Source organism: Curtobacterium sp. 18060, assembly GCF_902706105.1.
Classification (GTDB): Bacteria; Actinomycetota; Actinomycetes; order Actinomycetales; family Microbacteriaceae; genus Curtobacterium.
This window is the reverse complement of sequence record NZ_CACSJV010000027.1, coordinates 1-42,404: the sequence shown is the minus strand read 5'-3', so window position 1 is coordinate 42,404 and position 42,404 is coordinate 1. Positions and strand designations below refer to the sequence as shown.

39 protein-coding genes and 1 pseudogene are annotated in these 42,404 nt (G+C 70.4%); 16 read left to right on the top strand and 24 right to left on the bottom strand.

Annotation, left to right across the window (positions count from 1 at the left end; translation table 11 throughout):
• The 4 genes and pseudogenes from GVL05_RS12980 to GVL05_RS12965 form a co-directional block, all read right to left on the bottom strand.
• Positions 1-449: pseudogene (locus tag GVL05_RS12980) on the bottom strand (glycosyltransferase); the annotation flags it as partial.
• A 94-nt stretch (positions 450-543) separates the two neighbouring features.
• A complete protein-coding gene (locus GVL05_RS12975) occupies positions 544-2,010 on the bottom strand; it encodes a sugar transferase (RefSeq protein ID WP_235035972.1) in 1,467 nt (488 codons plus the stop codon).
• 7 nt (positions 2,011-2,017) lie between these two features.
• Entirely contained in the window at positions 2,018-2,965 is a 948-nt protein-coding gene (locus GVL05_RS12970; protein WP_159573362.1) for a hypothetical protein, read from the bottom strand.
• A gap of 13 nt (positions 2,966-2,978) precedes the next feature.
• Positions 2,979-4,427: a polysaccharide biosynthesis tyrosine autokinase gene (locus tag GVL05_RS12965; RefSeq protein ID WP_131880665.1), complete on the bottom strand. Its 1,449-nt coding sequence runs from the start codon at positions 4,425-4,427 to the stop codon at positions 2,979-2,981.
• Positions 4,428-4,586: 159 nt separating this feature from the next.
• Between GVL05_RS12965 and GVL05_RS12960 the strand changes: the two genes are divergently transcribed.
• A complete protein-coding gene (locus GVL05_RS12960; RefSeq protein WP_159573361.1) occupies positions 4,587-5,309 on the top strand; it encodes a CPBP family intramembrane glutamic endopeptidase in 723 nt (240 codons plus the stop codon).
• Positions 5,310-5,355: 46 nt separating this feature from the next.
• Positions 5,356-6,654: a PP2C family protein-serine/threonine phosphatase gene (locus GVL05_RS12955; protein ID WP_159573360.1), complete on the top strand. Its 1,299-nt coding sequence runs from the start codon at positions 5,356-5,358 to the stop codon at positions 6,652-6,654.
• Between the two features lie 25 nt (positions 6,655-6,679).
• Here the strand turns inward: GVL05_RS12955 and GVL05_RS12950 are convergent, their stop codons facing one another.
• The 3 genes from GVL05_RS12950 to glgX all read right to left on the bottom strand — a co-directional run bounded on the left by GVL05_RS12950 (position 6,680) and on the right by glgX (position 9,727).
• Positions 6,680-7,198 (bottom strand): hypothetical protein, encoded by a 519-nt coding sequence (locus tag GVL05_RS12950; RefSeq protein WP_159573359.1) that lies wholly within the window; start codon positions 7,196-7,198, stop codon positions 6,680-6,682.
• The gene (locus GVL05_RS12945) at positions 7,195-7,644 is read right to left on the bottom strand and encodes a hypothetical protein (RefSeq protein ID WP_159573358.1); all 450 of its coding nucleotides are present in this window, start codon (positions 7,642-7,644) and stop codon (positions 7,195-7,197) included. The genes GVL05_RS12950 and GVL05_RS12945 overlap by 4 nt, the downstream gene beginning before the upstream one ends.
• A 64-nt stretch (positions 7,645-7,708) precedes the next feature.
• On the bottom strand, positions 7,709-9,727 hold the full coding sequence (glgX, locus tag GVL05_RS12940) for a glycogen debranching protein GlgX (protein ID WP_159573357.1): 2,019 nt from the start codon (positions 9,725-9,727) through the stop codon (positions 7,709-7,711).
• Between the two features lie 651 nt (positions 9,728-10,378).
• Between glgX and GVL05_RS12935 the strand changes: the two genes are divergently transcribed.
• From GVL05_RS12935 to GVL05_RS12920, 4 genes are all read left to right on the top strand, one after another.
• Positions 10,379-11,548, top strand: coding sequence for a hypothetical protein (locus GVL05_RS12935; RefSeq protein ID WP_131880655.1), 1,170 nt, complete (start codon positions 10,379-10,381; stop codon positions 11,546-11,548).
• A complete protein-coding gene (locus GVL05_RS12930) occupies positions 11,545-13,269 on the top strand; it encodes a glycosyltransferase (protein ID WP_131880653.1) in 1,725 nt (574 codons plus the stop codon). Before GVL05_RS12935 ends, GVL05_RS12930 begins: the two co-directional genes overlap by 4 nt.
• A 106-nt stretch (positions 13,270-13,375) precedes the next feature.
• Positions 13,376-14,428: a BLUF domain-containing protein gene (locus GVL05_RS12925; protein ID WP_131880651.1), complete on the top strand. Its 1,053-nt coding sequence runs from the start codon at positions 13,376-13,378 to the stop codon at positions 14,426-14,428.
• Between the two features lie 79 nt (positions 14,429-14,507).
• On the top strand, positions 14,508-15,119 hold the full coding sequence (locus GVL05_RS12920; protein WP_131880649.1) for a hypothetical protein: 612 nt from the start codon (positions 14,508-14,510) through the stop codon (positions 15,117-15,119).
• A 27-nt stretch (positions 15,120-15,146) separates the two neighbouring features.
• On the opposite strand, the gene GVL05_RS12915 is transcribed toward GVL05_RS12920, so the two are convergent.
• Entirely contained in the window at positions 15,147-16,133 is a 987-nt protein-coding gene (locus GVL05_RS12915) for a signal peptidase I (RefSeq protein WP_159573356.1), read from the bottom strand.
• 31 nt (positions 16,134-16,164) lie between these two features.
• Positions 16,165-16,767: a hypothetical protein gene (locus GVL05_RS12910; RefSeq protein ID WP_111086138.1), complete on the bottom strand. Its 603-nt coding sequence runs from the start codon at positions 16,765-16,767 to the stop codon at positions 16,165-16,167.
• Between the two features lie 117 nt (positions 16,768-16,884).
• Here GVL05_RS12910 and GVL05_RS12905 point away from each other — a divergent pair, with 117 nt between their 5' ends.
• Positions 16,885-17,352 carry a MarR family winged helix-turn-helix transcriptional regulator gene (locus GVL05_RS12905; protein WP_228504484.1) on the top strand — a complete coding sequence of 156 codons (468 nt, stop codon included), beginning with the start codon at positions 16,885-16,887 and terminating at the stop codon, positions 17,350-17,352.
• A 35-nt stretch (positions 17,353-17,387) separates the two neighbouring features.
• Here the strand turns inward: GVL05_RS12905 and GVL05_RS12900 are convergent, their stop codons facing one another.
• The 3 genes from GVL05_RS12900 to GVL05_RS12890 form a co-directional block, all read right to left on the bottom strand.
• The gene (locus GVL05_RS12900) at positions 17,388-17,828 is read right to left on the bottom strand and encodes a YsnF/AvaK domain-containing protein (protein WP_133937439.1); all 441 of its coding nucleotides are present in this window, start codon (positions 17,826-17,828) and stop codon (positions 17,388-17,390) included.
• Positions 17,829-17,930: 102 nt separating this feature from the next.
• A complete protein-coding gene (locus tag GVL05_RS12895; RefSeq protein WP_131881131.1) occupies positions 17,931-18,698 on the bottom strand; it encodes a hypothetical protein in 768 nt (255 codons plus the stop codon).
• Between the two features lie 105 nt (positions 18,699-18,803).
• Positions 18,804-19,613 carry a DUF2382 domain-containing protein gene (locus GVL05_RS12890; RefSeq protein WP_131881133.1) on the bottom strand — a complete coding sequence of 270 codons (810 nt, stop codon included), beginning with the start codon at positions 19,611-19,613 and terminating at the stop codon, positions 18,804-18,806.
• Positions 19,614-19,843: 230 nt separating this feature from the next.
• Here GVL05_RS12890 and GVL05_RS12885 point away from each other — a divergent pair, with 230 nt between their 5' ends.
• The gene (locus GVL05_RS12885) at positions 19,844-20,560 is read left to right on the top strand and encodes a TetR/AcrR family transcriptional regulator C-terminal domain-containing protein (protein ID WP_159573355.1); all 717 of its coding nucleotides are present in this window, start codon (positions 19,844-19,846) and stop codon (positions 20,558-20,560) included.
• A gap of 29 nt (positions 20,561-20,589) precedes the next feature.
• On the opposite strand, the gene GVL05_RS12880 is transcribed toward GVL05_RS12885, so the two are convergent.
• Positions 20,590-21,315 (bottom strand): hypothetical protein, encoded by a 726-nt coding sequence (locus GVL05_RS12880; protein WP_131881135.1) that lies wholly within the window; start codon positions 21,313-21,315, stop codon positions 20,590-20,592.
• Between the two features lie 224 nt (positions 21,316-21,539).
• On the opposite strand from GVL05_RS12880, the gene GVL05_RS12875 reads away from it, so the two are divergent.
• A complete protein-coding gene (locus GVL05_RS12875; RefSeq protein ID WP_131881137.1) occupies positions 21,540-22,637 on the top strand; it encodes a BLUF domain-containing protein in 1,098 nt (365 codons plus the stop codon).
• Here the strand turns inward: GVL05_RS12875 and GVL05_RS12870 are convergent.
• Both GVL05_RS12870 and GVL05_RS12865 read right to left on the bottom strand, forming a co-directional pair.
• Positions 22,592-23,053 (bottom strand): GNAT family N-acetyltransferase, encoded by a 462-nt coding sequence (locus GVL05_RS12870; RefSeq protein WP_131881139.1) that lies wholly within the window; start codon positions 23,051-23,053, stop codon positions 22,592-22,594. The genes GVL05_RS12875 and GVL05_RS12870 overlap by 46 nt on opposite strands.
• 207 nt (positions 23,054-23,260) lie before the next feature.
• On the bottom strand, positions 23,261-23,896 hold the full coding sequence (locus tag GVL05_RS12865) for a TetR/AcrR family transcriptional regulator (RefSeq protein ID WP_131881141.1): 636 nt from the start codon (positions 23,894-23,896) through the stop codon (positions 23,261-23,263).
• A gap of 151 nt (positions 23,897-24,047) precedes the next feature.
• Here GVL05_RS12865 and GVL05_RS12860 point away from each other — a divergent pair, with 151 nt between their 5' ends.
• On the top strand, positions 24,048-24,494 hold the full coding sequence (locus GVL05_RS12860) for a hypothetical protein (RefSeq protein ID WP_235035969.1): 447 nt from the start codon (positions 24,048-24,050) through the stop codon (positions 24,492-24,494).
• Positions 24,495-24,518: 24 nt separating this feature from the next.
• On the opposite strand, the gene GVL05_RS12855 is transcribed toward GVL05_RS12860, so the two are convergent.
• From GVL05_RS12855 to GVL05_RS12835, 5 genes are all read right to left on the bottom strand, one after another.
• On the bottom strand, positions 24,519-25,187 hold the full coding sequence (locus GVL05_RS12855; RefSeq protein WP_159573352.1) for a response regulator transcription factor: 669 nt from the start codon (positions 25,185-25,187) through the stop codon (positions 24,519-24,521).
• Positions 25,184-26,491: a sensor histidine kinase gene (locus GVL05_RS12850; protein WP_159573351.1), complete on the bottom strand. Its 1,308-nt coding sequence runs from the start codon at positions 26,489-26,491 to the stop codon at positions 25,184-25,186. Before GVL05_RS12850 ends, GVL05_RS12855 begins: the two co-directional genes overlap by 4 nt.
• Complete coding sequence (locus GVL05_RS12845; RefSeq protein WP_159573350.1) at positions 26,478-27,452, bottom strand: type II CAAX endopeptidase family protein; 975 nt, start codon at positions 27,450-27,452, stop codon at positions 26,478-26,480. The genes GVL05_RS12850 and GVL05_RS12845 overlap by 14 nt, the downstream gene beginning before the upstream one ends.
• 225 nt (positions 27,453-27,677) lie before the next feature.
• A complete protein-coding gene (locus tag GVL05_RS12840) occupies positions 27,678-28,238 on the bottom strand; it encodes a low molecular weight phosphatase family protein (RefSeq protein ID WP_131847040.1) in 561 nt (186 codons plus the stop codon).
• 2 nt (positions 28,239-28,240) lie between these two features.
• Entirely contained in the window at positions 28,241-29,536 is a 1,296-nt protein-coding gene (locus GVL05_RS12835; protein WP_111086193.1) for an adenylosuccinate synthase, read from the bottom strand.
• 382 nt (positions 29,537-29,918) lie between these two features.
• Between GVL05_RS12835 and GVL05_RS12830 the strand changes: the two genes are divergently transcribed.
• From GVL05_RS12830 to GVL05_RS12820, 3 genes are all read left to right on the top strand, one after another.
• Entirely contained in the window at positions 29,919-31,292 is a 1,374-nt protein-coding gene (locus GVL05_RS12830; RefSeq protein WP_159573349.1) for a hypothetical protein, read from the top strand.
• A 76-nt stretch (positions 31,293-31,368) separates the two neighbouring features.
• Positions 31,369-32,250 carry a L,D-transpeptidase gene (locus GVL05_RS12825; protein WP_131881158.1) on the top strand — a complete coding sequence of 294 codons (882 nt, stop codon included), beginning with the start codon at positions 31,369-31,371 and terminating at the stop codon, positions 32,248-32,250.
• A gap of 106 nt (positions 32,251-32,356) precedes the next feature.
• Positions 32,357-32,530 carry an antitoxin gene (locus GVL05_RS12820; protein WP_123293590.1) on the top strand — a complete coding sequence of 58 codons (174 nt, stop codon included), beginning with the start codon at positions 32,357-32,359 and terminating at the stop codon, positions 32,528-32,530.
• Between the two features lie 87 nt (positions 32,531-32,617).
• Here the strand turns inward: GVL05_RS12820 and GVL05_RS12815 are convergent, their stop codons facing one another.
• Both GVL05_RS12815 and GVL05_RS12810 read right to left on the bottom strand, forming a co-directional pair.
• Positions 32,618-32,782, bottom strand: a complete 165-nt coding sequence (locus GVL05_RS12815; protein ID WP_159573348.1) for a hypothetical protein — start codon at positions 32,780-32,782, stop codon at positions 32,618-32,620.
• Positions 32,783-32,955: 173 nt separating this feature from the next.
• Positions 32,956-36,630, bottom strand: coding sequence for a S8 family serine peptidase (locus GVL05_RS12810; RefSeq protein WP_159573347.1), 3,675 nt, complete (start codon positions 36,628-36,630; stop codon positions 32,956-32,958).
• 161 nt (positions 36,631-36,791) lie between these two features.
• Between GVL05_RS12810 and GVL05_RS12805 the strand changes: the two genes are divergently transcribed.
• The 3 genes from GVL05_RS12805 to GVL05_RS12795 are packed head-to-tail and all read left to right on the top strand — an operon-like array spanning position 36,792 to position 40,428.
• Complete coding sequence (locus GVL05_RS12805) at positions 36,792-37,457, top strand: TetR/AcrR family transcriptional regulator (protein WP_111086194.1); 666 nt, start codon at positions 36,792-36,794, stop codon at positions 37,455-37,457.
• Complete coding sequence (locus GVL05_RS12800; RefSeq protein WP_159573346.1) at positions 37,454-38,197, top strand: hypothetical protein; 744 nt, start codon at positions 37,454-37,456, stop codon at positions 38,195-38,197. Before GVL05_RS12805 ends, GVL05_RS12800 begins: the two co-directional genes overlap by 4 nt.
• Positions 38,194-40,428 carry a YhgE/Pip family protein gene (locus GVL05_RS12795; protein WP_159573345.1) on the top strand — a complete coding sequence of 745 codons (2,235 nt, stop codon included), beginning with the start codon at positions 38,194-38,196 and terminating at the stop codon, positions 40,426-40,428. Before GVL05_RS12800 ends, GVL05_RS12795 begins: the two co-directional genes overlap by 4 nt.
• A gap of 86 nt (positions 40,429-40,514) precedes the next feature.
• On the opposite strand, the gene GVL05_RS12790 is transcribed toward GVL05_RS12795, so the two are convergent.
• A complete protein-coding gene (locus GVL05_RS12790; protein WP_200849225.1) occupies positions 40,515-41,318 on the bottom strand; it encodes an NAD(P)-dependent oxidoreductase in 804 nt (267 codons plus the stop codon).
• 10 nt (positions 41,319-41,328) lie between these two features.
• Entirely contained in the window at positions 41,329-42,225 is an 897-nt protein-coding gene (locus GVL05_RS12785) for a DUF559 domain-containing protein (protein WP_159573344.1), read from the bottom strand.
• Positions 42,226-42,404 lie beyond the last annotated feature (179 nt).

The window sequence follows — 42,404 nt, the reverse complement described above, 5'->3', positions numbered from 1 at the left end:
CCCTCCCACCCGGTGCACGTCCCGGGCTGTGCGCACCGCCCAGTCATCGCCCACTGGTCGTGCATGGTCCACACGATGGGCTTCCCTTCCTCAGCGATCATCGAGAGAAGGTCGGTCGGCGGCATCATGTAGCTGTGGATGGCATGGAGGTGGACGACGTCGCTCTGTCGCACCGCCCGTCGCAGGGACGCTCTCCTCGACCGTGATGGGCGGACCACCTCGGTCCCGACGATATGGTGCGCAGCGAGATTGAGCGCGGCTCGCGGAGCCGATGTGAGTCGGAGAGCGCCGTACTCCGCTTCCAGCGGCGACGGGCTTCCGCCCTTCGCATAGCCGTACGCGATCTTCGCGCCGATCCCACGCGATGGCAGGCCGTCGTGCAGGGTCCGCGCGACCCCGGCCGCGCCGCCCTCACTGAGGCGAACGTTGATTTGGAGTACCTCGGTCATCTCAGCAGCCCCTCCTCGGCCGAAGTGACCCCATTCACTTCACGCCGTCCATTGACGGACGCGTTCTGGAAGGGCGGCGCCTCGAGCGCGGCCATCAATATGCTCCTTGCGATCGCCAGACGGCCTTGGCAGTCCGCCAGAGCACCACGAGATCGCCCGTGATGGACCAGTTCTCCACGTAGTACAGGTCCAACCGCACCGAGTCCTCCCACGACAGGTCGGACCGACCGCTGACCTGCCACAGACCCGTCATGCCCGGCTTCACCAGGAACCGACGGTGGACGTGGGTGTCGTAGCGCGCGACCTCGCGGGCGAGCGGAGGACGTGGGCCGACGAGCGACATGCTGCCTGCGAGGACGTTGAACAGCTGCGGCACCTCGTCGAGGCTGTACCGCCGCATGAATCCGCCGACCCGGGTGACGCGGGGATCGTTCCGCATCTTGAACAGGACGTCGTTCCCCTCCGCCCGGTCGAGGGCGCTGAGTTCCTGCAAGCGCTCCTCGGCATCGACGACCATCGATCGGAACTTGATCATCCGGAAGGTGCCGCCGTTCAGGCCGACGCGCTCCTGGCGGAAGAAGACCGGCCCCGGTGTCGTGGTCGTCACCAGCAGGGTCAGCACGAGCAGCAGCGGTGACAGGACGATGACGAGCAGCGTCGCGCCGACGAGGTCGAAGGCCCGCTTCGTGTAGAGCTTGCGTCCCGAGTACGTCGGCGTCTCGACGTGGATGAGCGGCAGTCCTTGCACCGGTCGGGTGTGGATGCGCGGACCGCCGATGTCGGTCAAGCTCGGCGCGACGACCAGGTGCTGCCTGCCGGGTTCGAGCGACCAGCTGAGTTCGCGGACCCGCTCCGGCGGCAGGTCGTCCGAGCTCGTGATCACGACGGTGTCGGCACCGGTCTCGCGCAGCGCGGAGCCGACGTCGTCGAAACCGCCGTGGCTCCGGATCGTCGAGCCCGCCAGCAGCCCGCGGTGGTTGGAGGACACGACGGCACCCACCACGCGGTACCCGGCTTCGGGGGAACGAGCCAGTTCACGGCCGATGTGCAGCACGCTGGCCGGTGAGCCGACCAGGAGCACCGTCGCCGAGTAGGCGCCCTGCTGGCGCTGGGCGACCAACCACTGCCGCCACATCCAGCGCGACAACAGCAGCACCAGTATCCCGATGGGGAAGGCGATGAGCACGTACCCGCGGGCAAGATCGACGTGCAGCAGGAACGCCGCGATCGCCAGCAGCCCGAACACCCGGACGCTGGAGTCCGCGACCAGCCGGTACTCCGTGCTCCCGACGCCGATGACCCGCGCACCGCGGGTGTCGTACAGGGCGAGGGCGCTCATCCACACCACGATCACGACGATGGAGATGGCCGAGTAGCTCAGCCGCAGGTCCGCGGTGTTGGTGGCGAGGTTCGACTCGATCCCCAGCCAGGCGATCTGCACGCCGAACACCACCCAGATCAGCGCGAGCAGATCCGTGATGAGCACCCGGCGCGAGTACGAACGACTCCACTCGTCACCGGCCCCGACCACGCTCGGTGCGCGGAGCGCGTCCGCCGTCATGGTCGCATCACCACGACGCACCACCGTCACTCGAGACCCTGACCGTCTCGCCGTCCCACAGCCACACGTCCTGCCCCGCACGGTCGATCGTGACGGTGCCGTCGGAGTCGGCCCCCTCGGCGCAGCCCACCGGCGAGACCGCAGTGCTGGGGGTCACGTCCGCTGCGGGCATGGTCACGAGCTGCACGCCGGAGCACGACGCCACGTCCACGCGGGCCAGGGTGTACTCGCCGCCGTCGACCGCGATCGAGCGCACGCCGCCCATCGGCACGTCCACCCAGGCGTCCGTACCGGCCCGCCACTCGAGCTGGCCGTCGCAGACGACGACCGAGGTCCGCTCCCCCTGGAACGCCTCGATCGGGTCTGCACACGGGGCCTGGATCGTCTCGCTCGCGAGCACCACACCGTCGGTGCTGATCCCGGCGCCGGCGGCGCCGGGCGTCCCCTCGTTCCACGTCACGCCGGCATCGGTGGCGGTCCGCACGGTCGTGGTGCAGTCTTCGCCGACGCCCGCCATGATCGAGAGCTCTGTACTGGAGGCCCGGATCGCCATGAGCGATCCGACATCCGTCCCGAGTCCCACCGGAACCCACGTCGACCCGCCGTCCACGGTGTGTTCCAGCACCGGCCGCGGGCCGCCGCACGACCCGCCGGACGCGCGCCATGCCTCCCGGTCGTCCACAGCTGCCAACAGGCGCCGCCCCTGCTGAGCTGCCGATGCGGGGTCTGCGTCAGCAGACGCGCTCGCGCGCGGCGTCTCGGTCGTGTCGGGTGTGCTCGTGAACGTGGGGATCGGGCCTGCTGGCCCGTTCTGCTCCGGCGCGGTGCGCCCCAGGGCGAGGGAGACGAGCACGATGTCGATCACGACCAGTACCACCACGACGGCCGCCACCACGATGAGCGTGGTTCGGGGCAGTGCGCGGCCGAGGCTTCGGGTCCCCCGGCGCGTCGTCATGTCGCGGCTCCGCTCAGCGTCCGGCTCGCCGGAGCACGCCGAGCTTCTTGCCGGGTTGCTTCGGCGGGGTCACCGATGCGGTGGCGCCGTCGTCCTGGCCGTAGCCGTACCCGTACCCGTACCCGTACCGGCCGTACCCGTACGCACCGGGACCCTTGACGGGCATCTTGGTGATGACGAAGCCGGAGATCGGGGCGCCGACGTTCTCGAGCGATGCGATGGCTGCCGCCAGTTGCCCCTTGTGGGTGTGGCCCGAGGCGACCGCGATGATCGCGCCCGATGCCTTCTTCGCCAGGATCGCCGCGTCGGTCACCGGGAGCAGCGGCGGCGCGTCGAACAGCACGTAGTCGAACTGCTGCTCGAGGCGCTCGATCAGGTCCTGCATCGCGCGCGAGCCGAGGAGTTCCGACGGGTTCGGCGGGATCGGTCCGGCGGGCAGGACGACGAGCTTGCCGCGCCCCCACGGGTGTGCGACGTCCTCGAGGTCGGCACGACCGATGAGCACGTCGGTGAGGCCGGCGTTGCCCTCGACGTCCATGTACTCGGCGACGCGGGGGCGGCGCAGATCGGCGTCGATCAGGATGACCCGGAAGCCGGCGCTGTCCAGGGCGATCGCGAGGTTCGCCACGGTCGTGCTCTTGCCTTCGGACTGCATCGACGACGTCATGACGAAGGTCCGAGCGCCCGTGCCGATGTCGAGGAACTGGAGGTTCGTGCGGAGCGTCCGGAAGGACTCGGCACGGGGGCTGCGGGGGTCGACCTGCACGATGAGCGGACGCTCGGCGGCCTTGGCGTCGTAGGCGATCCCGCCGATGACCGGCTTGTCGCTGATCTTCTCGACGTCGAGCTCCGTGCGGACACGGTTGTCCAGGGTCTCGCGCAGCACGGCGATCCCGATGCCGAGTGCCAGCCCGACGAGCAGACCGAGTGCGACGTTGACGGGCACGTTCGGACTGACCGGGGTGCTCGGGACGTCCGCCTGCTTGACGCGGGTCAGCTTGACCGTGCTCTTGCCGCTCGCGTCGGTGGCCTCGATGTCCTGCACGACGTTGGTCAGGCTCTGCGAGGTCGCGTTCGCGATGTTCGCGGCCTGCACCGGGTCGGTGCCCTCCACCGAGATGGAGATGAGGGTGGTGCTGGTCGGTGCCGTCGCCGACACCATGGTCGCGAGCTGGTCGGCATTCATGTCGAGCTTGAGCGACGAGATGACCGGCAACAGGACGATGGGCGTCGACACCAGGTTCGAGTACGTCAGCACGCGCTGCTGGGTGAACGTGTTGCCCTGCGCCAGGTCGCTCGCGCTGCCGGACGTCTCCGTGGAGACGAAGACCTGCGCGGATGCTGCGTAGACCGGCTTCTTCACCAGGGAGAAGCCGGCCGCGGCCGCGACCCCGACCAGTGCCAGCACCAGGATGAAGACCCATCCCTTGCGCAAGACCGCTATGTAGTCGCGTAGCTCCACGCGGCACCCTTCCCCGGAAGTCGCCGCGCCCTGCAGAGTCCCTGTCGCAGGTCGACCGGGATCGTCCCAGCGTTCGGCAGGGAAATACTGCCACACCGATGAGACGCGCTCGGGGTCGTGCGACGTCGAGTCTCGTTCTGCGTCCCGTACGGTGGCGACATGCAGCCCGAACCGGACGCGCCGACCGCCGCCCGCCCCTCCTCGGCGGCGCGGGACCTGCAGGTCATCGTGATCGCGCTCCTGGTCGCCGTGCTGCTGTCCCGCATCGTCGGTGGCGTCGCCCGGACTGGGGGTCTACCTGCGCCGATCACGCAAGTGCTCGCTGCGGACCTGGCCGTGTGGGTGCCGCTCGTGCTCGGTGTCGGGTGGGTACTCCGGAAGTCCAGCCCGGCCGTCCTCGTGCGGCGGCTCGGACTCGGGTGGGCCGACGTCGTCGCGGCGATCGGCATCGTCGTCGTGTGCCGCGGGCTCGACGCCGTGCTGTCCGTCGCGTTCTTCGGCGCGACCGGGCTGACGCCGCAGCCGACCCTCGGTACCCCGGACGTCCTGCTGCTCGTGGTCTCGGCGATCGGGGTGTGCCTGGTCAGTCCGGTGCTCGAGGAGATCGTGTTCCGGGGTGTCATGCAGCGTCGACTGTCGGCCGAGCTGACGCCACGCACGCGGTTCCTCGCGGTGCTGGTGACCGCGTTCGCGTTCGCGCTGATGCACCTGGCGATCAGCACGACCACGTCGCCGGTCGCGGGGTTCGAGGTCTTCGTGACGACGTTCGTGCTCGGCCTGCTGACGGGGGCGCTCGTCGCCATGACCGGGCGCATCGGCGGGGCGATCGTGGCGCACGTCCTGTTCAACACCGTGGCGGTCGTGCTCACCTGGCCCCGCTGACACCGACCGCACGATGACCCGCCCCGACCGGTAACGTCATTCTCGAATGTCTCGCCCAACCAGCATCCTCGAGAGCCCCCTCGCCCGGCAGGCTCCACTGAGTGCGCTGTTGGCGCTCGGAGCCGTCCTGAGCATCACGGTGCCGTCGCTCCAGGTGACGGACGACGGCCTGTTCGTCGCGAGCCTCGCGGTCACCGGTGTCGCGACGGTCGTGGCCGCCGTGGCACTGGCGTTGCCGCACTCCGTCGGGCTCGTGCCGGCGTTGCTGGTGCTCGACTTCGTGGCGATCGCGCTGTTCCGGACCAGCACGGGCGCAAGTGCTTCCGTCTTCACCTCGCTCGCGGTCCTGCCGGTCGTCTGGTGCGGGTCCCTCCGTGGGCGCCTGACCGTCGTGTACGCGGCGCTGGGCGTGACGCTCGTGATCATGGCGCCCTACTTCCTGACGCCGACGAACGTGCCCGGCGCGAGTGAGCTGGTCCGTCTCGGCGTGACCGTGATCGTGTTCGGGACGGTCGCGGCGGTCGTGCAGGAACTCTCGCGGCGAGCGCGGCGCAACGTGCGCGCTGCCCGGCTGGGCGAGGAACGCGTGCGCGCGGAGATCGACCGGGCCGCCGCCGTCCAGCGGTCGCTGCTCCCGACGTCGACCGACCACCTGGGCGCGGACGTCGCGGTGGCGGGCGCCTGCCTGCCGGCGAAGTCGGTCGGTGGTGACTTCTTCGACTGGTACGAGACGAACACCGGGATCGCCGTCAGCCTCGGTGACGTGATGGGCAAGGGCGTGGGGGCGGGGCTGATCGCAGCGGCCGTGCGGGCAACGGTCCGCAGTGCCCGCACCGTCGACGACCCGTCCGAGGCCCTCCTCCGCGCAGCCGACGGGCTGGCCGCCGAGGCCAGCGCGACCGACGTGACGTTCACCACGCTGTTCCACGCGCGCATCTCGACTGACGGCACCTTCCGGTGGGCGGACGCGGGCCACGGGTTGAGCCTGGTGCTCAGGTCAGACGGTGGCGTGGATCGGCTCCGGTCGAGCGACCTCCCGCTCGGGATGGGGCTCCGCGACGAGTGGGCGACGACCGACGGGTTCCTCGACACCGGCGACCTGCTCATCTCGTTCAGTGACGGTGTGCTCGACCTGTTCGGCGGGCGCGAGGACACCGTCGACGCCGTGGCCGATCTCGCACGGGCCTGCGGCTCTGAACCCACAGCGCTGGTGGCGGCGCTGTCCGCGCGGGCGGACGAGGTCGCGCACGACGACGACGTGACCGTGATCGCGATCCGACGAGCACCGGTGGCGACCGTGGCCTCCGCGCTGCCCGCGCAACCGGCGCGCCGAGAGCGCACGTGACCTGGCGATCAGCACGACCACATCGTCAGTCGCGGGCTTCGAGCCGATGTTGGTGCTCGGCCTGCTGACGGCGACGCTCGTCACCATGACCGTGCGCATCGGCGGCGCGATCCTGGCGCACGTCCTGTGCAACACCGTGGCCTTCCTGCTCACCCGGCCCCACTGACACCGGTTCGGACACTCGTCGACGTCGACTGCGCAGCGGGACCAGGAACGCGCTGAGCACCAGGACGCCACCGATCACTACGCCGGTCACGCGGTCACCGTTTGCGTCGTCGTCGGGCCAGAGTCCGCCGAACAGCAGTCCCATCCCGACGGTCTCGACGGCGTAGAACACCGCAAGGTTCCGTGCCCAGTGCGGACGCCGTTCCTTCCGCGGGGCATCTCGCCCGGTCTCGAACCACATGGCGGTGCCGAACGCACCCCACGCCACGAAGACGAGGCTCTCGACCGGGAACCAGCGCTCGAGGATCGTGAGCGTACAGATCCCCATTGCGAAGCCGAGCAGCAACCACCCGAGCGATGCGAGGCGACGCCGACTCACTGACGGTCCTCCGGCGCCGCTGCCTGTTCGCGCCGGAAGCGCTCGATCTCGGCATCGACCTGCCGCCGCGAGAACCGCTTCGCCACGAGCGCGGCCCAGATCGAGCCGACCGCGGTGATCGCGACGCCGAGGACGGTCCCCTCGACGCGGAGTTCACCGTCGTCGCGGTTCGGGATGAGCGCACCGATCAGCAGGCTCAGACCGGTCGCCACCAGTACGAACGCGAAGATCGTCGCGGGACGGTTCCCCGCGCGTGGAGCGGCCTGCGGGTGCGCAGACGTCGAGATCGCCAGCACCAACCACACCCCAGGCACCCCAGCGCTCACCGGGAACCACTGCCCCAGCACGAGCAGCAGCCCGAGCGACAGGACGAACCCGCCGGCGCACCAGAGCCACCACCGGTTCCGCTCCCGCCGCTGCTGTCCGGCCACGTCATCAGTCCCCATGGGTCGAACGTACAGGTCACCGGCGATCGGCCCGGACGAGCCGATCGCCGATGACCTGTCGGTGTCAGGACAGGGCGGAGAAGGACGCGTCGCGGATGAGCACAGTTGCGGCTCCGGCAGCGACCTGCTGCTGCGGGTCGCTGGACAACCCGAGCTGCCAGTCGCCGCCACCCGGCTTCGCGGGCAGCGTGAACTCGACGGTCGTGTCCGAGGCGTTGAGCAGGACCGCGACGGTGTCGTCGCCCTGTTCGAGGACGAGCATCACCGCCCGGTTGCCGCCGTCGGCCCAGTCCGCGTCCTCGAAGCCGGCGTTGTCGGCGCGGAGCACCGAGACGGTCGAGTCGGAGTCACCGGGTGCCGTGCGGTACCACTCCGGACGCAGGGAACGGTGCTGCGCCCGGAACGCGATGGCCGCGGTCGTGAACGCGAGCAGGTCCCGGTCGGCCGCTTCCCAGTCGAACCACGAGATCTCGTCGTCCTGGCAGTAGGCGTTGTTGTTGCCGCCCTGGGACCGAGCGATCTCGTCGCCGCCGAGGATCATCGGCACACCGGCCGACAGCAGCAGGGTGCCGAGGAAGTTCCGGCGCTGTCGATCGCGGTACGCGTTGACGCCGGCGTCGTCCGTAGGCCCCTCGACGCCGCCGTTGAACGAGGCGTTGTCGCTCTCGCCGTCGTTGTTGTCCTCGCCGTTCGCCTCGTTGTGCTTCTCGGCGTACGAGGTCAGGTCCGCCAGGGTGAAGCCGTCGTGTGCCGTGACGAAGTCGACCGAGCACAGCGGCGAGCGGCGGGACCCCTCGTACACGTCCGGGCTGCCGAGGACACGCTGGACGGCGTCACCGAGCGCCCCCTCGTCGCCGCGCCAGAAGGCACGGAGGTCGTCGCGGTACTTGCCGTTCCACTCGGACCAGTCGGCCGGGAACCCGCCGACCTGGTACCCCGCGGTGTCCCACGGCTCGGCGATCATCTTGACCCGACGGAGCACCGGGTCCTGGTGGACGATGTCGAGGAACGCTGAATGCTTCTCGGCCTCGCCGTCCTGTCGCGTCAGCGTCGTCGCCAGGTCGAAGCGGAAGCCGTCGACGTGCATCTCCTCGACCCAGTAGCGCAGCGAGTCCATGATGAGCCCGAGCGCCGCCGGATGGCCGACGTTGAGCGAGTTGCCGGTGCCGGTGGTGTCGAAGTAGTTGGCCTCGTCACCCTCGACGAGGCGGTAGTACGACTCGTTGTCGATGCCCTTGAACGACAACGTCGGGCCCATGTGGTTGCCCTCGGCGGTGTGGTTGTGGACGACGTCCATGATGACCTCGAGCCCCGCGGCGTGCAGGGCCTTGACCATCTCCTTGAACTCGGCGACCTGCTCGCCGGCGGTGCCGCTGGACGAGTACTCGTCGTGCGGTGCGAAGAACCCGATGGAGTTGTAACCCCAGTAGTTGCGGAGCCCCTTGTCGGCAAGGGTCGAGTCCTGGACGAACTGGTGCGTGGGGAGCAGCTCGACGGCCGTGACGCCGAGATCGACCAGGTGCTGGATCGCCGCCGGGTGCGCCATGCCGGCGTAGGTGCCGCGGATCGCCTCGGGGACGTCCGGGTGCTGCTTCGTGAAGCCCTTGACGTGGACCTCGTAGAAGACGGTGTCGGCCAGACTGGTCGAGGGACGGACGTCGTCGCCCCAGTCGAACGAGCGGTCGGCGACGACCGACTTCGGCATCGCGGCGGCGGAGTCGGTGTCGTCGCGGGTCTCGGGGTCGTTCATGTCGTGGCCGAACAGAGCCTGGCCCCACTCGTACGAGCCGTCGACCGCCGTGGCGTACGGGTCGAGCAGGAGCTTGGCGCCGTTGTGGCGCAGGCCCTTGGCCGGGTCCCACGCGCCGTGCACGCGGAAGCCGTAGCGGGTGCCGACGGCGACGCCGGGGACGATGTCGTGGAAGGTGTAGCCGGTGCGGTGCTGCAGCTCGGTGCGGTGTTCGTTCCCGTCGTCGTCGAACGTGCAGAACTCGACGCGCTCCGCGGTGCTGGAGAAGAGTGCGACGTTGGCGCCGCCGTCGACGAGCGTGACGCCGAGCGGGGTGCGGGCAGAAGTGGTCATCGTGTCGTTGTACCGGGCGGCCGCTGTGGTCCCGGCTCGCGCACGTACCCCGCCAGGCATGGATGCGCAGACCGGACAGCTGCGACCGCCTCGTCGGACACCGGACGGTGACCGAGGGCGTCTGCTCCTCGTTCGGGTCGAGGAGCAGGCGCCCTCGCGCTACGACGACGTCGGGTTCGGCGCGGCGGTCCGCGACGATGCCAGCCCGGAACAGGGATCGGGCCCCCGCAGCTGAGCGGCGCGGGGTAGCTCACGAGACGGTACGGACGTGCCGCTCTCCGGGCGCACAGGTACGCGGAAATCCACGGGAGCGGCCCCGCTGCCATCCAGAGAACGCGCGTTCCCCGTTTGGGGGATACCAACGAGGGGCGTCGCCTGATTGGGTCATCGAGTCAGCAACTCCGTTGCGGACGAGATCCGCGCGGAGCTTTGGCACCAAGCGAAGGTGACCTCCCTCGGGTGGGGCGGTCACGGTGGGTGCCGGCGTGTCGATTCGGGTTCGACGCGGCGGCACCCCCATTCACGAGACGCGCAGGGGTCCTCACTTTAGGGGACTCGCCTGTACCCCGTTCTGGGTGTACCGATTCGTCTGTCCTCCGACTGTGATGGGTGCCTGGGCTCCACTGTCCGCATCCACCCGAAGGAGCGCGCATGACCGTCACCGTCCCGCGTCTGAGCGCCGTCCTGTCGTCGGCCGAGCCGCCGCACCGATCGGCGCTCCGGCCGCTCCCCCGCGCGTGGACGCGGTGGCTCCTCCGGCTCGCGTTCGCCGTGCCCTACGTCGTGGTCGCCGTGCTCTCGATCGAGATCCCGACCACACCGATCCTGGAGCTGACCGGCAACCAGGCGACCCTCGACCGGGCGACGGCGGCACTCGACGGCGGCGTCGTGCAGGCCGTCGGTCAGCTCTACCCGCTGCTCTCCGGCGTCCTGCTCCGGTTCCTGCCGTTCGGCGTGCACGGTGCAGCGGTCCTCGGCGGCCTCGCAGCCGGCGTGCTGCTGCAACTCCTGGCGCAGGCCATGCTCCGGCGCGGTCTCCGGATGCGGAAGGTGGTCGTCTTCACGATCGCGCTCGGCGCGAACCCGCTCTACGCCTTCGTCGCCCTCAACGACCTGCAGGCCTTCCTCGGCATCGCGCTGTTCGCGCTCGCGATCGCCGACATGGTGCGGTTCTTCTCGTACGGCGACACCCAGGCGGGGTTCCGTGCCGGCCTGTCGTTGATGGTGTCGACGCTCGTCGACCCGATGGGCCTCGTCTACGTCGTCATCGCAGCTCTGACCGCCCCGCTGCTGGAGCTCGCCCGGCACGGACAGCCGGGCATCCGCCGAGCGAACACGCTCGTCCTCGTGTTCCCGAGCATCGCCGTCATCGGCTCGATGTCCGTGCTCGACCTGCTCGTCCTCCGCGACCCGTTCGCGGCACTGCGGAACACCGTGCACACCGACAGCACCCGGCTGAGCGGCCTCGAGCACCTGGTGGGTTCGTTCGACGGGCTGTTGCTCCTCGCGATGGTCGTCGCGGGGTGCCTCCTGGCCCTGCTCGTGCACCGACCCGGTGCGATCGTCATCGTGGTCGCGCTGTTCGCCGGGATCCTCGCCGGATACGCGATCGGGCTCATCCCGGTCGCCACCGCCGGCAACACGTTCGTCACGATGCTCGCCGTCGCGATCGCGATCCTCCCGCGTGTCAGCAGCCGGGTCACGAGCGCTCTCGTCATGGTGCTCGCCGCCCTCCAGATCCCGCTCGCGTGGACCGCGGCGTTCGAACGCGAGGTCGTCGCCGAGTGGATGCACGCCCTGGTCTCGGCGGTGGGCGCATGACCGCCGTCGTGTCCGGTGCGTCCGCCGTCTCCAGCGAGACCGACGCCCCGTCGATCGACGAGACGACCGCCCGGCACCGCGGCGGCGAGTCCGACTGGCGCCCGCCGCACCGGTGCTCGGTCCGCCGGCACGTCGACGAGGGCTGGGTCGCCTCCGCACGGATCCGCGAGGGTGTCCTCGTCCTGACCAGCGGCCGGTCGGACCCGGATGTGCTCCGGGCCGCCTTGACCGAGGAGTTCGGCGAGCCGGTCGTGCTCCGGACGGTCGATGAGGCCGAGGTCCGCCAGCGCATCATGTGGGAGCTGGACGACGAGGTCGCCGACCTCGCCGCACACGACCTCGCCCGCACGATCCCGGCCATGTCCGCCCGCACGGTGCTGTCCCGCGGTCAACAGGTCGGCGGCGGCATCGCCCTGCTCGCGTTCGCCGGCTGCCTGGTGATCGCTCCGGGTACGACCGCCGCCATCGTCACCGCGGTGCTCTCGCTCGGGTTCCTGGCCGGCATCGTCTTCAAGTTCTGGGTCTCCATGGTCGGCGCGCGCTTCGACCTCGTCGAGCAGGTCTCAGCGGCCGACGTCGCCGCGCTCGATGACACCACGCTGCCGACGTACACCGTCCTGGTCCCGGTGTTCCGCGAGGCGAACATCGTCGGCGACCTCGTCCGCAACCTCGAGGTCCTCGACTGGCCGAAGGACCGCCTCGAGGTCCTGGTCCTCGTCGAGGCCGAGGACCACGAGACACGCCAGGCCGTCCTCGACGCTGAACCACCGGCCTGGATGCGGATCGTCATCGTCCCTCCCGGGGCGCCGCAGACCAAGCCGCGCGCCTGCAACGTCGGCCTCGCGATCGCCCGCGGCGAGTACGTGGTCATCTACGACGCCGAGGACCGCCCCGACCCCGACCAGCTCAAGAAGGTGTTCACCACGTTCGAGCGGGCCGGCACCGACACGGTGTGCGTCCAGGCCGCCCTGAGCTACTTCAACGCCGACGAGAACGCCCTGACGCGCATGTTCACGCTGGAGTACTCGTACTGGTTCGACTACATGCTCGCCGGCCTCGACGCCCGGAACCTGCCGATCCCGCTGGGCGGGACCTCGAACCACTTCCGCACCGAGCTCCTGCGCGAGCTCGGTGGTTGGGACCCCTACAACGTCACCGAAGACGCCGACCTGGGGATCCGTGCGTCCGCGGTCGGGTACCGCGTCTCCGTCGTCAACTCGACCACGATGGAGGAGGCGAACACCTCGATCCCGAACTTCGTCCGGCAGCGGTCGCGGTGGATCAAGGGGTACATGCAGACCGCCCTCGTCCACGCCCGGCGCCCCCGTGCGCTCGTGCGGGAGATCGGGTTGCGCCGGGCTGCTGCGTTCGCGCTGCTCATCGCCGGGACACCGTTGACGTTCCTCGGCATGCTGCCCGGCATCGCGGTGACGATCGCCACCTTCGTGCTGCCCACGGCGTGGACGGCCCCGGTGTTCCCCGCCCCGGTGCTCTGGCTGTGCGTGCTCGACTTCCTGCTCGGCAACGCCACGATGATCTACCTGACCATGATGGGGCCGTACAAACGCGCTCGGTTCGACCTGATGCTCTGGGCGTTGCTGAACCCCGCGTACTGGGTGCTGCACTCGGTCGCCGCCTACAAGGGCCTGTGGCAGCTCATCACCCGACCCCACTACTGGGAGAAGACGGAGCACGGTCTCACCAAGACGTCATCCGTGTGAGTACTGCGGTCGCCGCGGCGTCTCCCGTTCAGGGGGTTGCCGCGGCGGTCGAGGTGGAGCACGCTGTGGTCGGTCCGGTCATGTCAGCACCTGAGGGGAAACCATCATGCGATCGCTCGTCTACACCAGCACGCAGACCCGACCGATCACGGACTCGGAACTCGCGCAGATCCTCGCCGTCGGCCGGGAGAAGAACACCCGCCTCGGTGTCACCGGGATGCTCGCACACCGCGACGACAACTGCATCGGCATCATCGAGGGCAACGACGACGTCGTCGCTGAACGCTTCGATCAGGTCCGAGCCGATCCCCGCCACACCAACGTCCGAGTGCTCCTCAACGAGCCGATCCGACACCGGTCCTTCCCGGACTGGTCGATGGCGTTCCAGCCGCTCGACCCGTTGCTGCACGACGTGCCGGGGTTCAGCGACCTCTTCACCGCCAACCGCCCCAACGACTCCACCTTCGGTGCGTCCCGCGCGCGTGCGCTGCTCGACTGGTTCCGGAAGCACCCGCTCGCTCCCTTGACGAACCAGGACGCGGCCGACGAGGAGATCCCCCGAACCCGGATCCTGAACGCCGCGATCACCGCTGTCCACGCCGGCGGCGCGTCCCGGTTCACCCTCGAGGACGTCGCAGAACGCGCGGGGATGACCGTCCCCGAGGTCCTGGGGCTCTTCCCGTCGCAGCACGCCGTGCTCGCCGCGACCGTGATGCGGTGGACCCGAGCAGTCTCCGCTCCCCTGCTCCCCCTCGCCGCCGAGAAGGGCACGATCGCGTTCCTGCACGCGCTCCTCGCCGCCCATGCCGAGGAACCCGCCCTGATGCGCCTGATCGCGTCCACACTCGCCACGTCGACCGACCCGTCGACCGACGGAGCGGACTACTACCGGTCCGCCTACCTCCAGTTCCGTGAGACCGTGCGCACCGCCCTCGCCGAAGACGTCCGTGCCGGGCGGGAACCCGCCACGATGGATCCGATCCGCGGTGCACAGCAGCTCCTCGCCCTCTACGACGGCATCCGCCTGCAGGCGCTCCTCACACCGGACACCGACGTCGTCGACGCCTTCGACCGCGCCGCGTCGCGCATGCGACGGGGCTGGACCGAACACTACGAACGACCCGCCTACTGGGACCTGCCCACGATCCCCAGTGCCTGACGACGGGGGCCGGCCCCGCCGACTCCACATGGGCCGATGGCCGAGAGGCACAGCATCGCGCGAGTGGTAGGACCTGTCCATGGTGTTCTACGACGCACGTCCGATCCGCACGGCAGGGCAGGTGCTGCTCGATGTCGTCGTGGTGGCCGGGATGGTCGCCGCGGTTCTGCTCGGGCGAGCGGTCTCCGCATCGATCAGCGCCCTCGCCGACATCGGAACTCGTGTCCACGACCAGGGCACCGCGTTCCAGGAGCAGTTGCGCAGCACCGCAACGGCACTCGAGAAGGTGCCGTTCATCGGCAAGTCGGTCAGCGCACCGCTGCAGGACGCGAGCCAGAGCGCGCAGCGGATCGCGGCTGCCGGAGCAGAACAGCAGCAGGAGACGCTGCACGTGGCGCACCTCCTGGGTACCTCGTCGACCGCGGTGCTGATCATCGTCCTGGTGGTGGTCTGGATCCGGTACCGCGGCGGCTTCATCCGGCTCGCCACGCTCACACAGCGCCTCGGTCAGCAGCCGGACGGAGCCGAGTTGCTCGCCGTCCGCGCGCTGACGACCCGGAACGCCGCCGGCCGGCTCGGCGTCGACGTCGTCGACCGATGGCGGCACCGGGATCCGGAGGTCATCCGCGCGCTGGCCGATCTCGAGCGGCGCTCCACCGGGCTCCGCGTGGCGCCTTCGCGGACGTCGTGACCTCCCGCCCACGAGGGCGGGATCGGGTCAGGCACAACTGGTGCGGCCGAGTCCGAGGAAGCGGACGGTGCTGATGCGGACGCTGCTGGCGGAGGTCGTCGTCCACGTCGAGGTGACGTCGGCGCGGACGGTGACACTGGAGGTGCGGAAGGAGAAGAGATCCCAGGAGCTGATCGTGGTGGATCGGGCGGTGCCGGCGCTGGTGTCGCTGCTCGCGACGCCGTCGATGACCGTGGTGAACCGCTCGGGTGCCACCCCGTCGTAGCTCCACCCGATGGTGACCGACCCGTTCGTGTTCGACGTGCACGTCAGCGCAGTGGCCGGGGTCGCGGCCACGGTCGCCATCGTGCTGGGTGCGGTGGCGGTGGCGGCGAAGGCCGCGGCGGCCGCCGGAGCAGGTACCGCCAGCGCCGCGACGGTGCAGACAGAAGTGACGAGGAGTGCCCCCACCGCCCACGGCCGGTGGTCCTGCTGACGATGCCGGGGCCCACGTCGGGACGCCCCCGTAGTCCTGCTCGGATCTGCGACGGCCGGCAGGACGGCGAGTCCAGCGACGAGGACGAGGGCCGAACCGAGGGCGACGAGCGGGCCCGCTCGATGGTCCGCAGCCCAGAGGACGGGTGTGCCGATGAGTGGGACACGGAGGTACCCGACTCCCGTGACCGCGGACCGGGAGATGTGTGTGGAGTCGGCGGAGGGGTTCGCGTCGCCCTTCGTGGTGAGGGTTCCGTCGCTGTTGAGGGAGTCGAACCGGTGCAGCCGGAGGGTGCCGACGTGGTCGGGGTCGGCGAAGAGCAACACCTGTCCCTTCCGGAGCTCTCCCGCGGTGACCGTCTTGCTCACCACGACGTCACCCGGGTGCAGGGACGGCTCCATGGAGCCGGTCATCACCGTGGTGGTGTGCCAGCCGAGGACCATCGGAGCGACAGCCCAGAACACGAGACCGAGGACGGCAGCCAGGATCCCCCGGGCGCCGAGCACCACGGCGAACCGACCCCACACGGACGGACGCATGACCGACCTCCTCTCGTGTCCTCCCGGCCGCTCAGGAGTTCTGCGCTTCCCAGGTGAACCCGAGGCTCGCGGTGGCACCCATCAGGGAGGCCGGGGCATCCGACGAGACGGTGTAGGTGATCTGGTAGGTCTTGGTCTCCGACTTGTCCCCGGTGGGCTTCCACGTCCCGACGCCGGTGGCGTAGCTCGTTCGGGTGGACGCGAACGACGCGAGGGAGTCGTTGTACAGGAGACCGTCGGACCCGGCCGCCGCGGTGAAGCCGTTGCACGTGCCGTAGCCTCCACCGCTGCCCTGCTTGACCTGCAGGGTGACGTACGAGGCCAGCGCCTTGGTCTGCTGCACGTTCGTGGCGTAGAGCTTCACTGCACTGGGGAGCGAGCCGGTCGAGGTGACGGCGATGCAGTTCGTCCCGGTGGAACCGGGCTTGAGGTTCGACGCAGCGAAGAGCGCACCGTTCGATGCGTCGTTGCTCAGCGCCACCGATCCCATCGACCAGTTGTTGGCGTCGTCCGACGAGGTGGCCGAGAACGCCGAGTACGACGCGGTGGACACGGCGACACCGGCGGCGAGCAGGGCAGCCGGGATGACGGCGAGGGTGGCGACACGGGCGATGGTGCGGTTCGGGCGACGCATGAGAGGAGATCCGTTCAGGTTGGGACTTGACTCGAATTTCGAGCTAGGTGAACCATACGCCTACAAATTCGTTCAAGTCAATTTTTGTCCCAAATGGATCTCGTCTAAGATGGAACCATGAGCGCGAGCCCTCCTCCGATGAGTGACGCCGACCAGGATCGTCTGCTGGACGAGGCGGTCGCCGCGTTCTACAGCGCTCAGGTCGAGCACGCGCACCTGATGCAGCACCTCGCAGTCACGCACGACCTGAACCCGGTCGACCTCCGCGCGCTGAAGTTCCTCGGCGCAGTCGACGACGACCGCACGCCGAAGGAACTCGGCGGGTACCTGGAGATGGGGACGGGAGCCGTCACGGCTCTGCTCGACCGTCTGACCAAGCGAGGCCTGCTCGATCGTGTCCGCAACCCGGACGACCGCCGGAGCGTGCGGATCGAGCTGAGCGCCGACGGGTTCGCGGTGGTCGGGACGCTCCGGGCCGCCTACCGCCGGGCACTCCGGCAGTCCTTGCCGCCGGAGAGCACGGATGTGTTCATCCACTTCACCGAACGCGTGTCGCACGCCTTCCGCGAAGCCAGCGTCGACTGAGGACGACCGACTCCCTCACGCGTCCCCCACGCGACTCACGGGAGTGGAGCTCCTCCGGCCCGACGGTGCGACGTGACGATGTCGATCTCCTCCCGCCGGAGCCCCGCCTCGACGCGGTGCTCCTCCGTGACGGTGTGGGTCGTCAGGGTGACGCGTTCGACGGGGACGACTGCTGTCGAGACCGTGATCTGTTCCTCGCGGAGGACCACGACGATCGGTTCGGGGACGGTGTCCGTGGTGCCGGCCGACACCGGTACCGCGCCGCCGATCGGCTCACGGACGAGTCGGATCTCCTCGTGACTGACGTCCACTGTGATCGTCCGCTGCTCGGTGACGATGACCCGCTCGAGCCGGACCCGTTCGATGGCGTGGCGTTCGGTGCCGATGACGAGTCGCTCTTCGCGTCGGACCACGTCGAACTGGTCCGTCCGGTCGTCACCACCCGGAGCGTCGCGCGGTGCGTGGCGGGAGGTCATGGTCTTCTCCGATGCTGGGGGCACGGTCCCGAGCGAACACGGGAGCGCGGGGATGGCCCTCGGCCCCGCCCATGGTGAGCGGGGCCGACACACAGGGCGCGCTCAGTTCGAGCGATGGGAACTGGTCGTCGTCGAGGCAGCTCGCTTGGCCTTCCCGGCAGCCTCTTCTGCCTGCTCGACGACGGACGGCGCACGCTGGGCGTGCTGCTGGATCTTCGGGGCTTCGGCCTCGGCCTTCTCGAGGATCGCCTCCCAGCGGTGCTGCATCGGCTTGATGAGTCCGCCGCCGGCTCCGACGATGACGACGCCGGCGATGATCGCCAGGACCGCGATCAGGAGCGGGGTGGTGACCGAGGTGGCCACGTCGATCTGGTTCAACGCCGCGGTCGCTCCGATGAAGACGATGAAGACCGCGACGATGTTGCCCAGCAGCTTGCCGTAGGAGAGACCACCGAGCGTGTTCTGGATCAGGCCCTTCGCTCCGGCCGCGATCGCCGCGGCGACCACGATGATGATGATCGCGACGATGATCTTCGGCAGGAACCCGATGATGCCGGCGAGGAGATCACTCACCGGGTTGGACCCGAAGACGCCGAACGCAAACTGGAGCACGAACAGCACCAGCGTGTAGTAGATAATCTTCGACACGATGTCGGAGGCGTCGAGTTTCGAGTTCGCGAGGGCCTTCTTGATGCCCCCGCGTTCGACGGCACGGTCGAAGCCGACCTTGGTGAGGAGACGCGAGAGCCCCTTCTCGATGAGCTTCGCGACGATCAGGCCGACGACGAGGATGAGCAGGAAGAGCAACGCGAGCGGGACGAACGCGATGACCGCGGCCAGTCCGTTCTGCAGAGCGGCGGGGAAGTCCATGGGGTGAGCCTTTCGGGTGAGGGTCGGGTGGACAGGGCGCAGAGGAGGCGTCCTGTGGTGGCGACGGACGTCCGGCTGTCGCTGAGCGACCGTCGCCCAGCACGATCAGGAACGGGCGTCGCGGTCCGCGATGGTCTCGTCGGTCACGGCGGTGTCGTCGAGGACGATCTCCTCGTGCGCGACGTCCTCGGTGACCTCCTGCTCGCCGGCGATGGTCTCGGTGCCGAGCCGGACGCGCTCGACCGGGACCGTCTCCTTGGCGGTGACGACGCGCTCCTCGGTGAGCACGACCTCGTGTTCTTCTTCACTCAGGGCGGGCCCCGACAAGGCATCGTCGGCGGTCGCGTCGGTGATCGGCTCACGGCTGAGGGTGACCTCCTCGTGGCTGACGGGCACGGTCTTGGTGACCTGCTCGGTGACGATGTGCTTGCGCAGACGGGCACGGCCGGACTCGATCCGCTCGGTACCCACGTGCAGCCGCTCCTCGGAGCGGGTCATGGCGTCGTCCGTCGTCGGACCGGACGTGTCGTGTCCCTGGACGTCGGCGGAGTCCGTGCTCCGGTCGGCGCCCTGGTCGTACAGACCCGCATCCGCCGACGCGCTCGACGGGTTGCCGTAGAAGGAGTAGAGCGACTGCTCCTCGTCCGCGCTGAGCGCCCCGTCGGCGTCGACCCGCGGGGCGTCCTTCACGAAGGACTTCTCGTAGGCGACGTGGACGGCGCCGGCTTCGAACGTCGCGTCGTTCAAGGGTGCGAACGACTCCGAGGTGCCGAAGAGTCCGGTCCGCACCGTCACCCAGGTCGGAGCCTGGGTGTCGTTGTCGACGTAGACCTGGCCGACCGTGCCGATCTTGGCGTCGTCGCTCCCGTAGACGTCGGCGCCCGTGAGGTCGTTGATGCTGCTGCTGTCGATCATGGTGGTGCTCCTCTTCCCCGGCAGGTCGCCTGGGGTTCGATGCGGAGTGGATCCGAGGTGACGGCGGCGCACGGCCCGCTCGATCGGCGGAGACCACCACCTCGTGGACTTACGGCGTAAGCCCAGCGGGAGCTTACATCGTAAGTCGCGATAGCGTGGGTTTGTCGGCCGCGAACTCGGCGCAGCGCCCGTTGTCAGCCACGAACCGCGGATCGGCAGGGAGATCAGCCGTGGCAGCACGATCGAGGGCGAACCGTTCCGAGACGAACGCACCGAGGCTCAGCCGTGACCTCATCGTCGAGACCGCGTTGCGCCAGATCGATCGGTCAGGTCCCCAGGGACTGTCCATGCGGTCACTCGCGCAGGAGCTCAGCGTGGAGGCGATGTCCCTGTACCGCTACGTGCACGGGAAGGAAGACCTGCTCGAAGGCGTCGTCGCCTCACTGATGCGGGATCTCACCTCGCAGCTCACCGAGGCCGAGGAAGCACACTGGCAAGGGTTCCTGCAAACGGTCGCCCATGCCGTCCGGCAGATCGCCACGGACCACCCGAAGGCGTTCCCGCTGGTGGCGACCCGCCACCCTGCAGCCCCTTGGCTCCGCCCGCCGCTGCGGAGCGTCGAGGTCGTCAACACGTTCCTGACCGCGCTGACGGGGAACGGCTTCACGGACGCCCAGGCGGTCAACGCGTACCGAGCGTTCAGCAGCTTCCTGCTCGGCCAGCTCCTCCTGCAGTCAGTGGTCAGCGGTGCCGAAGCAGGCCCAGCCGAGGAACCGCTCGACGAAGGAGGCGCCGCCATCCCCGAGGGCGACGGCAACACGTCCCTCGACGTCGCACCGGAGGTCCGCCGACTCCGCACGTTGTTGAGCGAGGACCGCAGCGACGAGGAGTTCGAGGTCTCCCTCGAGGCACTCCTCGACCGACTGGACCGCGAACTGTCGCAATGACCCGCGATCGCGGTCCGGCGACGCGGCCGTCAGACGTGGGCGTCGAGGTGCCCACCCCACACCTTGTACGTGTCGCGGTACCGGTGCTCGTCCGACTCGGGCCGCCACACCGACCGCGTCAGCTCGTCCGGGAACCCGACTGCGCGCACCCGTGGACAGGCTTCGACGACGAGTCGAGTCCGCGCGTTGAGGCGACGACCGTGCACCCCGGCTGCGAGCCGAGCCGGCCGGGACAGACTCCCGGCGTTGTCGAGGGGTGGGATCTCACCGATGACGACCTCGGCATCCACGGGCACCACTTCGCGCAGGGCAGCGATCGTGTCGCGGACGCGTTGTTCCCACACCCTCGTCGGCAGGACCCGGAGCGCATCCGTGATGCCGACCAACACGACGACGAGGTCGCACCGCCCCAGGTCCTCGCGGTGGGCGGCGATGACGGATGGGAGTTCCCGGACACTCGCCGAAGGTGCGGGGAGCATCTTCCAGGAGACGCCGCGCGCGGTCCGTGCTGCCCGGTGCCGAGCGAAGAACGCGGGGAGCGAGAGCTCGTGGGTGCGGACGCCGAGCGACAGTTCGCCCCGCTCACCCACGAACACCACGCGATCCGGGTCCGGGCCGGGCACCGTGCCCTCCATCGCGTCGTCCGGGTAGAAGTCCCCGGTCGCGTCGAGGCGACGGAACACGAACTCGACGACGCGCGCACTGCGCGACGGGAACCTGAACGCAGCGCGGCGCAACGACTTCGTCCGTGACACTGCCCCACCTCTTCCGAGCACCTTCACCGACCGGGACCCGGTCGGTGTCCGGTTCCTCCAGCGTAGGCAGCGGCCCACCGCCAGGACACCGCGCCATCCACCTTGCGCGCCGGCCACGGGCCACAGACGACAGGCGGAGCGCGACGCGATCGGCACGCCTTGCCATCGGGGCAGGTGTGCGCCACTGTGTGGAACACAAGCTCGCTTCGAGGAACAGGGGCCACATGCTGTCGTTGGTGTACGTGAGCACGATGAGCCGACCGGTCACGGACGAGGAACTCGCCGAGATCCTGGTGGTCGGTCGCGAGAAGAACCTGCAGCTGGGCATCACGGGGATACTCGCCCACCAGGGGAGCAACTGCATCGGCATCATCGAGGGCGACGACGAGGTCGTGCGGGAACGGTTCGAGGGCATCCGTCAGGACCCCCGTCACACCAACGTGCGCCAGGTCGCCGCGGACACCGTCACGACGCGGTCCTTCCCGGAGTGGTCGATGGCGTTCCAACCGGCGGACCCGTTGATCAAGGAGATCCCGGGGTTCCTCGACCTCTTCGCCGACGGGCATGCGCCCGACCCCGCCACCGGGACGTCCCGCGCGACGGCCCTGCTGGAGTGGTTCCGGAAGCATCCCCTGGCGCCGCTGACGAACCAGCTCGGCGACGACGGCATCGAGCTGCGCACCCGGATCGTCAACGCGACGATCACGGCGCTGCACGACACCGGGGTCGAGCAGGTCGACGTCGACACCGTCGCCGCCCGGGCCGAGATGACCGTCGACGAGCTGCGCACCCACTTCCCCACCCGCGAGAGCCTGCTGACGGCAACGGTCGACCGGTGGTCGAGCTCCGTGTCACGGCCCCTGCGGCCGATCGCGGACACGCACGGCGCGGTCGCCTACCTGCACGCGCTGGTCGTGGCGTACTCGGAGGAACCGGCGCTGATGCGACTGCTCGCCTCGACGCTCGCCTCGAGCACCGACCCCGGGCACGAGGGCGCGGAGTACTACCGCACCCTGTACCTCCGGTTCCGTCGGACCGTCCGGGAAGCACTCGAGCGGGACATCCGGGTCGGTCACGAACCGGCCACCATGGATCCCGCGCGTGCCACCGAGCAGCTCCTCGCGCTCTACGACGGTCTGCGGATCCAGTCGCTCCTCATCGAGGGGTTCGACATCATCGCGTCCTTCGACCGTGCGGCGTCACGGCTGCGGCGGGGGTGGGCCGAGGACTACCGGCACACGGACCTCTTCGAGATCCCGGTCGAGGGCACGGGCGATCACAACGCCCGCGAGAAGCAGACCGACTCAGGGTCGTCGCGGTAGGGCCCGAACGGCTGGATCCGCACGAACCCGTTCCGGCTGAACAGCGCGGCGGCGTGCGGCTGCAGCACGCCGAACTCGGCGACGACCGCCGGCGCCTGCAGCTCTTCGGCCTGCGCGAGCAGTTCGAGCACCAGCAGGTCGCCGACGCCCTGCCCGCGGGAGTCCGGTCGGACGAACAGCCGCCGGATCTCGAAGACCCCGTCTCCCGCGGCACTGAGCGACGCGCTACCGAGTGCCAGACCGGAGGGGTCGCGGGCGATGACGTGCACGGCGGCGGTCGCCTCGGTCAGCGGACGGCCACGGTCGGCCGGGCGGCCGTAGATCCGGTCGACCTCGATCCGCGCCGCGGCGCGAAGCCGGACGGCGTCCTCGTGGTCGAAGGGCTCGGCCGCGACCGAGAACGTCAGGTGCTGCATCGTGGTGTGTTCCTCGCCCGGCGCCGCGTCGTCGCGGGTGCCCCGTGGGTGATCGGTGTGCGTGCCGCCGCTCGAACCCGAATCGAGCGGCGGCACGGTGTGCGCACTTCCGCTCGAACCCGAATCGAGCGGCGGCGCGTGCAGACGGCTGGCGTCTGCCCTCGGACGCCCTAGCGTCCGTGGTCCGTGGCGTGTGGTAGGTCCGGGTCAGCTCACCAGGTCGAGGTCCCACACGGGGGCGACGTACTCGCGGGACCATCCCTCGCGCAACCGGGTGACTGCCCGGTCGAACGCTTCGAGCAGGTCCATCTCGGGGCGCACCATGGACTGCAGCTGCAGTCCCTCGTAGGTCGCGAGCAGCTGCTCGGCGCCGCGCGACGGCTCCATGGTGCTCGGCTCGCGACCGAGCAGGCTGTCGCGCTGCAGGGAGTCCTGCACGAAGGCGTGGAAGCGGCGCCACCGCGCGTGCAACATCGGCGCGAGCGGGTGCTCCGGTGACGCCGCGATGTTCAGGGTGGCGGTGAGGAAGCGCATCAGGGACGGGTCGGCGATGTTCGCGGTCACGATCGCACGCAGGAACGGCACCGTCCCGAACCGTTCGGCGAGTGGCATGAGCGGTGCGGTGCGCTGCTCGTTCCAGTGGTCGATGGTGGCCAGGAGCAGACCGTCCCAGCTGGGGAACGTCCGCTCGACCACGTCGACGTCCTGGCCGGCGTGGTCCGCGACGACGGCCGGGGTCACCTCGTGGAGCGGACGTGTCCGCAGTGCCGTGATCATCCCGTCCACGACGGCCGATCGGAGGGCAGCATCGTCCGAGGTCCGGCGCGATGATTCGATGTGCATGCATACACCCCACCAGGCACACCGGTCCCACCCAAGCCCCCGAACGGGGATCGCGCGCAAAACGGACCAGCACGATCCGGCCACGACACTTCCCACCGATCGACCTGCGAGCGATACTCATCCCGTGCAGTGGGGAAGGATCGTACCGGTCGTGGTGCTGGCCCTGGTGGTCACCGGCGGGCTCGCGGGGTGCGATGCGGAGGGCCGGATCCGGAGCATCGGGCCGGGGACCTCCGTGAGTTCCTGCGTCGACTACGTGCCCATGACCGCGGCCGAGCGCCGCGAATCCGCCGATCTCGTGGTCGAGGGCCAGGTCACCAAGACCGATCGCACCGTCGAGATCGGCGGCGTCTACGACGTCTACGACGCCGAGGTCACGACGACCTCGAAGGGGGACGACCCCGGCACCACCATCGAGGTCGTCAGCACGTCGGACCAGTGCACGACGAGCGGTGAACCCGTCGAGTACCTCGACGGCGACGTCCTCGCAGCGGGAGGAACGTTCCGCCTCTACCTGACGAAGGCCGACCCCGAGGACGACGACAGCGTCTGGCGCCTCGTCGTCCCCGGCGCCGCCGAGCCGCTCACCACCGGCTGACGCCCGGCACGCACCACGCGCGTCCTACGGTTCGGGGACCGCCACGATCCGGTTCTGGTACGCCCACACCACGGCCTGCAACCGCGACCGGACCCCGAGCTTCGGGAGCATCCGCGCCAGGTGCGACTTCACGGTCGAGACCTCGAGCACGAGTGCGACCGCGATCTCCTCGTTCGACATCCCCTGCGCGAGCAGCAGCAGGACCTCGCGTTCGCGGGCGGTGAGCACCCCGTCGGCCCGGTCCCCCGACACCGGCTGCAGGCTCCGCCGCGACACGAACTCGCGGAGCACCCGCCGCGTCAGGGCCTGGTCGAGTGTCCCGTTCCCCGCGGCGACCTGCCGCACGGCGTCGACGATGGTGTCCGGCTCGGCGTCCTTCAGCAGGAACCCGGAGGCACCGGCCTCGAGCGCCCCGAACACGTAGTCGTCCAGGTCGAACGTCGTGAGCATCAGCACCGGGATCGACGGGTCGGCGTCGGGAGCGCAGAACAACCGCGCGAGCTCGATGCCGTTCATCACGGGCATCCGGATGTCCAGGCAAGCCACGTCGGGCCGCAACGAGCGTGCCAGCGCGAGCGCCTCGCCGCCGTCGGCGGCCACGCCGACCACCTCGATGTCGGCCTCCGCGCCGAGGAGCGCGGACACCCCGGCACGGACCAGCGGCTGGTCGTCCGCCACCAGCACGCGGATCACGCGACCACCTCGCCACCGTCGGCGGCCTGCGCGGGTGCGGCAGGTGCCTCCCGTCCGAGCGCCAGCTCCACCAGCCATCCGCCGGTGGCGGTGGGACCGGTCTGGAGGCTCGCCCCCACCAGGTCCGCCCGCTCGCGCATCCCCCGCAGGCCGTTGCCGCCCGACGGTGAGGTCGGCGCTGCCGGAGCGGCGGCCGGTGCGTTCTCCACCCGGATCACCACCCGGGTCGGGTCGCGGTCGTCGACGGTGACCGTGCACGGGGCGGACGGGGCGTGCAGGGCGGCGTTGGCCAGCGCCTCCTGCACCGTCCGGTAGGCGGCGAGCTGCGCGAGCGGGCCGACGCCGTCGGCGAGCGCCTGCACTCCGCGCTGGTGGTCACCAGCGAGCACGTCGAGGCGGACGTCGCTGCGGAACCGGGCACGCTCGACCAGGTCGACGATGCCGGCGACCGTCTCGACCGCACGTTCGGCGGGGACGTCCTCGCGCAGGAGCCCGACCAGGCGGCGCAGGTCGTCGAGGACGGCGGTGCTCTGCTCCCGCACCTGACGGGCACCCTCGTGCGCGCGCTCAGGGTCGCTGTCGATCTGCCGGTCGATCACGGCGGCCATCAGGGCGATGCCGGACAGGTGGTGGGCGGCGATGTCGTGGAGCTCGCGGGCCATGGCGGCCCGTTCACGGGAGACCGCGGCGTCGACCAGGGCGTCCTGCTCGCGGAAGACCGCGCTCGCCTCGGCAGTGCGGGCGGCGCGGACCTCGCGGCGGGACCGCACCAGCAGGGTGACCAGGAGCGGGAGCCCGACGGCGCCGACGGCCTGCAGGACGCCCTGGCCGAGTGCGCCGGACAGGACCGCGCTGCCCGCTGCCACCAGCGCGCCGGCGACCAGCAGGGTCGGCCACAGGCGTGCGAGCGGGACGCGGAGGGCGGCGAGGACCACGGCGACGACCACCGGCAGGGCGGTGAGACCGAACAGGTCGAGCGACTGCGGAGCGAGCGCGGCGAACAGCACCGGCAGCGCGGACACCGCGACGAGCACGGTCCGTGGTGCCCGACGGGCGGCGAGCAGGGTGGCGGACTGGACCAGCAGGCCGATCGCCAGGACGGTCCACGCGGCGGTGAACGGTGCCGGCACCCGCAGGGCCAGGGCGGGGCCGTCCGGCTCGAGGGCGTCGAGCGGCGGCAGGCCGATCAGCAGGCCGAGGGCCACGACGGCCGTGCCGAGCGCGACGAGCACGTCGGAGCGGCGGTCGCGGGTGCGCGGGTCGCCGTCGCGCGACGTGCGCGTGCGCGGGTCAGCGGAGGCCATCGTGTGATCCTACGAGGCGGGTGCGGGCGGGGACCGGGGCGTCGATCGGCAGCGCGCGGCGAGCCGGGTCGTAGCCCAGGCGGCCGCGGGTCACGACGAGCAGCACGGCGGCCGCGACGGTCGAGGTGATGGTCAGGCCGAGCATCAGCGTGCCGGCGGTCATGCTCGGGTACATCTCCGGGAACAGCGTCGAGATCGTGTTGTTCACGCCGACGTGCAGCAGCAGGGCCAGGGGCAGACTCTCGCCGGTCTTGTTGAACACCTGGATCATCACGACGTTGAACGTGATCGTGAACAGGGCGAAGACCACGGGCTCGCTCCAGTGTGCGTTCGGCCACCCGCCCCAGTCGCTCAGGTAGAGCGGCATGTGCCAGAGCGCCCAGATCGGACCGAGGATCGCGGCGGCTCCGAGCCCGCCGAAGCGGTGCTGCAGCCGGGGCAGGGCGAAGTCGCGCCAGCCGGGCTCCTCGCTCAGGCCGGTGGAGAACAGTTGGATGACCAGGCCGGGCACGAGCATGGCGACGGCCAGGGCCGAGGGGGCACGGACGTCGCCGCCGGCGAAGGGCAGCGCGGACGCGACGATCATGGCCGGCACGACGACGAGCGCCAGGGCGTACCAGTACCAGGCGACCCGCCAACGGAACAACCGACCGACCCAGCGACGCAGCCCCGGACGGCCGTCGGCGACCGCGGTGACGATGAACGCGCCGCCCAACGGGCCGAGCAGCGCTCCGGGCAGCACGCCGGTGAACTGGGCGGAGCCGAGGACCTCGGGGAAGTGCAGGTCCCACACGCCCATGCCGTGCGGCGACAGGATGTACGGGATCCACGCCAGCCAGCTCAGGCCGAGCGCGAGGGTGAAGAACGACGCGAGCGGGTGCCGGGCGATGACGCCGCTGACTCCCCCGCGCTCCTGCGGAGTGGTGCCGGCGGTGGGCCGGACTTCGGTGGTGTTCGTCATGCACACGACGCTAGGAACTGCGGCGTCGCGGGACGACCGGCTTCGGGATGCACCTGCCGGACTTGCATCGAAAGGTGCAGGCGGTGGCGCGGCTGCGGCGCACGGTGCGGTGTCCGCCGGCCCGTGCGAGGTTGACCGCTCCGTGCGCCGCTACAACCCCGCACCGAGCGCCCAACCTCGCACCGGACGACAGAGCTCGCACCGTGCGAGTTCGGTCCGGCGGCGTCAGCGCAGCGCGGCCCGGAGGGCGTCGGCGATCAGCGCGAGCGCGGCGTCGATCTCGTCGGCGACGCGAGCGTGAGTCGCCTCGGACCGGCGGTAAGGGTCGTCGACGTCGTCGTCCGCGGGGTCGGCCGGCGGCGGGACGGTGCCGCGCAGGCGTGCGACCCGTTCGACCAGGGCCTCGGGCGAGTGCACGTCGGCCAGGTCACCGGGCTCGAGCCCCGCGAGCACCCGCGCGAACTGCTTGATCGTGAACGCCCGCTTGGTGGCCCGGGGTGCGAGCGACACCACGGCCGCGCGGTGCGACCGTTCGGCCGTCAGCACCAGGTCGGCCTCCTCGACGATCGCGGCCGTCAAGTAGCGCGAGCCGTGCCCCGACGGGTCACCGCCGAGCCGGACGGACTGTGCCGCGGCGGCGCCGTCCATCGCAGCACCGTCGTCGGCGATGGTGCCGGCGGACTCGACCACGAACGCCGCAGCGTCCGGGCCGAGTCGCGCCGTCAGGACCTGCGCGCCGAGCGGCGAACGACAGATGTTGCCGCTGCAGACGAACAGGACCCGCATCGTCAGGCGCCGGCGCCGAGCAGGTCGTGCCGGACGACGATGGCGTCGCGGCCCGGACCGACACCGATCGCGGAGATCCGCGCGCCGGACATCGCTTCGACCGCGAGCACGTAGTCCTGGGCGTTCTTCGGCAGGTCGTCGAACGAGCGGGCGCCGGTGATGTCCTCGGTCCAGCCGGGGAACTCCTCGTACACGGGCTTCGCGTGGTGGAAGTCCGACTGGTTCACGGGCACTTCGTCCACGCGGACGCCGTCGACCTCGTACGCGACGCAGACGGGGATCGTCTCGAGCCCGGTCAGCACGTCGAGCTTGGTCAGCACGAAGTCGGTCACGCCGTTGATGCGCGCGGTGTACCGGGCGATCGGGGCGTCGTACCAACCACAGCGGCGCGGACGGCCCGTGGTGGTGCCGAACTCGAAGCCGTTGGCGCGCAGGAACTCGCCGGACTCGTCGAACAGCTCGGTCGGGAACGGACCGGCACCGACGCGGGTCGTGTACGCCTTGACGATGCCGATGATGCGCTCGAGCTTGCCCGGGCCGATGCCGGAACCGGTCGCTGCGCCACCGGCGGTCGCCGACGACGACGTCACGAACGGGTAGGTGCCGTGGTCGACGTCGAGCATGGTCGCCTGACCGGCCTCGAACAGGACGGTGTCGCCGCGCTCCAGTGCCCGGTGGATCTCGAGGGCGGTGTCCGCGACCATCGGGCGCAGTCGCTCGGCGTAGGACAGCAGCGACTCGACCACTTCTTCGGCGTCGATCGCGCGGCGGTTGAAGACCTTGACGAGCAGGTGGTTCTTCTGGTCGAGGGCCGCTTCGACCTTCTGCCGCAGGATGTTCTCGTCGAAGATGTCCTGGACGCGGATGCCGACGCGGTTGATCTTGTCGGCGTAGGACGGGCCGATGCCGCGACCGGTGGTGCCGATCTGGCGCTTGCCGAGGAACCGCTCCGTCACCTTGTCGATGGTGCGGTGGTAGTGCGTGATGAGGTGGGCGTTCGCCGACACGAGCAGCTTCGAGGTGTCGACGCCGCGGGCCTTCAGCGCGTCGAGTTCCTGGAACAGCACCTCGAGGTCGACGACCACGCCGTTGCCGATGATCGGCGTGACGCCGGGCGTGAGGATGCCGGAGGGCAGCAGGTGCAGCGCGTACTTCTCGCCGCCGACGACGACGGTGTGGCCGGCGTTGTTGCCGCCGTTGAACTTCACGACGTAGTCGATGCGGGAGCCGAGGAGGTCGGTGGCCTTCCCCTTGCCCTCGTCGCCCCACTGGGCTCCGATGATGACTGCTGCGGGCATCTGGTTCTCCTCACGTTGGCGGAGGACCTCACGCGACCAGGCGGGCCGGTGGTCCACCCGAGTCTATCGGCTGGTCACTCGCGCGCCACCCATCGGACACGGTCGCCCGCACCGTCGCCGCGTCGGTGAATTGTCCTCATTACGCGTCGGTGCATGCCGAACGTCCCCACAAGGGGGGACAAATAGTTCCAGGCCGGAACATCTCGGGAAGCACGACGTATCGTGCACCGCGACGTCGGTTTCCCTGTCGGCGTCACGTCGGAGTCCAACCCACTCCGTTCAGCCAGCGCGAGATTCGCGTGAGCACCACCGGACGCTGCAACGCGCCCGGATGCATCAGAACAGTCGTGCCCTCATGCAGCACGGAAAGAAGAGTTCGACGATGAACAAGGCTCTCTGGAGCAAGAAGGCGCTCGCGCTCCCCGCGTGCGCCGCGATCGTGATCGGTGGCGTCACCTTGGCCGCCGCCCCCGCGATGGCCGACCCGGCCGACCTGTCCATCACCAGCCAGTCGGTCTCCGGCCGCGTGCTGACCGTGAGCGGCACCGGCACCCCCGGTGAGAACATCCAGCTCGACGAGGACTTCCGCAACACCCGCCAGGAGATCCCGGCGAGCGGCACCTGGACGATCTCGTACACGATCCCCGGTACGGACACGACTGCGCAGACGTACACGTTCGAGCAGCTCAAGGGCCTGAACCAGGACGGCTCGGTGACGGTCACCGCCGCCCCCGAGGCCACGGACAAGCCCTTCGCCGTCACGTCGCAGTCGGTCTCCGGCCGCACGCTGACGGTCTCCGGCACCGGCGCAGTCGGCAACACCGTCAACTTCGACGCGGGGTTCCCGGTGCAGCGCACCGCCATCAAGGACGACGGCACCTGGACCATCTCGTACGAGATCCCGGGCACCGACACCGACGAGCACACCTACACGATCAACGAGCAGCGCGCGAACCTGTCGACGGTCGAGTCGCTGACCGTGACCGCTCGTGCGGAAGCTGCCGTCCTGCCCTTCGCCGTCACGTCGCAGTCGGTCTCCGGCCGCACGCTGACGGTCTCCGGTACCGGCGCCGTCGGCAACACGGTGAACTTCGACGTGGGCTACCCCGTCCGCCGCACCCCGATCTCCGACGACGGCACCTGGACGATCTCGTACGAGATCCCGGGCACCGACACCGACGAGCACACCTACACGATCAACGAGCAGCGCTCGAACCTGTCGACGGTCGACTCCGTCACCGTCACGGCTCGCGCCGAAGCCGCGGTTGCGGACTTCAACTTCTCGCTGACCAGCCCGACCGACGGCGACACCGTCGACTCGCGCACCGTGACTTTCACCGGGACCGGCGCCGTGGGCGACACCGTGAACGTGCTGGACACCGATGGCAACCGCGCTGCTCCGCAGACGATCGTGGACGCCGACGGCAACTGGTCCACCACGGGCACCTTCTCGGACTCGGCTGCTGTCGAGCAGGACCTGAGTGTCAACCAGGTCGGTGGCGGCCAGGGCCAGGGCAACATCGAGTTCTCGATCACGCTGCCCGCCGTGGCAGCGGCCCCCGGTGACGGTGGCGACGAGGGCACGACCCCGGGTGACGGCGGCGACGAGGGCACCACCCCCGTCGACGGCGGCGACCAGGGCGCGACCCCCGGCACCGGCACCGGCACCGGCACCGGCACCGAGACCGGCGCTGGCGCCGCTCCGGCCGTCGGCCGCACCCCGGCCGTGGGTGCACTCCCGGTCGTCAGCGGCTGACACCGGAACCATCCACCGAGCGGGGGCGCGACGGATCGTCGCGTCCCCGTTCGCCGTCCCGACCCGGAATCCGCACATGCACGCAACCCGCTCAGCTCGCCTCGTCCTCGCCGTCGCCGCCGGAGTGCTGCTCTCGCTCGGCCTGGCGTCCTGCCACGCTGATCCCGCCCCGACCGCTGCGAGCAGCACGGGTACCGCCACGGCGACCCCGACGGCGTCCGCCGAGCCCTACCGCGCACCGTCGACGAAGACGGTTGCAGCACTCCCCGAGGCCCGGTACGACGCGGTCATCGGCGGGCTCCTGCCCTCGTACGACCCTGACGTCCCGAAGGCCGCAGGACACGCGTACACGATCCAGCGCGACGCGCCGCTCTACGGCGACGACCGCACCGAGCCGGTCGCGAGACTCGCAGCCGAGAACTTCCTCGGTGACCCCACCGTCGTCGTCCCGCTGCGGTTCCAGGGCGACTGGGCCCTCGTCATGACCCCGAGCCGACAGGCACTGCCGTCAACTGCACCGGGCGGCGCTCCAGCGCAGACCGCCGGCTGGATGCGCCGCGACCTGCTGCACCAGGGCGACGCGCTCGACGACCACGTCGTCATCTCCGTCGGTGACCAGACCGTGTTGATCGTCGCTGCGAGCGGCAAGGTCGTGCACGAGTTCCCGGCCGGCGTCGGTGCCGGGGACACTCCGACCCCGACCGGTGTCGTCGGCTACATCCAGGCGAGGTACCTGGATCCCGCCCAGGACCAGACGGTGCACCAGATCAACCTGACGACGCTGCACTCCGCAGCGGCGGACGAGCCGTTCGGCGGTGACGACGGCGGGCTCATCGGCGTGCACTACGAATCCGTCGCCCGCGGAGCGGTGTCCCACGGGTGCGTCCGCCTCGACGGTGATGCCGTCGATGCGATCAACGCACTCCCGCTCGGCACCGTCGTGCAGATGGTCGCGTAGTCACCGGTACCGCGACCTCTCGTCCGGACCACACAGGCTGTGTGGACGCTCGGTGGCTCCGGAGCACCGTCGTACCGGTCAGATCCACCATCGGAAGGAGCACGACATGAGTGACCTCGGTGACAAGGCCAAGGACTTCGCGAACAGCGACAAGGGCGAGCAGGCGTCCGACGCCGGCCTCGACAAGGCAGGCGACGCGGCCGACAAGGCGACCGGCGGCGGCCACGGCGACCAGATCGACAAGGCCCAGCAGGCGGCTGACGACAAGGTCGGCGAGTAACGCCCGGTACGCACCCAGGTGACGGACGGAAGGCCCGGTGCCAGCTGGCACCGAGCCTCCCGTCCGTCCGTTTCGCACGCCGCGTGATCAGGCGCGGAAGAAGTCCTGGTACGACGGGTCGCCGACGGGCTGCGAGTAGCCGGGCTCGGCGAGACGCTGCTCGATCATCGCCTGGACGACGTCGGGCGGGGTGAGCCCCCGGCGGCGCCACTCGGTCGGGTTGGCCCGGAGCTGGCTCAGCGTGTTCTGCATGCTGCAACCCTGGCACCCGATAACTAGTTTGTCTAACTACCTGTCCCGATTCCGCGTTCACGGGGTCCCCGCCCCGGCCCCGATCCGCTTCGTGAGCAGAAGATGTCGGGTCCGAACGCGGGACCCGACATCTTCTGCTCACCATGTGCGGCGCGCGGACGCGCTCGCGGCGACTACTTCCGCGACACCTTCGCGGTCGACTTGGACGTCGCGGTGCCGTCCTTGTAGCCCGAGGCGTGCGCGGTCACCTTGACGGAGAACTTGTGCCCCGCGTCGGACGTGCCGAGCTTGTACGTCGCACCGGTGGCCTTCTTCACGACCTTGCCGTCGCGGAGCCACTGGTACTTGTACGTCGCCTTCGCCGTGCTCCACTTGCCGTGGTTCGCCGACAGCTTCGAGCCGACCTTCGCCGTCCCGCTGACCGTCACCTTGCTGCCCGCGGCGAGCGCGAGCGTGGGCGGGGTCACCGAGATGGTCGACGTGCCGGCCTGCTTGCCCGACGCGTTGCCGAGGTGCAGGAGCAGCACGGTGGCCTTCGTGACACCCGACGCTCGGGTGACCCGGAGGACGCCGGAGTCGGCGAACAGGACGCCGGTGCTGCGGCCCTGCGCGAAGGACAGTGCCGGCTTCGACGGGTCGAACGAGGCGCTCTTCGTCTCGTCCACCACAGAGGAGCCCGTGGTCGCGGCACCCGGGGCGTACGCCGACTCGGTCAGGACCGAGTAGGTGAACTTGCCCTTCGCGCCGATCAGCGCACCGGTGGTCGTGAGCACCTTCACCGAGCTGTCGAAGGTGTTGACGTCCTGGCCGGGTGCCCCGCCGTTCAGCGGCTGGACGTCGACGACCGGGTCGACGTCCGGGTCGTCCGACGCGGCCTTGGCCAGGTCGATCGTCGTCGCGAACGTCGCGTCCACCGCGGCGGACTTGGCGTTGTAGACCAGGTAGTCGGGCTCGCCGTCACGGTTCGTGTCGATGAGCACCTCGACGTTGGTCACGGCGCCGGGGTTGGCGTCGGGGCCGGCCGTCTGGATGCCGAACGCGATCGTGTCCGAGGCCTTGTCGTAGCTCGCGCCGTAGGAGCGGATGTCCGCTGCCTGCAACGAGCGCTTCGCCGAGCCGGCCGGGAACGACTCGACCGGGTCGGTCCCGCCGAGCACGAACGGTGCGACGGCGGCGTGGTAGCCGGTCGTCAGGCCGCCCTGGTCGACGGTGCGCCCCTTGAGCGTCAGGTCGGCCGACTTGCCCGGGCCGGTGAAGGCGACGGTGGAGCGACCCTGCACGGAGCTGACGGGCTTCGGTGCGAGGTACGCACCGACGCGCAGCGGCACCGCGGTCGTGTCGGTCGGCGTGAACGCCACGATGCCCGAGGCGGCGGTGACGAACTCGCGCTGGTAGCCCTGCTGCACCGACTCCTGGGTGGGGTCGATGACGCGGCGGAGCTTCGTCGGGTCGGCGATCGTGAAGGTGAGCTTCACCGTCGCGGTGCGGTTCGCCGGGACGGTGACCCGCTTCGTGTTGAGCGCGAACGTCACGCCGGGCTGCGACACCTGCGGCTGGTAGGCCACGTCGTAGGTGTGCGCGACGCCGTCGGTGTTCGCGATCTGCAGGGTGCGGCTCTCGGTCGTCGCGCTCGAGACCTCGACGACACCGAACGAGGCAGTGACGAGCAGGTCGTTCTCGACGCTCCGCACAGTGGTGCCGGCGGTCACGGCCTGCAGAGCGTCGACGCGGCCGGTGCCCTGCCGGAGCAGGGTCGCCGATCGCGAGCCGTCCTTGACGTCGTGCGTCGCCGTGTTCATGAGCGCCGCCTTGACCTGCGGTGCGCTCCACTCCGGGTGCGCCTGGAAGGTCAGCGCCGCGATGCCCGCGACGTCCGGCGTGGCCATCGAGGTGCCGCTCATCGACATGCGGCCGTCACCGGTGCCGTTGGCCGCCGAGATCACGTTGACCCCGGGGCCGGCGATGTCCGGCTTGACGATGTCGTTGAACGACCCGTGCACGCCCCGGCTGGTGAACCCGGCGAGCGTGTTCACGGCCTCCGGGTCGGTGGCGAGTTCGAAGCCCTTGAGCTCGTCCGCGAGGCGCACGTGCAGGGTCCCCGCCTTGGCAGCTGCCTGGAGGCTCGTGGCGGCGTCCAGCGTCAGCTCGGCTCCGGGGATGGTCGCGTTTCCGGCGATGCCCGAGTCGAAGGTGTTGATCGTGCCAGCGAGCAGGACGCCGATGCCGCCGGCGGCCTGGACGTTGTTGAAGCGCACGCCGGAGCCGCACTCGAGCGCGCCGTCCGTCCACTTCAGCCAGACGACCTTGCCCGCGATCTTCGCGGCGTCGGCGGCGCTGAACGCGGCGCAGCCGTCGATGTTGCTGGTCGGGACGACGACGTCACCCTCGACCGGCAGGGTTCCCGTGAAGTTCTGCGAGTACTGCGACCGGTAGGTCTTCGCGACGTTCGCGGGGGCCGTGGCCTGCACGCCGTCGTACAGCGACTGACCGGTGGCGCTCGCGGCGACGGTGAGCGCACCCTCGGCGTTGCCCGGCGAGCCACCGATGTCGGTGAAGTCGTCGGCGTTGCCCGAGGCGATCACGGGAAGCACCCCGCGGGCGGTCAGCGCGTCGATCTTGGCGTTGTCGGGGTCGTCCGGTGCGCCGTAGTCGGAGCCGAGCGACAGGTTCAGGACGTTGATGTCCTTGCCCTCGGTGAGCGCCTGGCCCACCCAGTCGAGCGCGGCGCCCGTGACGTCGGTCGAACCGCCGCCGTCACCGAACACCTTGAGGGCGTAGAGGCCGGCCTCGGGCGCCGTGCCCGGACCGATCCACATGTCCTGCACCTGCTGCGTGGTGAGCTTGGTGTAGTCGCCGTCGAACTGCTGCTTGTCGGCGGTCAGGCCGTAGCCCGCGATCGAGCCGGACACGTGCGTGCCGTGGTCGCCGCCCTTGCCGTCGATGGGGTTGTCGTCCGGAGCCGGCACCGGGTCGTAGGCCGGGTCGGCCGGGTCGGCGTTGTACGTCGCACCGGCGAAGTCGTACCCGCCGAGGAACTTCGACGCGTCGTACAGGCTGGGGTCCGGGGCGCCGGAGCTCGCGTTCGCCAGGGCCTGCTGGTAGGCCGCGGTGGTGCCGGGTCCGCCGAAGTCGGCCTGCGTGTAGTCGAGGCCGGTGTCGAGGACGGCGACGTTGACGTCCTTGCCGGTGTGGCCGGTCTGCTGCCAGGCGTTGAGCGAGCGCGTGTAGACGTCGCTCGCGGCGTTCTTCGGCGAGACGCCGTCGGCACCCGGCTTCACGAGGCTCGGGTCCACACCGGACGGTGCTGCGCTCGCGTCGGCGTTGACCGTCGGCTCGACGATCTTCTTCGGCGTGAGCGGGATGATGCTCTCGACGTCGGAGCGCTTCGCGATGTCCTGCAGCGCGGAGACGTCGGCGACGACCGCGACACCGGGGACGGTGTACTCGGTCGAGTAGAGCTCGGTGGAGTCGGCGTCGGCGCGCTTGACGGCGGCGCGGACGGCCGCGGTGGTCGACTCGATCGCCTTGACGCGGCTCTTCGCTGCCGAGGACTGCGTCTTGGACTTGGTCAGGTCACCGCCCTTCGCGTTCGCGTCGACTTCGAGGGCACCCTGGCCGGTCGTGCGCACGAAGGCGGCGACGGTCTTGGTGGGCTTGGCGTCGCGCAGTGGTGCGGAGAGCTTCAGGTCGGCCACCGACACCCCGGCCGGAGCTGCGGAGGCCGCGCCCCCGACTGCGAGGCCGCCGCACGTCAGGGCCACGGCGGCGATGCCGGCGGTCAGGACGCGTGCGATGCGATGGGAGTTCGGGGTCGGGTTCGGGTCGTGGTTCGGTGTTGCACGGTTCAAAGAGGGCACTCCAGGCTCAGTCCGTGGTTCGCATGAGATTGCTGTGAAGTTATGCGCTTACATTCAGAAAGGGCAGTCCGCACTTTGGGGGACACCCCCGTTCGAGGGCCGGTCTCTCTGTTAAGTTGCACACACGTGTGCACGTTATTACGATGGGGTTCGTGACCACTGCTTCCCACCCCGCACGCGCACCCCGCCGCGACGCGACCGAGAACCGGGCAGCCCTCCTCGACGCAGCACGGACCTGCCTGCAGCGCGATCCGGACGCCTCCATCGAGACGATCGCCGCGGCCGCCGGACTCTCGCGCCGCGCGGTGTACGGACATTTCCCGTCACGTGACGACCTCGTGCGCGAGGTCGTCACCTCCGGTGCCGCTCGCATCGCCGCGGCCATGCCGACCACCTCGGACCTGCAGGAGCTGCCGCCGGCGGCCCGGCTCGCCGCGATCGCCGTGACCCTCTGGACCGAGGTCTCGCACGTCCGGTCCATGGCCCGGGTCGCCGTGCGCAGCCCGTTCGCCGAGCCCGTCGCCGAGGTGTTCGCACCCCTGCGCGCCCAGGTCCGCCAGGCGTGCGCCCTCGGGATCGCCGAGGGCGCCATGCGCGACGACGTCGACCCCGCCACCCTCGGGCGTCTGGTCGAGGGTGCGTGCATCGCCGTCCTCGACGAGGCGACCCGATCGGGCACCCCGGACGAGGCCGGACGGCGCATGGTGGTGCTGTCGGCGCTCGGCATGGCCGGCATCGACTGGCGCACCGCACTGCTGTCCGAACCCGCGGCCCCGGCCACCGGCTCCGCTGTCTCCCCCGTGAAGGACCCCGCATGACGCTCGAACTCGACCACGTCGGCATCGGCGAGGAGCCCGGCGCAGCACTGCCCGTCGTCTCCGCCGTCGCCGCACCCGGACACCCCGGGGTCGTCGCCGTCGAGACTGAGCAGGCCCCCGTGCTCGCCTCGCTCGTCGCCGGCGGCCGGATGCAGCCCGACACCGGGCGGCTGCTGCTCGACGGGCACGAGGACGCCGCCGCCGTGCGCCGCGCCTTCGCCCTCGTCGACACCCCGGGCGTCGCCGAGCCCTTCCCCGTGATGACCGTCAAGCAGATCGTGCGCGAGGAGCTCGCGTTCGCCGCCCAGCGCCCCTCGCGCGACCACGTCGACACCGTGCTCGAGGAACTCGGCCTGCGGCACTACGCGGACACCCCGGTCCAGCGGGTGCCGACCGCCGTGCGCGTCCGACTGCTCGTCGAGCTCGCACTGCTCCGCGACGGCGTGACCGGCCTCGTCGTCACCGCGCCCGAGCGGCACGGCGGCGCCGTCGAGGAGTGGTTCGCGGTCCTCCGCGACGTCGCCCGACGCGGCGTGACCGTCGTGCTCGTCACCTCGAAGGCCGCAGCCGCGACCGTCGAGACGCTGCTCGACACCGTCGACACGACCGGAACCATCCAGACGACCGAAACCGAGGGTCCCGACGACGCGGCCCTGTCCGACGGAACCGAGCCGGGCCTCCCGTCCGGCCCTTCCGTCACCGCAGAATCCGCAACCGTCCCGACGGAGGCAACCCCGTGACCACCACCTCGCTCGTCCGCGCCGAACTGGCGCGACTCACCGCGACCCCGCTTGCACGACTGGCGTTCATCGCCCTGATGATCGTGCCGCTGCTGTACGGCGGCGCGTACCTGTGGGCGAACCGCGACCCGTACGCCAAGCTCGACCAGATCCCCGCGGCGATCGTGAACCTCGACGCCGGGGCCACCCTCGACGGCGACCAGGTCGACTACGGCACCGACGTCACGAAGGAGGCGATCGACGGCGCCGACTTCAAGTGGACGAAGACCAGCGCCGCCGACGCGCGCTCCGGCGTGCGGAACGGCACCTACGACTTCGTCGTCACGATCCCGCACGACTTCTCCGAGCACCTGGTGTCCGCGCAGTCCGACGACCCGACGCAGGCGAAGCTCGTCATGACGACGGCCGACACGAACTCGTACCTGGCCTCGACCATCGCGGAGCAGGCCGGCAAGACCATGCGCACGGCCGTCGCCGAGCGCGTCGGCAAGCAGGCGGCGAAGACCCTGCTCGTCGGGCTCGCTGACGTCCGCGACAGCCTCGGCGACGCCGTCGACGGTGCCGACCAGCTCGCCTCCGGCACCGCGAAGGCGGACTCGGGGGCTCGCAAGCTGGCGGACGGCACCGGCAAGCTGTCGTCCGGCGCAGCGGAACTCGCCTCCGGCACGGCGTCGTTGCCGTCCCAGACCCAGCAGCTGGACAGCGGGGCACAGCAGGTGGCCTCGGGTGCTTCCACGCTCGCCTCGGGCCTGGCGAGTGCGCAGCAGCAGACGGCGGCGCTGCCGTCGCAGACGCAGCAGTTGAACAGTGGGGCGCAGCAGCTGCAGACCGGACTGCACCAGCTCCGCGACCAGACGTCGACCCTGCCTGCGGACTCGGCGACGCTCGCGTCCGGTGCATCGAAGGTCGCCAGCGGCAACGCCGAGCTCGCCGACAAGGCCGCGCCGTTCATCGCGGGTGTCCAGCAGCTCTCTGCGCAGTCGCCGGAACTCGTCGCGTCGCTGAAGCCCGTCGTACAGGCGTCCACGGTGCTCAACGCTGACCAGAAGACCGAGCTGCTCGCCGGGCTCGACGACCTGCAGACCGGCAGTGCCGATCTCGGCACCGGTGCCGGAGCGCTGTCCGGCAACCTGCAGAAGCTCAAGACCGGCAGCGCGCAGGTGTCCGCCGGAGCGTCGCAGCTCGCCGAGAAGGCTCCGGCGCTGACGAGTGGCATCCAGCAGCTCTCCGACGGCTCGGACACGCTCGCCGCCGGGACGTCGAAGCTGGCCGCGGCGGCGCCCACGTTGACCTCGGGCATCTCGTCGGCGGCGGACGGCGCGTCGACGCTCGCAACGGGTGCCGCGAAGGTCGCAGACGGCACGTCTGCGCTCGCGTCCGCCGCACCCACGCTGTCGTCAGGTGCTTCGTCACTCGCCTCGGGCGCAGCGTCCGCCGACAAGGGTGCTTCGTCGCTCGTCTCCGGCTTGGACGAGCTCAAGACCGGGTCGTCGAAGCTCGCCGCGTCGCTCGACGAGGGCCGCACGAAGATCCCCGCGTCGAACGCCTCGGAGCGCGAGTCGCAGGCGTCGGTCATCTCCGACCCGGTGAAGGTCGGGGACGACAACGTCGCCGCCGCGTCGAACTACGGCGCCGGCCTCGCGCCGTTCTTCATCTCGCTCGCGGCCTGGATCGGCATGTACGCGCTGTTCCTCATCCTCAAGCCGATCTCGAAGCGGGCGATCACCGCGGTGCGGAAGCCCCTCGCGGTGGTGTTCGGCGGCTGGCTGACCCCGGCGCTGCTCGGCCTGGTGCAGATGGTGGCGCTGTTCTTCATCGTGCGCTTCGCCCTCGACCTGAACGTGGTGCACGTCGGCGGCACGATCGGGATCATGGTGCTCGCCTCGGCGACGTTCGCGGCGGTCATCATGGCGCTCAACGTGCTGCTCGGGTCGGTGGGACAGTTCCTCGGCCTGGTGCTCATGCTCGTGCAGCTCGTCACCGCCGGCGGCACGTTCCCGTGGCAGACGCTGCCCGGACCGTTGGCAGCGCTGCACTTCGCGCTGCCGATGACGTACTCGGTCGACGCGATCCGGCAGACGATGTACGGCGGGAACCTCGGCGCCGCGTGGTCCGACGCGGGCGTGCTGCTCTGCTGGCTGCTCGGGGCGCTGCTCGTGTCCTTCGTGGTCACGGCGCGGCAGACCCGCTCCCGCACGCTGCGCGACCTGCGCCCGAGCCTGATCGGGTAGCGGGGCGGCGGCGCGGGGCGGGCGCCGGGCGTTCGCTTGGTGAGCAGAAATGGTCGGGTGGCGTCAGGCCACCCGACCATTTCTGCTCACGAAGTGCTAAGCCCGAGGGGCAACGACACCATCTCGCCGCCGAGGAACCGCAGGTCCTCCGGCGGCAGGTCCGCCCGAGCGTCGGGGTCGAGCGCCCGGGACGCGTCGTCGCGCGGGACGAAGCCGATGCGCTCCCCGGCGGTCAGGTCGGCGGGCGAGCCGGTGTTCCGCGACAGCGCCCACACGACGTGGTGCCCCGGTTCGCGCAGGTCGACGGTCGCGAGCACCAGGCGCGCCAGGTCGTCGGGCGAGCTCCACATCAGGAGCGCTCGCGACGACGACGGCTGCTCCCCGAAGGCCCCGATGCGCGCCGAGACGATCGACATGTCGTACCGGTCGGCGAACAGGCTGCCGAGCAGTTCCATCGCCGCCTTCGTCACGCCGTAGTAGGTGTCCGGCCGCGGCAGTCGGTCGCCCGGCACGCTGCCCGGCTCGTCGAGCGGCTCGGGGACCCGGCCGACCGCGTGGATCGAGCTCGCGAGCAGCACCCGGAGCACACCGTTCGCCGCCGCACGCTCGAGCACGTTCTTCGTGCCGGTCAGGTTCGCCTCGAGCAGGTCGTCCCACGCGGCCTCGGTCGGGATACCTGCCAGGTGCACCACGGTGTCGACCCCGGCGAGCGCGTCGTCCAGCGCAGCGGGGTCGTTCACCGAGCCGGAGACGAACCGCTCCCCGGCGACGACCGGGTCGTCGGGCGTCCGTTCGTCGAGCAGGACGAGGTCGTGTCCGGCCGTCAGGAGCCTGGGCCGGAGAGCCGCCCCGATGCGTCCTGCGGCCCCGGTGATGAGCAGCGTCGCCATGCCGCGGACGCTACCCGCGGCGCACGAGCAGTTCCCTCAGGTGGTCGACGGCGCCGGACACGTGCACGCCCAGGTCCGACTTCGTCCACCGGACGACCGCCCAGCCGAGCTGTTCGAGATCGCGGTAGCGCCGCAGATCACGCCCCCACTGCTCGGCGTCGGTCCGGTGCTGGTCCCCCTCGTACTCGATCACGATGCGCTGCTGCGGGTACGCCATGTCGACACGCCCCACGAAGCGCCCGGCCTGGTCGAGCACGTCGACCTGCAGCTCCGGCTCGGGCAATCCGGCACGCACGATCGTCAGTCGCGCCAGGGTCTCCCGCGGCGAGCCCGCCCCGACCCGCACGAGCTCGAGCGCCACCCGCAGCTTCCGGACTCCTGCGCGCGCCCCGGCCCGGTCGAGCGCTCCGCGCAGGTCGTCGATCGTCGTTGCACACCGCCGGATCGTTACGATCGCATCGCCCAGTGCAACGAGCTGGTCGATGCTCAGGAGCGCACCGCAGTCGACCCACAGCGCCGCCGGAGTGCTCACGGGCATCCCCCAGCGCTCGGCGACGGCAGCCCGGTCAGCGGTGATGCGGTGTCCGACGACTCCGGTCCGACGTGGTTGGGCCGCGGGGATCAGACTCGTGATGTGCACCGGCCCTGCGGCGCCGACGGGCACCGGCAGCTCCCACAGCACGGCTGCCGAGAGGTGGCTGACGAACTGTCCGGGCAGCAGGATCGACCGGAACGCCCGGATCCGTTCGACGCCGTCGGGTGGGCGTCCACGCGCCCAGCGGATCGATCGGGTCGGCCGGAACAGGTCTCGCCGTCGGAGTCGTTGGCGGCTGACACCCGCACGGTCGGCGGCCCTGACGTCGAACGACCGGTACCGGAGCCGGGGTGGAAGTGGGCGTGCTCGCATGCCGTCCACACTCGCGCCCCCGCGCAAGGTCCACACGCGCGAACGCACCTTCCGTGCACAACGTGCCCCGGGCCTCCCGTGTGGAGGAGTGACCACGCGCGCTTCGTGAGCAGAAATGGTCGAGTCAGCACCACGGACCCGACCATTTCCTGTCTCTTATACACCTCTCCGAGCCCACG

Excerpts from the sequence above, each read along its gene's own strand:
- GVL05_RS12975 (WP_235035972.1), bottom strand. The coding sequence starts at position 2,010 with ATGACGGCGGACGCGCTCCGCGCACCGAGCGTGGTCGGGGCCGGTGAC.
- GVL05_RS12970 (WP_159573362.1), bottom strand. The coding sequence starts at position 2,965 with ATGACGACGCGCCGGGGGACCCGAAGCCTCGGCCGCGCACTGCCCCGA.
- GVL05_RS12960 (WP_159573361.1), top strand. The coding sequence starts at position 4,587 with ATGCAGCCCGAACCGGACGCGCCGACCGCCGCCCGCCCCTCCTCGGCG.
- GVL05_RS12955 (WP_159573360.1), top strand. The coding sequence starts at position 5,356 with ATGTCTCGCCCAACCAGCATCCTCGAGAGCCCCCTCGCCCGGCAGGCT.
- GVL05_RS12945 (WP_159573358.1), bottom strand. The coding sequence starts at position 7,644 with ATGGGGACTGATGACGTGGCCGGACAGCAGCGGCGGGAGCGGAACCGG.
- glgX (WP_159573357.1), bottom strand. The coding sequence starts at position 9,727 with ATGACCACTTCTGCCCGCACCCCGCTCGGCGTCACGCTCGTCGACGGC.
- GVL05_RS12935 (WP_131880655.1), top strand. The coding sequence starts at position 10,379 with ATGACCGTCACCGTCCCGCGTCTGAGCGCCGTCCTGTCGTCGGCCGAG.
- GVL05_RS12930 (WP_131880653.1), top strand. The coding sequence starts at position 11,545 with ATGACCGCCGTCGTGTCCGGTGCGTCCGCCGTCTCCAGCGAGACCGAC.
- GVL05_RS12925 (WP_131880651.1), top strand. The coding sequence starts at position 13,376 with ATGCGATCGCTCGTCTACACCAGCACGCAGACCCGACCGATCACGGAC.
- GVL05_RS12920 (WP_131880649.1), top strand. The coding sequence starts at position 14,508 with ATGGTGTTCTACGACGCACGTCCGATCCGCACGGCAGGGCAGGTGCTG.
- GVL05_RS12915 (WP_159573356.1), bottom strand. The coding sequence starts at position 16,133 with ATGCGTCCGTCCGTGTGGGGTCGGTTCGCCGTGGTGCTCGGCGCCCGG.
- GVL05_RS12910 (WP_111086138.1), bottom strand. The coding sequence starts at position 16,767 with ATGCGTCGCCCGAACCGCACCATCGCCCGTGTCGCCACCCTCGCCGTC.
- GVL05_RS12905 (WP_228504484.1), top strand. The coding sequence starts at position 16,885 with ATGAGCGCGAGCCCTCCTCCGATGAGTGACGCCGACCAGGATCGTCTG.
- GVL05_RS12900 (WP_133937439.1), bottom strand. The coding sequence starts at position 17,828 with ATGACCTCCCGCCACGCACCGCGCGACGCTCCGGGTGGTGACGACCGG.
- GVL05_RS12895 (WP_131881131.1), bottom strand. The coding sequence starts at position 18,698 with ATGGACTTCCCCGCCGCTCTGCAGAACGGACTGGCCGCGGTCATCGCG.
- GVL05_RS12890 (WP_131881133.1), bottom strand. The coding sequence starts at position 19,613 with ATGATCGACAGCAGCAGCATCAACGACCTCACGGGCGCCGACGTCTAC.
- GVL05_RS12875 (WP_131881137.1), top strand. The coding sequence starts at position 21,540 with ATGCTGTCGTTGGTGTACGTGAGCACGATGAGCCGACCGGTCACGGAC.
- GVL05_RS12870 (WP_131881139.1), bottom strand. The coding sequence starts at position 23,053 with ATGCAGCACCTGACGTTCTCGGTCGCGGCCGAGCCCTTCGACCACGAG.
- GVL05_RS12865 (WP_131881141.1), bottom strand. The coding sequence starts at position 23,896 with ATGCACATCGAATCATCGCGCCGGACCTCGGACGATGCTGCCCTCCGA.
- GVL05_RS12850 (WP_159573351.1), bottom strand. The coding sequence starts at position 26,491 with ATGGCCTCCGCTGACCCGCGCACGCGCACGTCGCGCGACGGCGACCCG.
- GVL05_RS12845 (WP_159573350.1), bottom strand. The coding sequence starts at position 27,452 with ATGACGAACACCACCGAAGTCCGGCCCACCGCCGGCACCACTCCGCAG.
- GVL05_RS12840 (WP_131847040.1), bottom strand. The coding sequence starts at position 28,238 with ATGCGGGTCCTGTTCGTCTGCAGCGGCAACATCTGTCGTTCGCCGCTC.
- GVL05_RS12835 (WP_111086193.1), bottom strand. The coding sequence starts at position 29,536 with ATGCCCGCAGCAGTCATCATCGGAGCCCAGTGGGGCGACGAGGGCAAG.
- GVL05_RS12830 (WP_159573349.1), top strand. The coding sequence starts at position 29,919 with ATGAACAAGGCTCTCTGGAGCAAGAAGGCGCTCGCGCTCCCCGCGTGC.
- GVL05_RS12825 (WP_131881158.1), top strand. The coding sequence starts at position 31,369 with ATGCACGCAACCCGCTCAGCTCGCCTCGTCCTCGCCGTCGCCGCCGGA.
- GVL05_RS12820 (WP_123293590.1), top strand. The coding sequence starts at position 32,357 with ATGAGTGACCTCGGTGACAAGGCCAAGGACTTCGCGAACAGCGACAAG.
- GVL05_RS12815 (WP_159573348.1), bottom strand. The coding sequence starts at position 32,782 with ATGCAGAACACGCTGAGCCAGCTCCGGGCCAACCCGACCGAGTGGCGC.
- GVL05_RS12800 (WP_159573346.1), top strand. The coding sequence starts at position 37,454 with ATGACGCTCGAACTCGACCACGTCGGCATCGGCGAGGAGCCCGGCGCA.
- GVL05_RS12790 (WP_200849225.1), bottom strand. The coding sequence starts at position 41,318 with ATGGCGACGCTGCTCATCACCGGGGCCGCAGGACGCATCGGGGCGGCT.
- GVL05_RS12785 (WP_159573344.1), bottom strand. The coding sequence starts at position 42,225 with ATGCGAGCACGCCCACTTCCACCCCGGCTCCGGTACCGGTCGTTCGAC.